Source organism: Actinoplanes sp. NPDC049598 (assembly GCF_040675435.1).
GTDB lineage: Bacteria > Actinomycetota > Actinomycetes > Mycobacteriales > Micromonosporaceae > Actinoplanes.
In genome coordinates, this window is the sequence record NZ_JBFAOX010000002.1 from 1 (window position 1) to 55,420 (window position 55,420).

At 71.3% G+C, this 55,420-nt stretch carries 57 protein-coding genes (1 of these 57 cut by a window edge); 32 read left to right on the forward strand and 25 right to left on the reverse strand.

Annotated features, from left to right (window positions below; all coding sequences use genetic code 11):
- The first annotated feature begins 243 nt into the window (after positions 1–243).
- The 7 genes from AB0J66_RS05800 (at position 244) to AB0J66_RS05830 (ending at position 9,018) form a co-directional block, all read left to right on the forward strand.
- The gene (locus AB0J66_RS05800; protein ID WP_364656044.1) at positions 244–1,209 is read left to right on the forward strand and encodes a LacI family DNA-binding transcriptional regulator; all 966 of its coding nucleotides are present in this window, start codon (positions 244–246) and stop codon (positions 1,207–1,209) included.
- Positions 1,210–1,225: 16 nt separating this feature from the next.
- Positions 1,226–2,425: an extracellular solute-binding protein gene (locus AB0J66_RS05805; protein ID WP_364656046.1), complete on the forward strand. Its 1,200-nt coding sequence runs from the start codon at positions 1,226–1,228 to the stop codon at positions 2,423–2,425.
- Entirely contained in the window at positions 2,422–3,477 is a 1,056-nt protein-coding gene (locus tag AB0J66_RS05810) for an ABC transporter ATP-binding protein (RefSeq protein ID WP_364656047.1), read from the forward strand. The genes AB0J66_RS05805 and AB0J66_RS05810 overlap by 4 nt, the downstream gene beginning before the upstream one ends.
- A complete protein-coding gene (locus tag AB0J66_RS05815) occupies positions 3,474–4,352 on the forward strand; it encodes an ABC transporter permease subunit (protein WP_364656048.1) in 879 nt (292 codons plus the stop codon). Before AB0J66_RS05810 ends, AB0J66_RS05815 begins: the two co-directional genes overlap by 4 nt.
- On the forward strand, positions 4,349–5,215 hold the full coding sequence (locus AB0J66_RS05820) for an ABC transporter permease (protein WP_364656049.1): 867 nt from the start codon (positions 4,349–4,351) through the stop codon (positions 5,213–5,215). The genes AB0J66_RS05815 and AB0J66_RS05820 overlap by 4 nt, the downstream gene beginning before the upstream one ends.
- A gap of 93 nt (positions 5,216–5,308) precedes the next feature.
- Positions 5,309–8,074, forward strand: coding sequence for a TIM-barrel domain-containing protein (locus tag AB0J66_RS05825; protein WP_364656051.1), 2,766 nt, complete (start codon positions 5,309–5,311; stop codon positions 8,072–8,074).
- A 56-nt stretch (positions 8,075–8,130) separates the two neighbouring features.
- A complete protein-coding gene (locus AB0J66_RS05830; protein ID WP_364656052.1) occupies positions 8,131–9,018 on the forward strand; it encodes an ABC transporter substrate-binding protein in 888 nt (295 codons plus the stop codon).
- Here AB0J66_RS05830 and AB0J66_RS05835 read toward each other — a convergent pair.
- Both AB0J66_RS05835 and AB0J66_RS05840 read right to left on the reverse strand, forming a co-directional pair.
- Positions 8,987–9,142, reverse strand: a complete 156-nt coding sequence (locus AB0J66_RS05835) for a hypothetical protein (protein ID WP_364656054.1) — start codon at positions 9,140–9,142, stop codon at positions 8,987–8,989. The two genes, AB0J66_RS05830 and AB0J66_RS05835, sit on opposite strands and share 32 nt — an antisense overlap.
- Before the next feature lie 57 nt (positions 9,143–9,199).
- Entirely contained in the window at positions 9,200–9,979 is a 780-nt protein-coding gene (locus AB0J66_RS05840; protein WP_364656055.1) for a CDP-alcohol phosphatidyltransferase family protein, read from the reverse strand.
- A gap of 106 nt (positions 9,980–10,085) precedes the next feature.
- On the opposite strand from AB0J66_RS05840, the gene AB0J66_RS05845 reads away from it, so the two are divergent.
- From AB0J66_RS05845 to AB0J66_RS05865, 5 genes are read left to right on the forward strand one after another with little or no spacing between them, the layout of a single operon-like run.
- Positions 10,086–11,051, forward strand: a complete 966-nt coding sequence (locus AB0J66_RS05845; RefSeq protein WP_364656057.1) for a zinc-binding alcohol dehydrogenase — start codon at positions 10,086–10,088, stop codon at positions 11,049–11,051.
- 13 nt (positions 11,052–11,064) lie between these two features.
- Positions 11,065–11,463: a 6-carboxytetrahydropterin synthase gene (locus AB0J66_RS05850; protein WP_360255651.1), complete on the forward strand. Its 399-nt coding sequence runs from the start codon at positions 11,065–11,067 to the stop codon at positions 11,461–11,463.
- Positions 11,460–12,554: a glycosyltransferase family 4 protein gene (locus AB0J66_RS05855; protein ID WP_364656059.1), complete on the forward strand. Its 1,095-nt coding sequence runs from the start codon at positions 11,460–11,462 to the stop codon at positions 12,552–12,554. The genes AB0J66_RS05850 and AB0J66_RS05855 overlap by 4 nt, the downstream gene beginning before the upstream one ends.
- Positions 12,551–13,315 carry a class I SAM-dependent methyltransferase gene (locus tag AB0J66_RS05860; RefSeq protein ID WP_364656061.1) on the forward strand — a complete coding sequence of 255 codons (765 nt, stop codon included), beginning with the start codon at positions 12,551–12,553 and terminating at the stop codon, positions 13,313–13,315. The genes AB0J66_RS05855 and AB0J66_RS05860 overlap by 4 nt, the downstream gene beginning before the upstream one ends.
- Before the next feature lie 60 nt (positions 13,316–13,375).
- A complete protein-coding gene (locus tag AB0J66_RS05865) occupies positions 13,376–14,482 on the forward strand; it encodes a lysylphosphatidylglycerol synthase transmembrane domain-containing protein (RefSeq protein WP_364656062.1) in 1,107 nt (368 codons plus the stop codon).
- Between the two features lie 134 nt (positions 14,483–14,616).
- On the opposite strand, the gene AB0J66_RS05870 is transcribed toward AB0J66_RS05865, so the two are convergent.
- Positions 14,617–15,309, reverse strand: coding sequence for a dihydrofolate reductase family protein (locus tag AB0J66_RS05870; RefSeq protein ID WP_364656064.1), 693 nt, complete (start codon positions 15,307–15,309; stop codon positions 14,617–14,619).
- A gap of 157 nt (positions 15,310–15,466) precedes the next feature.
- Between AB0J66_RS05870 and ribA the strand changes: the two genes are divergently transcribed.
- The 4 genes from ribA (at position 15,467) to AB0J66_RS05890 (ending at position 20,982) form a co-directional block, all read left to right on the forward strand.
- Entirely contained in the window at positions 15,467–16,108 is a 642-nt protein-coding gene (gene ribA / locus AB0J66_RS05875; RefSeq protein WP_364656065.1) for a GTP cyclohydrolase II, read from the forward strand.
- A gap of 33 nt (positions 16,109–16,141) precedes the next feature.
- The gene (locus AB0J66_RS05880) at positions 16,142–18,061 is read left to right on the forward strand and encodes a SpoIIE family protein phosphatase (RefSeq protein WP_364656067.1); all 1,920 of its coding nucleotides are present in this window, start codon (positions 16,142–16,144) and stop codon (positions 18,059–18,061) included.
- 59 nt (positions 18,062–18,120) lie between these two features.
- Positions 18,121–20,217, forward strand: coding sequence for a DNA helicase RecQ (gene recQ / locus AB0J66_RS05885; RefSeq protein WP_364656069.1), 2,097 nt, complete (start codon positions 18,121–18,123; stop codon positions 20,215–20,217).
- A 402-nt stretch (positions 20,218–20,619) separates the two neighbouring features.
- Positions 20,620–20,982 carry a DUF732 domain-containing protein gene (locus AB0J66_RS05890; RefSeq protein ID WP_364656071.1) on the forward strand — a complete coding sequence of 121 codons (363 nt, stop codon included), beginning with the start codon at positions 20,620–20,622 and terminating at the stop codon, positions 20,980–20,982.
- A gap of 202 nt (positions 20,983–21,184) precedes the next feature.
- Here AB0J66_RS05890 and AB0J66_RS05895 read toward each other — a convergent pair whose 3' ends face one another.
- Complete coding sequence (locus AB0J66_RS05895) at positions 21,185–21,592, reverse strand: VOC family protein (RefSeq protein WP_364656073.1); 408 nt, start codon at positions 21,590–21,592, stop codon at positions 21,185–21,187.
- A 107-nt stretch (positions 21,593–21,699) separates the two neighbouring features.
- Positions 21,700–24,381 carry a pyruvate, phosphate dikinase gene (ppdK, locus tag AB0J66_RS05900; RefSeq protein ID WP_364656075.1) on the reverse strand — a complete coding sequence of 894 codons (2,682 nt, stop codon included), beginning with the start codon at positions 24,379–24,381 and terminating at the stop codon, positions 21,700–21,702.
- A gap of 191 nt (positions 24,382–24,572) precedes the next feature.
- On the opposite strand from ppdK, the gene AB0J66_RS05905 reads away from it, so the two are divergent.
- Positions 24,573–25,073 carry a hypothetical protein gene (locus AB0J66_RS05905; protein WP_364656077.1) on the forward strand — a complete coding sequence of 167 codons (501 nt, stop codon included), beginning with the start codon at positions 24,573–24,575 and terminating at the stop codon, positions 25,071–25,073.
- Positions 25,070–26,122 (forward strand): MAB_1171c family putative transporter, encoded by a 1,053-nt coding sequence (locus AB0J66_RS05910; protein WP_364656078.1) that lies wholly within the window; start codon positions 25,070–25,072, stop codon positions 26,120–26,122. The genes AB0J66_RS05905 and AB0J66_RS05910 overlap by 4 nt, the downstream gene beginning before the upstream one ends.
- Here AB0J66_RS05910 and AB0J66_RS05915 read toward each other — a convergent pair.
- Complete coding sequence (locus tag AB0J66_RS05915) at positions 26,061–26,477, reverse strand: helix-turn-helix domain-containing protein (RefSeq protein ID WP_364656080.1); 417 nt, start codon at positions 26,475–26,477, stop codon at positions 26,061–26,063. The two genes, AB0J66_RS05910 and AB0J66_RS05915, sit on opposite strands and share 62 nt — an antisense overlap.
- A 294-nt stretch (positions 26,478–26,771) precedes the next feature.
- Between AB0J66_RS05915 and AB0J66_RS05920 the strand changes: the two genes are divergently transcribed.
- Positions 26,772–27,926, forward strand: coding sequence for a cytochrome P450 (locus tag AB0J66_RS05920; RefSeq protein WP_364657336.1), 1,155 nt, complete (start codon positions 26,772–26,774; stop codon positions 27,924–27,926).
- Positions 27,927–28,037: 111 nt separating this feature from the next.
- On the opposite strand, the gene AB0J66_RS05925 is transcribed toward AB0J66_RS05920, so the two are convergent.
- Positions 28,038–28,721, reverse strand: a complete 684-nt coding sequence (locus tag AB0J66_RS05925) for a hypothetical protein (RefSeq protein WP_364656082.1) — start codon at positions 28,719–28,721, stop codon at positions 28,038–28,040.
- A 62-nt stretch (positions 28,722–28,783) separates the two neighbouring features.
- Between AB0J66_RS05925 and AB0J66_RS05930 the strand changes: the two genes are divergently transcribed.
- The 3 genes from AB0J66_RS05930 to AB0J66_RS05940 all read left to right on the forward strand — a co-directional run bounded on the left by AB0J66_RS05930 (position 28,784) and on the right by AB0J66_RS05940 (position 32,823).
- Entirely contained in the window at positions 28,784–30,241 is a 1,458-nt protein-coding gene (locus AB0J66_RS05930; protein WP_364656083.1) for an FAD-linked oxidase C-terminal domain-containing protein, read from the forward strand.
- Positions 30,242–30,354: 113 nt separating this feature from the next.
- The gene (locus tag AB0J66_RS05935; protein ID WP_364656084.1) at positions 30,355–31,473 is read left to right on the forward strand and encodes an FAD-binding oxidoreductase; all 1,119 of its coding nucleotides are present in this window, start codon (positions 30,355–30,357) and stop codon (positions 31,471–31,473) included.
- Positions 31,474–32,823 carry a heterodisulfide reductase-related iron-sulfur binding cluster gene (locus AB0J66_RS05940; protein ID WP_364656086.1) on the forward strand — a complete coding sequence of 450 codons (1,350 nt, stop codon included), beginning with the start codon at positions 31,474–31,476 and terminating at the stop codon, positions 32,821–32,823.
- Here the strand turns inward: AB0J66_RS05940 and AB0J66_RS05945 are convergent.
- The 3 genes from AB0J66_RS05945 to AB0J66_RS05955 form a co-directional block, all read right to left on the reverse strand.
- Positions 32,804–33,178 carry a VOC family protein gene (locus tag AB0J66_RS05945; protein WP_364656087.1) on the reverse strand — a complete coding sequence of 125 codons (375 nt, stop codon included), beginning with the start codon at positions 33,176–33,178 and terminating at the stop codon, positions 32,804–32,806. The two genes, AB0J66_RS05940 and AB0J66_RS05945, sit on opposite strands and share 20 nt — an antisense overlap.
- Before the next feature lie 66 nt (positions 33,179–33,244).
- Positions 33,245–33,973: a hypothetical protein gene (locus tag AB0J66_RS05950; RefSeq protein ID WP_364656089.1), complete on the reverse strand. Its 729-nt coding sequence runs from the start codon at positions 33,971–33,973 to the stop codon at positions 33,245–33,247.
- Positions 33,974–34,037: 64 nt separating this feature from the next.
- Positions 34,038–35,780, reverse strand: coding sequence for a rhamnogalacturonan lyase (locus AB0J66_RS05955; protein WP_364656090.1), 1,743 nt, complete (start codon positions 35,778–35,780; stop codon positions 34,038–34,040).
- Between the two features lie 115 nt (positions 35,781–35,895).
- Here AB0J66_RS05955 and AB0J66_RS05960 point away from each other — a divergent pair, with 115 nt between their 5' ends.
- From AB0J66_RS05960 to AB0J66_RS05970, 3 genes are all read left to right on the forward strand, one after another.
- Positions 35,896–36,933, forward strand: coding sequence for a cellulose binding domain-containing protein (locus AB0J66_RS05960; protein WP_364656092.1), 1,038 nt, complete (start codon positions 35,896–35,898; stop codon positions 36,931–36,933).
- A gap of 41 nt (positions 36,934–36,974) precedes the next feature.
- Complete coding sequence (locus AB0J66_RS05965; RefSeq protein WP_364656093.1) at positions 36,975–37,589, forward strand: hypothetical protein; 615 nt, start codon at positions 36,975–36,977, stop codon at positions 37,587–37,589.
- A 98-nt stretch (positions 37,590–37,687) separates the two neighbouring features.
- A complete protein-coding gene (locus tag AB0J66_RS05970) occupies positions 37,688–39,391 on the forward strand; it encodes an ABC transporter ATP-binding protein (protein ID WP_364656094.1) in 1,704 nt (567 codons plus the stop codon).
- Between the two features lie 4 nt (positions 39,392–39,395).
- Here AB0J66_RS05970 and AB0J66_RS05975 read toward each other — a convergent pair whose 3' ends face one another.
- The 5 genes from AB0J66_RS05975 to AB0J66_RS05995 form a co-directional block, all read right to left on the reverse strand.
- On the reverse strand, positions 39,396–39,902 hold the full coding sequence (locus AB0J66_RS05975) for a hypothetical protein (protein ID WP_364656095.1): 507 nt from the start codon (positions 39,900–39,902) through the stop codon (positions 39,396–39,398).
- On the reverse strand, positions 39,889–40,299 hold the full coding sequence (locus AB0J66_RS05980; protein ID WP_364656097.1) for an MmcQ/YjbR family DNA-binding protein: 411 nt from the start codon (positions 40,297–40,299) through the stop codon (positions 39,889–39,891). Before AB0J66_RS05980 ends, AB0J66_RS05975 begins: the two co-directional genes overlap by 14 nt.
- A 23-nt stretch (positions 40,300–40,322) precedes the next feature.
- Positions 40,323–41,030 carry a SprT family zinc-dependent metalloprotease gene (locus AB0J66_RS05985; protein ID WP_364656099.1) on the reverse strand — a complete coding sequence of 236 codons (708 nt, stop codon included), beginning with the start codon at positions 41,028–41,030 and terminating at the stop codon, positions 40,323–40,325.
- A 94-nt stretch (positions 41,031–41,124) separates the two neighbouring features.
- Positions 41,125–42,138, reverse strand: a complete 1,014-nt coding sequence (locus AB0J66_RS05990) for a hypothetical protein (RefSeq protein WP_364656101.1) — start codon at positions 42,136–42,138, stop codon at positions 41,125–41,127.
- A 94-nt stretch (positions 42,139–42,232) separates the two neighbouring features.
- On the reverse strand, positions 42,233–43,090 hold the full coding sequence (locus tag AB0J66_RS05995) for an NAD(P)-dependent oxidoreductase (protein WP_364656102.1): 858 nt from the start codon (positions 43,088–43,090) through the stop codon (positions 42,233–42,235).
- An 88-nt stretch (positions 43,091–43,178) separates the two neighbouring features.
- Between AB0J66_RS05995 and AB0J66_RS06000 the strand changes: the two genes are divergently transcribed.
- Positions 43,179–43,925 (forward strand): metallophosphoesterase, encoded by a 747-nt coding sequence (locus AB0J66_RS06000; protein WP_364656104.1) that lies wholly within the window; start codon positions 43,179–43,181, stop codon positions 43,923–43,925.
- A gap of 36 nt (positions 43,926–43,961) precedes the next feature.
- On the opposite strand, the gene AB0J66_RS06005 is transcribed toward AB0J66_RS06000, so the two are convergent.
- The gene (locus tag AB0J66_RS06005) at positions 43,962–44,099 is read right to left on the reverse strand and encodes a hypothetical protein (protein ID WP_364656105.1); all 138 of its coding nucleotides are present in this window, start codon (positions 44,097–44,099) and stop codon (positions 43,962–43,964) included.
- Positions 44,100–44,350: 251 nt separating this feature from the next.
- Positions 44,351–44,674, reverse strand: coding sequence for a putative quinol monooxygenase (locus tag AB0J66_RS06010; RefSeq protein WP_364656107.1), 324 nt, complete (start codon positions 44,672–44,674; stop codon positions 44,351–44,353).
- Between the two features lie 68 nt (positions 44,675–44,742).
- On the opposite strand from AB0J66_RS06010, the gene AB0J66_RS06015 reads away from it, so the two are divergent.
- A complete protein-coding gene (locus tag AB0J66_RS06015; RefSeq protein ID WP_364656109.1) occupies positions 44,743–45,516 on the forward strand; it encodes an IclR family transcriptional regulator C-terminal domain-containing protein in 774 nt (257 codons plus the stop codon).
- Here the strand turns inward: AB0J66_RS06015 and AB0J66_RS06020 are convergent.
- The 3 genes from AB0J66_RS06020 to AB0J66_RS06030 all read right to left on the reverse strand — a co-directional run bounded on the left by AB0J66_RS06020 (position 45,500) and on the right by AB0J66_RS06030 (position 49,391).
- The gene (locus AB0J66_RS06020; RefSeq protein WP_364656111.1) at positions 45,500–45,913 is read right to left on the reverse strand and encodes an amidohydrolase family protein; all 414 of its coding nucleotides are present in this window, start codon (positions 45,911–45,913) and stop codon (positions 45,500–45,502) included. The genes AB0J66_RS06015 and AB0J66_RS06020 overlap by 17 nt on opposite strands.
- A 345-nt stretch (positions 45,914–46,258) precedes the next feature.
- Positions 46,259–47,257, reverse strand: a complete 999-nt coding sequence (locus tag AB0J66_RS06025) for an NAD(P)-dependent alcohol dehydrogenase (RefSeq protein WP_364656112.1) — start codon at positions 47,255–47,257, stop codon at positions 46,259–46,261.
- A gap of 49 nt (positions 47,258–47,306) precedes the next feature.
- Positions 47,307–49,391 (reverse strand): MMPL family transporter, encoded by a 2,085-nt coding sequence (locus tag AB0J66_RS06030; protein WP_364656114.1) that lies wholly within the window; start codon positions 49,389–49,391, stop codon positions 47,307–47,309.
- Positions 49,392–49,515: 124 nt separating this feature from the next.
- On the opposite strand from AB0J66_RS06030, the gene AB0J66_RS06035 reads away from it, so the two are divergent.
- Both AB0J66_RS06035 and smpB read left to right on the forward strand, forming a co-directional pair.
- On the forward strand, positions 49,516–49,779 hold the full coding sequence (locus AB0J66_RS06035; RefSeq protein ID WP_097323815.1) for a hypothetical protein: 264 nt from the start codon (positions 49,516–49,518) through the stop codon (positions 49,777–49,779).
- An 11-nt stretch (positions 49,780–49,790) separates the two neighbouring features.
- Positions 49,791–50,285 carry an SsrA-binding protein SmpB gene (smpB, locus tag AB0J66_RS06040; RefSeq protein ID WP_364656115.1) on the forward strand — a complete coding sequence of 165 codons (495 nt, stop codon included), beginning with the start codon at positions 49,791–49,793 and terminating at the stop codon, positions 50,283–50,285.
- Between the two features lie 6 nt (positions 50,286–50,291).
- On the opposite strand, the gene AB0J66_RS06045 is transcribed toward smpB, so the two are convergent.
- Complete coding sequence (locus tag AB0J66_RS06045) at positions 50,292–50,684, reverse strand: SRPBCC family protein (protein WP_364656117.1); 393 nt, start codon at positions 50,682–50,684, stop codon at positions 50,292–50,294.
- A gap of 82 nt (positions 50,685–50,766) precedes the next feature.
- Between AB0J66_RS06045 and AB0J66_RS06050 the strand changes: the two genes are divergently transcribed.
- Complete coding sequence (locus AB0J66_RS06050) at positions 50,767–51,789, forward strand: LLM class flavin-dependent oxidoreductase (RefSeq protein WP_364656119.1); 1,023 nt, start codon at positions 50,767–50,769, stop codon at positions 51,787–51,789.
- Here AB0J66_RS06050 and AB0J66_RS06055 read toward each other — a convergent pair.
- A complete protein-coding gene (locus AB0J66_RS06055) occupies positions 51,786–51,962 on the reverse strand; it encodes a hypothetical protein (protein WP_364656121.1) in 177 nt (58 codons plus the stop codon). The genes AB0J66_RS06050 and AB0J66_RS06055 overlap by 4 nt on opposite strands.
- 39 nt (positions 51,963–52,001) lie before the next feature.
- On the opposite strand from AB0J66_RS06055, the gene AB0J66_RS06060 reads away from it, so the two are divergent.
- Complete coding sequence (locus AB0J66_RS06060; protein WP_364656123.1) at positions 52,002–52,436, forward strand: hypothetical protein; 435 nt, start codon at positions 52,002–52,004, stop codon at positions 52,434–52,436.
- On the opposite strand, the gene AB0J66_RS06065 is transcribed toward AB0J66_RS06060, so the two are convergent.
- Complete coding sequence (locus tag AB0J66_RS06065) at positions 52,386–54,011, reverse strand: PAS domain-containing protein (protein ID WP_364656124.1); 1,626 nt, start codon at positions 54,009–54,011, stop codon at positions 52,386–52,388. The two genes, AB0J66_RS06060 and AB0J66_RS06065, sit on opposite strands and share 51 nt — an antisense overlap.
- On the reverse strand, positions 54,005–54,409 hold the full coding sequence (locus tag AB0J66_RS06070; protein WP_364656127.1) for a hypothetical protein: 405 nt from the start codon (positions 54,407–54,409) through the stop codon (positions 54,005–54,007). Before AB0J66_RS06070 ends, AB0J66_RS06065 begins: the two co-directional genes overlap by 7 nt.
- 93 nt (positions 54,410–54,502) lie before the next feature.
- On the opposite strand from AB0J66_RS06070, the gene AB0J66_RS06075 reads away from it, so the two are divergent.
- Positions 54,503–54,937, forward strand: coding sequence for a MarR family transcriptional regulator (locus tag AB0J66_RS06075; RefSeq protein WP_364656129.1), 435 nt, complete (start codon positions 54,503–54,505; stop codon positions 54,935–54,937).
- Here the strand turns inward: AB0J66_RS06075 and AB0J66_RS06080 are convergent, their stop codons facing one another.
- Positions 54,938–55,420 carry the 3' portion of a substrate-binding domain-containing protein gene (locus tag AB0J66_RS06080; RefSeq protein WP_364656132.1) on the reverse strand. The gene runs 663 nt beyond the window's last position, so only the last 483 of its 1,146 coding nucleotides appear in the window; its start codon lies off the right edge, out of view; its stop codon occupies positions 54,938–54,940. It lies immediately after the preceding gene.

Here is a 55,420-nt window from a genome sequence, read left to right on the forward strand (position 1 = left end):
CCGACCGCCCGCCAGGCCCGAGCCGACCGCCCGCCAGGCCCGAGCCGACCGCCCGCCAGGCCCGAGCCGACCGCCCGCCAGGCCCGAGCCGACCGGTCGCTGGGCCCGGGCGAGAACCAGCACACCGCCGGCGCTGTTCATGATCTGTAAAGGTTTTCAAGCACCAGGAAAGAGATCATGGTCGATGCATTGACATCTGTTTGAAACGGATTGCAGGCTGGGCCGGAACCCGCGGAGGCCGGCATGGCAGTGACCATCAAGGACGTCGCCCGCGCGGCCGGCGTCTCGGCCGCCACCGTCACCCGTGCGCTGTCCAAGCCCGAGGTGGTCCATCCGGAGACCCGCGACCGGGTTCAGCAGATCGCGGCCGGCCTCGGCTATCACCCCAACCGTGCGGCCCGGGGCCTGATCACCGGGCGTACCGGCAACTTGGGCCTGCTGGTGCCCGATCTCGGCAATCCGTTCTTCCCCAGCATCGTCAAGGGTGTGCAGGCCCGCGCCCACGAGGCCGATCACGCCGTTTTCCTGGCCGACACCGATGAGGATCCGGCGGCCGAGGCGGGGCTGGTCCGCAAGCTGGCCAAGCAGGTCGACGGCGTGCTGCTCTGTTCGCCGCGGATGGCCGAGGCCGAGCTGCGGGCGCTGGCGGCCGAGGTGCCGACCGTGCTGCTTTACCGCCGCATCCCGGGCGTTTCCTCCGTCACCGCCGAGTTCCTGGACGGCATGCGCCAGGCCGTGAGTCATCTGGTCGCGCTCGGGCACCGCCGTGTCGCGTACGTCGCCGGGCCTCGCTCTTCATGGGCCAACCGCGAGCGTATGCGCTCTCTGCGCACGGTGGCCAAGCAACAGAAGCTCGAGCTGGTCGAGACCGGCAACGTGGTGCCGCAGTTCGAGGGCGGCGTCTCGGTGGCCGACCGGGTGCTGGCCGAGCGGGTGACCGCCGTCATCGCCTACAACGACCTGGTCGCGCTCGGCCTGCTGCACCGGTTCGCGGCCCGCGGCGTGGCTGTGCCGGGCGACATCAGCGTGCTCGGTTTCGACGACATCCCGCTGGCCGCGATGGTCCATCCCGCCCTGACCACCGTCGCGCTCCCCAAGGAACAGGCCGGCCACGCCGGCGTGGATCTCCTGATCAAGCAGCAGCAGCGAGAACGACGTGAGTTACCCACCCAACTGATGGTGCGCGGCTCCACCGGCCCCGCCCGTTGAAGCAGAAGGGTCCGACATGTCCCGAAAGTTGATCACCGTGGTCGCAGCAACGGCCCTGCTGGCCACCGCGTGCGGCGCCCCCGACAGCCCGGACGGCGGCGGCAGCGCCTCCGGCCCCGTTCCCGACAAGCCCGACAGCGCGGTCACCCTCAACATCCTCGACGTGGCCGGCAACCTGCAGCTGACCCAGGGGATGATCGACGAGTTCGTCGCGAAGAACAACGGCCAGATCAGCAAGGTCACCTACTCCAAGGCCACCGCGCCCGAGCTGGTCGGCAAGGTCAAGGCGCAGCAGAACGCCGGCCGGGTCGACATCGACCTGGTGCTGACCGGCGTGGACGGCCTGGCCGCCGGGATCGAGCAGGGCCTGTGGACGTCGCTGGCCGACACCAAGAGCCGCCTGACCGGCATGAGCACGTACTCCGAGGGCGCCGCCGCCATGCAGAAGCTGGCCGGCGACTACGGCGTGACCGTCACCTACTACCCGTCCGGCCCACTGATCGAGTACCTGCCGGCCAAGGTCCCGGCGCCGCCGAAGACCGCCCAGGAGCTGCTCGCGTACGCCAAGGCCAACCCCGGGGCAGTTCAGTACGCCCGTCCGTCCAACTCCGGCCCGGGCCGCACGCTGCTGATGGGCCTGCCCTACCTGCTCGGCGACAGCGACCCGAAGGACCCGGTGAACGGCTGGGCCAAGACCTGGCAGTACCTGGCCGAGCTGAACAAGTACGTCACGCTCTACCCGTCGAGCACCAGCGAGACGATGAAGAACCTGGCCAACGGCTCGGCGAAGATCATCGCGTCCACCACCGGCTGGGACATCAACCCGCGGGTGCTGGGCACCGTCCCCAAGGAGGCGACGATCCAGACGCTGGAAGGCTTCCACTGGGTGACCGACGCCCACTACGCGGTGATCCCCAAGGGCGTGCCGACCGGTAAGCAGGCCGCGATCCTCAACCTGCTGCAGGACATGCTGACGCCGCAGCAACAGGCCAAGGCGTACGACAAGGGCTACTTCTACCCCGGCCCGGCCGTCAAGGACGTGACCCTGGACATGGCGCCGGCCGAGAGCAAACAGGCCATCGAGGAGTACGGCCGCCCCGAGTACGAGGCGCTGATCGCCGACAACCCGCTCGAGGTGCCGCTGGACGCCAAGGCCCTGGTCGCCGCGTTCGACAAGTGGGACCGCGAGATCGGCGGCGCGAAGGTGAAGAAGTGAGCGACTTCCAGGAGCTGCGCCTGGACGGGGTGCGCCGGCGCTTCGGCGGCAAGGACGCCCTCGCCGGGCTGAGCCTGACGATCCGGCGGGGCGAGTTCATCGCCCTGCTGGGCCCGTCCGGCTGCGGTAAGTCGACGGCGCTGAACTGCCTGGCCGGTCTGCTGCCGCTGTCGGAGGGCAGCATCTGGCAGGACGGGGCCCGGCTCGACACGTTGCCACCGGAGCGCCGCGGTTTCGGCATGGTGTTCCAGAGCTACGCCCTTTTTCCACACCTGTCGGTACGGAAGAACATCTCGTTCGGCCTTCAGATGCGCCGGCTTGCGCGCGAGGAGGTACGGCGCCGCACCGACGAGGCGATCCGGCTCGTCCGCCTGGAGGAGCACGCCCGCAAGCTGCCCGGCCAGCTCTCCGGCGGCCAGCAGCAGCGGGTGGCCATCGCCCGCGCCGTGGTCCTGGAGCCGTCGCTCGTGCTGATGGACGAGCCCCTGTCCAACCTGGACGCCAAGCTGCGCCTGGAGATGCGGACGGAGATCCGGCGGCTGCACCAGTCGCTCGGGCTGACCACGGTCTACGTGACGCATGACCAGGAGGAGGCGCTGTCGCTGGCCGACCGCCTGGTCGTGCTGCGCGACGGCCGGGTCGAGCAGATCGGCACGCCCGAGGAGCTGCACAACCGCCCGGCCAACGCGCACGTGGCCGACTTCATGGGCTACCGCAACCTGCTGCCGATGAAGGTGAAGGCGGTCCACGGCGACACGGTGGCCGTCGACGGCTCCGGGATGACGCTCGACGGCACCGCGGCCGGCCCGCTCGCCCCCGGCGACGACGTGGTGGCCGGGATCCGCCCGGAAGACCTGCGGGCGGGGCCGCACGGGGTTCCGGTCACGGTCGAGGTCGTGGAATACCAGGGCCGCGAGGTCGCGGTCGAGGCTCGTACGGAAGAAGGTGTCGCCCTGCATCTGCGCGCGTCGGAACGGCCCACGCCGGGCGACCGGATCACGGTGACGGCCGCCCCCGATCGCGTCCTGATCTTTCCCGGCGGCGCCCGATGACGCGGGTGGCGCTGCGGCACCGGCTGGCCGAGCGCGGCATCGACCGGCAACTGCTGCTCCTGGTCCCGGCGCTCGTCTGCGTACTTGCTCTGTTCGTCTACCCGTTCGCGTACGGCATCGGCCTGTCCTTCCAGCCGGCCGAAGGCGGCGTCCTGGGCGCCTACCGCGCGTTCTTCACCGACGCCTACCAGCGCGACACGATCGCGACCACGCTCGGGCTGGCGCTGCCCGCGGCGATCCTGAACGTGGCCGCCTCGGTCCCGATCGCGTACCGCATGAGGGGCCGTTTCCGCGGGAAGCGCCTGCTGACCATGGTGCTGGTCGTGCCGATCACGCTGGGCACGGTGCTGACGGCCGAAGGCCTGCTCAACTATCTGGGGCCGGCCGGCTGGTTCAACCGCGCGCTGATGTCGATCGGGCTGACCGACGCGCCCGTGCGGCTCACCAACAATTACTGGGGCGTGTTCTTCTCGCTGGTCATCACCGGGTTCCCGTTCGCCTTCCTGCTGATCCTGTCGTACCTGTCCGGCATCGACCCGACGCTCGACCGGGCCGCGGCCACCCTGGGCGCGGGCTGGTGGCAGCGGTTCCACCGGATCACGCTGCCGCTGCTGGCGCCCGGCCTGGCCACCACGTTCTGCCTGACCTTCGTGCTGGCGTTCAGCGTCTTCCCGTCCGCCGTCCTGGTCGGTGATCCGGCCGGGAGCACGCGCGTCATCTCGATCGCCGCCTATCACGCGGCGTACGAGGTCTACGACTATCCGCTCGGCAGCGCCATCGCCGTGATCATGGGCCTGGTCGAGCTGCTGGTGGTGGCCGTCGTCCTCGGCCTGCGTTCGCTGCTCTACACCGGATCCACGGGAGGCAAGGGATGACCGCCGTCCTGGAGAAACCAGTCGTCGCGCCGAAGAGGAAGATCGCCGCGTCCCCGGGCGCCTGGCTGGTCTGGGGCGCGGTGGTGTTCTTCTTCGTCAACCTGGCCGGCGTCATCTTCTCGGTGGTCGTCAACTCGTTCGGTGAGCGCTGGTTCGACACCTGGCTGCCGCAGGGCTGGACCACCCAGTGGTACGCGTCGGCCTGGAACGAGTTCGGCCTGTTCCAGATCCTCGTGGTCACGCTCGAGGTGGCGATCCTCGTGGTGGGCATCTCGGTGCTGGTCGGCGTCCCGGCCTCGTACATCCTGGCCCGTCGCTCCTTCCCCGGCCGCCGCCTGGTCTATCTGCTGTTCCTGCTCCCGATCCTGATGCCACCCATCACGTACGGGATCCCGCTGGCCACCGTGCTCTACAAGTACGGCCTGGCCGGTCACCTGGCCGGCGTGGTGCTGGCCAACCTCGTCCCGTCGATCCCGTTCGTCATCCTGACCATGACCCCGTTCATCGAGCAGATCGACCCGGCCGTGGAGCGGGCCGCCCGCATGTGCGGCGCCCGCACCTGGCAGGTCTTCGGCCGCATCCTGGCCCCGCTGCTGGTCCCCGGCATCCTGGCCGCCTCCATCCTGGTCCTGGTCCGTACGGTCGGTATGTTCGAGCTGACCTTCCTCACCGCCGGCCCCGACTCGCAGACCCTGGTCGTCGCCCTCTACTACTCCATGTCGGCCGCCGGCATCCGCGCCCAGCAGTCGGTCGACGCCATGGCCGTCATCTACACCGCCTCCATGCTGGTCCTGCTGGTGATCGCCCTGCGTTTCGTCAACCCGACCCAGCTGGTGGCCCGCGTCAAGGAGGATCCGGATTAATCAAGATCGAACTCGCCATTGACTTTGTTTCGGGTCGATGACAGCGTTGTCAGCGCTTGTTCCATCGTTGTAAAACCGCGGCTAGGAGTGCGCGTGTTCGATCGACCCACCTCGCGACGGGGCCAAGCGGCCGCCACCGTCGCCATCCTGACGGCCGGCCTCGCGCTGGCCGCCTCGTCCCCGGCATATGCCACCCACGGCCATGGCGGCCCGAGCTCCACGGTGGTCTCCGGCCAGGCCCGCTTCGAGGTGCTCTCCCCCACCTTGATCCGGACCGAGTACGGGACCCTCACCGACGCGGCCACGTTCAACGTGATCGGGCGCGATTCGTTCGCGCCGGTGCGCTTCACGAAGCGTACGGACAAGGGCTGGCTGGTCATCGACACCGGCGCCCTGACGCTGCGGTACAAGGTCGGCTCGGGTTCGTTCACCGCCGACAACCTGGACATCAAACTGCGCGCCGGCCGGCAGACCGTGCAGGCCGGCCCGTGGGCCGGGCACTACCCGCCCAATTGTGCGGTGGGGCAGCTCTGTGAGGCCGAGGCGCTCGACGTGCGCGGCCCGGGTGTCGCCACCGACCACCGTGACTACACCGGGAAGGGCTTCACGGCCGGGTTCACCGGGCCCGGCGACGCGATCGTCTTCACCAGCACCGCCTCCGGCAGCCTGCAGCTCGCCGTGCGCTACGCCAACAGCACCGGCGGCGACGGCCAGAACGTCACCCGCACGCTGACCGTGGCGGTCGACGGCGCCACCCAGACCTTGTCGCTGCCGCCCACCGCCAACTGGGACACCTGGGGCGTGGCCACCGTGCCGCTGCAGCTGGCCGCGGGCACCCACCAGATCAGCGTGGTCAAGGGCGCGACCGACACCGGCAACGTCAACATCGACAGCCTGGCGCTGGTCCACCCCGGCGACGCCTACCCGGCGCCGGCGCCGGCCCAGCCGCAGCCGTGCGCGTTCGGCTCGGTCTGCGAGGCCGACCAGGGCACGCTCGCCGGGGGCGCCCGCACGGCGTCCGACCACAACGGATACGCCGGTGACGGCTTCGTGGCCGGCCTGGAGAGCACCAGCGCCTCGGCCGCGCTGACCGTGACCGGCGTGCCGGCCAAGGGCACGTACCGGGTGCAGGTCCGCTACGCCAACGGCAAGGCCGGCGCCCAGCCGGTGCAGACCCGCACGATGACCGTCAACGGCGCCACAGTGACGCTGCCGGCCACCTCGAGCTGGGACTACTGGCGCACAGTGGAGGCGCCGATCGCGCTCGACAAGGGCACCAACACGGTCACCCTGGGCTGCCCGACCGCCGCCAGCTGCAACGTCAACGTGGACACGATCGCGCTGGTCAAGGCGGGTACGCCGCTGCTCGCCCCGCACGCCGCGCTCGGTGGTTACCGCCGCGGCCTCGACGGCGTCAACGGCGCCGCGCTCACCGAGCCCGGCCTGCTCTACCAGGACGGCTGGTCGCTGCTCGACGACTCCGCCTCGGCCCTCTACAACCCCCGGACCGGCAAGGTCACGCAGCGGTCGGGCCAGGCCCAGGACGGGTACGTCTTCGCGTACGGCCAGGACTACACGCGCGGCCTCAACGAGCTGTCGAAGCTGACCGGCCCGACCAAGCTGCTGCCGAAGTGGGCGTACGGCGTCTGGTACTCCGAGTACTACGACCGCACGGCGGCCGAGTTCCAGGACATCGTCAAGCGGTTCAAGTCGGAGAACGTGCCGCTCGACGTGCTGGTGGTGGACACCGACTTCAAGTCGCCGGACCGGTGGAACGGCTGGAACTTCGACACCACCCGGTTCCCGGACTACAAGGCGTTCCAGACCTGGCTCAAGAAGCAGGGCATCAAGACCAGCCTGAACATCCACCCGAGCATCCTCGGCTCCGATCCGAAGTTCGCCCAGGCCCAGGCCACGGCGAAGGGCAAGCTGAAGAAGACCGGCTGCAACAGCGGCGCCGACTGCTACACGTTCGATTTCGGCGACCCGGACCAGCTCAAGGCGTACCTGGACCTGCACAAGGGGCTGGCCGACCCGGACTTCTGGTGGATGGACTGGTGCTGCGACGCCTCGACGTCCTCGCTGCCCGGCGTGACCGGTGACGCCTGGATCAACCAGCAGTACGCCGACCTGGACGGCTTCGCGTTCTCCCGGGCCTACGGCTCGCTGCAGGCCGGCGGCTACGGCAACCCGACCGCGGTGCCGACCGGCCCCTGGGCCGACAAGCGCACCACGCTGCACTTCACCGGCGACTCGGTGTCCACCTGGGAGACGCTGCAGGCCCAGGTCGGCTACACCCCGGGCGAGTCGGCCGCGACCGGCCTGGCCGCGGTCAGCCACGACATCGGCGGCCACACCGGCGGCCTGTCCACCGAGAAGGGTGCGGAGCCGGACAGCACGAAGCTGCCGGACGACCTCTACGCCCGCTGGGTGCAGCTCGGCACGTTCCAGCCGATCGACCGCCTGCACTCCAACCACAGCGACCGGCTGCCCTGGCAGTACGGCCCGGTGGCCAACGCGTCGGCCAAGAAGTTCCTCCAGCTGCGCGAGAAGCTGCAGGACTACACGTACGCGACGGCGCAGCAGGCGACCCGCACCGGCACCCCGATCGTCCGCCCGATGTACCTGGCCTACCCCGGCCAGCAGGAGGCGTACGCCACGGCGGGCTCGCAGTACCTCTACGGCGACAAGTTCCTGGTCGCCCCGGTCACCACCCCGGGCGAGACCGCCACCACGACGGTCTGGTTCCCGCCGGGCGACAACTGGAAGGACTACTTCACCGGCAAGGTCTACCGCGGCGGCACCACCCAGCAGGTCACCACCACGCTGGCCACGATGCCGGTCTTCGTCCGCTCCTGACCCGTACGCGCCCGGGCCTTTGTCCAAGGCCCGGGCGCCTGCCGCATGATGGGGCCATGCGCCTCGTCTCGCTGCTCCCGTCCGCGACCGAGATCGTCTACGCCCTCGGGCTGGGCGGCGACCTGGTCGGGGTGACCTTCGAATGTGACGAGCCGCCGGCCGCCCGCGTCGAGAAGACCGTGGTGGTCGGCGGCCGGGACACCCGCGGCATGACCCCGGCCGAGATCGACGACTACGTCCAGACCCGGATGAGGAACGGCGAGGACCTCTACACCCTGCACGCGGGCGCCTTGGCCGCCCTGTCGCCCGAGCTGATCCTGACGCAGGACCTGTGCCGCGTCTGCGCCCTGCCGTCCGGCCACGTGAACGACGCGCTGGACCACCTGGGGTGCCGCGCCGACGTGCTCTCGCTCGACCCGTACTCGCTCGACGAGGTCTTCGGCACCATCCTCGAGGTGGGCGCCGCCGCGGGTGTGCCGGACCGGGCCGAGACGCTGGTCGCCGGCCTGCGGAACCGCCTGGCGGCGGTCGCGGCCGCGGTCGGGGGCCGACCCCGGCCGAAGGTGGCCGTCGTCGAGTGGGTCGATCCGCCCTTCACCGCCGGCCACTGGGTCCCCGACCTGGTAACGGCCGCGGGCGGCGTCCCGGTGGCGGCCCGCGGCGGGCAGCGATCGGTGCAGGTCACCTACGCCGACCTGGCCGCCCCGGATCCCGACATCGTGCTGGTCACCCCGTGCGGCTTCCACCTCGACGGCGCCGCGGCCCAGGCCGCTTCCGTCGTGCCGCACTTCCCGGGCGCGCAGGTCTGGGCCCTCGACGGCGACAGCCTGATCGTCCGCCCCGGCCCCCGCCTGGTCGACGGCGTCGAGACGATCGCCGCGGTCCTGCACCCGTCGGCGTTCCCCGCGGGTCCTAGCTCACAAGGCGCTCGACGTCTTTCTTGAGGGCCGCGGCCTCCTGCTCGGTGACGTCCTTGAGCGCCTCGGCCACCTTGTCGAGCGGGACCCCGGCCCGGGTCAGCGCTTCCACCCACCGCTCGTGCACGGTCTTGTCGGCAACATCAGACATACGTTCCAGCCTGGCAGCTCGCCCGTCGCCATGACGGCCCAACGCCGGAAATCCAGCTCAGTGAGCCAGAGCGGGCCGGCGGGCGGCCGGCCGTGCCGACCACCGGGTGCGGGCGGCCTCGCGGACCCGCATGGCCCGGTGGAGCCAGCGCACGTCCAGCCCGAACGACCAGGTCAGCGAGCCCAGCGCGGCGGCCAGCACGGCGATCGCCGCGAAGGCGGGCAGGAAGCCGGCGGTGACCAGCGCCAGCGCGACGCCCTGGACGGCCGCCACGACCTTGCGGGAGAACCGCGGCGGCAGGGCGGCGTTGAGCCACGGCCATGCCCAGGCGGCAGCCACGAACGCGTACCGGAAGGCGCCGATCGCCACCCACCACCAGCCGTAGCGGTCGCCGGCGTAGACGCTGAGCACCAGGATCAGGAAGGCGTCGACCTCCATGTCGAACCGCGCGCCGAGCGCCGTGGTCGTGTTGGTGCGCCGGGCCACCTGCCCGTCCACGCCGTCCAGGGCGAGCGCCACCCCGGCGATGGTCACCAGCATCGGGATGCTGACCGGCTGAGTGAAGGAAGTCACCACCATCGCCGTCACCCCGCCGACCAGGATCGCGCGACTGAGGGTGACTGTGTTGGCGGCGCCGAGCTGTGTCATGCCGGCCCGGCCGAGACCGGCCCCGAGCAGTCCGCACAGCGCCAGGCCGTACATCGCGCCGGCGATCAGACCGCCGGTGGTGAGCCCGAGCGTGCTGCCCAGCAGGGCGAGCAGCGCGAGCTGGGCGGCGAGGCCGAGAACCGGCCCGCGCGAGGGGCCCGCCGTCGTGTCCGCGGTACTGAGGGTCACCGTGGCTCCTCCCGTTCACAAGATCGGCCGCCGCGTATGGTTGCCGTCGTCAGCGCTTTACACGAGCGGAACCGGCGAACGGTTCAGTGGCCGAAGGGAACGACCGATGTCGGGTGACGCCGAGGCGTTCTGGCTCGCCGAGGCCGGCCGGGGCGAGATCCGCACCGAGACGCTACGCGCGCCGGGCCCGGACGAGGTCCTGATCCGCACTCTTCACACGGGCGTGAGCAGGGGAACCGAGACCCTGGTGTTCTCCGGCCGGGTCCCCGAGAGCCAGTGGCCGGCGATGCGCGCGCCGTTCCAGGAGGGCGACTTCCCGGCCCCCGTGAAGTACGGATATCTCAACGTCGGCGTCGTGGAGCAGGGCCCGGCCGAGCTGGCCGGCCGCACGGTCTTCAGCCTCTTCCCGCACCAGACCCGCTTCGTCGTGCCGGTGTCGTCGGTCACCGTCGTGCCGGATGACGTGCCGGCTCATCGCGCCGTGCTGGCCGGCACCGTCGAGACCGCGGTCAACGCCCTCTGGGACGCGGCCCCGCTGATCGGCGACCGCATCGCCGTGATCGGCGCGGGCATGGTCGGTGGCTCGGCCGCGGCGATTCTGTCGCGCTTTCCGGGGGTACGTCTGCAGCTCGTGGACATCGATCCGGGACGCGCCGAGCTCGCCGCGCGGCTGGGCGTGCCCTTCGCCCGTCCGGACGAGGCCCGGGGCGACTGCGACCTGGTGATCCACGCCAGCGCCAGCGCGGCCGGGCTGAAGCGCTCGCTGGAGCTGCTCGCCCCGGAGGGCACGGTCGTGGAGCTGAGCTGGTACGGCGACAAGCAGGTCGAGGTGCCCCTGGGTGAGTTCTTCCACTCCCGCCGGCTGACCGTGCGCGGCAGCCAGGTGGGCGGCATCCGGCCCGATCACCGCCGGTCCTACGCCGACCGGCTCGCCCTCTCGCTCGACCTGCTGCGCGACGACCGGTTCGAGGCGCTGATCAGCGGACGGTCCCCGTTCGCCGAGCTGCCCGCGGTCCTGCCGCGCCTGGCCGACGGCAGCCTTCCCGCTCTCTGTCACGTGATCGACTACTGAGAAGGAGCTGATCTTGTTCAGCGTCACCGTCCGCGACCACATCATGATCGCCCACAGCTTCTCGGGCGAGGTCTTCGGACCGGCCCAGAAACTGCACGGCGCGACCTTCGTGGTGGACGCCACGTTCCGCCGGCCCGAGCTGGACGACGACAACATCGTCGTCGACATCGGCCGGGCGAGCGAGGAACTGCACGCGATCTGCGGCGGCCTCAGCTACCAGAACCTCGACGACGACCCCGCCTTCAAGGGCGTCAACACGTCGACCGAGTTCCTGGCCAAGGTGATCGCCGACCGCCTGGCCGACAAGGCCGCCGCGGGCGACCTCGGCCCCGGCGCGGCCGGGCTGACCGGCATCTCGGTCACACTTCACGAGTCGCACATCGCTTGGGCCTCGTACGAGCGCGATCTGTGAGCTCACCACTCTGGGCGGTGCTGCCGGGCGGGATCGACGACCCGGCGGCGCCGAGCGGGGGCAACCGCTACGACCGGGCGGTGCTCTGCCGCCTCGAGCGCGACGTGCACGAGCTGGCGATCGGCGGCACCTGGCCGTCGCCCGGCCCCGCGTCCCGGCGCGCCCTGCAGTGGGCGCTGGCCGACATCCCCGACGGCGCCCTGGTGCTGGTCGACGGCCTGGTCGGCTGTGGCGTGCCCGAGCTGCTCGCCCCGCATGCCCAGCGCCTGCGGCTGACCGTGCTCGTCCACCTGCCGCTCAGCGACGAGACCGGCCTCTCCCCCACCGAGGCGGCCGGCCTGCGGGCCAAGGAACGGGCCGCCCTGCACCTGGCCACCACGGTCATCGCCACCAGCGACGCCGCCGCCGCGCACCTCGCGGCCATGCACGACCTGCCACGGGTCGAGGTCGCCGCGCCCGGAGTGGACCCCGCTCCCCTGGCCGAACCGCACTCCGACGGCCACCGCCTGCTCTGCGTCGCCTCCGTCTCCCCCCGCAAGGGCCAGGACCTGCTCGTCGGCGCCCTGGAGAACGACCTGCCCGGCCTGAACTGGAAATGTGTGTTCGCCGGCGCCCTGATCAACCCGGTCCCCTACCTCAGCGGCCGGATCACCTTCACCGGCCCGCTGGCCGGCGCCGACCTCGACGCCGCGTACGCCCAGGCCGACCTCTTCGTGCTGCCGTCGCGCAACGAGACGTACGGCATGGTGGTCACCGAGGCCCTGGCCCGGGGCCTCCCGGTGCTGGCCACGGCGGTGGGTGGCGTGCCCGAGGCGCTCGGGACCACGCCCGCCGGCCGGCCCGGCATCCTGGTGCCGCCCGACGACCGCCCGGCTCTGGCCGCCGCCCTGCGCGGCTGGCTCACCCGCGCCCCGCTGCGCGCCTCCCTGCGCGCCGCCGCCCGGCAGCGCCGCCAGACCCTGCCCACCTGGGCCGGAACGGCCCAGCGCATCACCGAGATCCTCGACCGCGCCGGCCACCCCGGCGCCGTCCCGACCCCGGCGCCGCCCACCGCCCGCGCCGCCCGCCCGATCGAAGGAGATTCCGCATGACCGGTGAGTTCAGCGAGTCCTGGCTGGGACTGCGTGAACCGGCCGACGCCGCCGCCCGCTCGGCCGAGCTGGTCGAACGCCTCCCCGCCGAGATCCACGTGATCCGCGACCTCGGCTGCGGCACGGGCTCGCTGGGTCGCTGGCTCGCCCCGCAGCTGCCCACCCCGCAGCACTGGATCCTGGCCGACCGGGATCCCAAGCTGCTGCATTACGCGACGGCGCACCTTCGGGTGCCCGGCGTCACCGTGGAGGGTGCGCTCGGCGATGTGACGGCTCTCACGGCGGAGGATCTCGACGGCACCGACCTGGTGACCTGTTCGGCGCTGCTCGACCTGCTCACCGAGGCCGAGATCGACTCGCTGGTGGCCGCCTGCGCCACGGCGGGCGTCGCGGCGCTCTTCACGCTTTCCGTGGCCGGGGAAGTGACGCTGGACCCCGCCCACCCCGAGGACCCGCGGGTCGAGGCCGCGTTCAACGAGCACCAGCGCCGGGTCGAGGGCGGCCGCCGGCTGCTCGGGCCGGACGCGCCGGCGTACGCCGCCCAGGCCTTCGAGAAGGCCGGCGCAACCGTGCTGACCAGGCCGAGCCCGTGGCAGCTGGGCCCCGGGCGGCCGGAGCTGACCGCGGAGTGGCTGCGCGGCTGGGCCGGCGCCGCCCGGGAGCAGGATCCGGGCCTCGGCGAGGATTATCTGGCCGCCCGTCTGGGTGACCTGCCGGCGGTCCGGGTCGGGCATGTCGATCTTTTAGCGATCTTCGGCTGAACCCTTTGTGCCCGCCCCGGCGTACTAGGGGAAAGACGGGCTATCGAAGGGGACGGCGAAGTGACGCGATCGATCTGGGTGTGGCTGCGGATCCTGGGCGGAGCCGGGATCCTCGGCTTCCTCCTGTGGCGGCTCGGCACCGGCGCCTTCCTCGACGGCCTGCGGGTGATCGACGGCCCGCTGCTCGCGCTGGCGTTCGGCATCGGCGTGGTGACGACGGTCTTCAGCGCCTGGCGCTGGTGTCTGGTGGCCCGCGGCCTCGGGCTGCGGCTCTCGCTGGGCGGCGCGATCGCCGACTACTACAAGGCGCTGTTCCTCAACGCCGCCCTGCCCGGCGGCGTGCTCGGCGACGTCGACCGGGCGGTCACCCACGGCCGCGACGAGGGTGACGTCGCCAAGAGCGTCCGGGCGGTCGTCCTGGAGCGCACCGCCGGTCAGCTCGTCCTGATCGGCGTGGGCGTGACGGTGCTGCTCACGGTGCCGTCGCCGGTGCTGACGGCCCTCTCCCGGCACGGCGCGACGGTCGCCGTCGTCGTCGCGGCCCTGGCCGCCGCCGCCGTGATCCTCCTGCTCGCCGTCCGAAAGCTGCGCCAGGGCGGTTCGCGGGTCGCCTCCGCCGTCCGCACCGGCGCCGCCGAGATCCGCACCGGTCTGCTCGCCCGCCGCAACTGGCCCGGCGTGACGCTGGCCTCGACCATCGTGCTCGTCGGCCACCTGGCCACCTTCGTCGTGGCCGCCCGCGCGGCCGGCTCCACCGCCTCCCTGATGCGGCTGGCCCCCCTGATGCTGCTCGCCCTGCTGGCGATGTCGCTGCCGCTGAACGTCGGCGGCTGGGGCCCCCGCGAGGCCGTGACGGCCTGGGCGTTCGGCGCCGCCGGCCTGAGCGCCACCCAGGGCCTGACCACGGCCGTCGTCTACGGCGTCTTCGCCTTCGTGGCCGCCCTGCCCGGCGCGGCCGTGCTGCTGGTGCGGGCCACCGCCGGCCTGCGCTCCTCGCTCGCGCTGCGGCGGGCCGTGCCCGTCTCGCCGGCCCTCGCCCTGCCGGTGCCGGTCTCCCCGGCGCCTCGGCCCGTGCCGGTCTCCTCGGCGCCTGCTCTGCCCGTCCCCCCGGCGGCTCTCGCGCCCGAGATGGTGCTCGGGCGCGAGCTGGCGCGCACCGGCGTCTGAGGCGGGCATCGTTGGCTTGGCCTTTACGCCGCGGCCCGTGGCCCCGCCCGGGCCGCGGGCCGAACTGCGGCTCCTGGCAGACCCCGCGCCCCCGGCCGCCCGAGCCCGTCCCCCAGCGTTTCCCGGTGACCTGGTCAGGCTGGGTGGAAGCGGTCGGTGAGGGCGTAGCGCAGCAGTACTACATCACCGATCTGGCGGACCTCCGCCAGCGTGGCGCGACGCCCGGGACCCCACGGGAAGTCGCCGTCGGTGACGAACCGCGGCGCCCGGGAGTCCCCCACGAAGAACGGCGCGACCACGAGCTGCAACTCGTCGGCCAGCCCGGCGGTGAGGAACTGCGTGTGCATCCGGCCGCCGCCCTCGACCATCAGCCGGCGCACGCCCCGGGCGGCCAGGTCGGCGGTGACCAGGTGCAGGTCGACCGGCTCGCCGCCGTCGACCACGGTGGCGACGTCGCCGAGCTTGGCCCGGGCCGAATCGACCGAGGGCGAAGCACAGTAGACGATCTTGTCCACGTCGCCCACGGTGAAGAACTGGGCGCCGGGGTCGATCGCGCAGCTACCGGTCACCGTGACCTTGATCGGGTTGGGCGCCTCACCCCGCGCGACCCGGGCCGCCCGCCGCTCGGCGGAGCGCACCAGCAGCCGCGGGTCGTCCTGCCGGATCGTCGCGGCGCCGACCAGGATGGCGTCGCAACCGGCACGAACGTCGTCGACCCGGTCGAAATCGGCCTCGTTGGACAGCAGGAGCCGCTCCTGCGCCGCGTCGTCCAAGTAGCCGTCGATGGACATGCCGCAGCTCAGCAACGTGTAAGGACGCTCAACCACCGATGACGCCTCCCGTCGAGCGACCATCGTCACCCTGGCCGAACAGTTGCGTCCAAGATAATCCGCGCCACGATTACTGGCACGTTCGCGATCTGTTGCGGTGCGGTGACTCCGGCGGCGGGTATAGCGATCAACGGGGAACCAACGAGGAGGACCGATGTTGAAAGCCACGGTGCGGCAGCAAGTCACCGTCCCGCTGCGATTCGGGGACGGCTACGCGACGCCGGCCCGGGTGATGACCTTCGACGGCCTCGTCGACGGCAAGGAGCACCTGGCCCTCGGCCTGGGTGACTGGCAACGGGCCCTGAAGAAGTCCGCCGCCGGCGGCCGCGCGCCGCTCGTGCGCCCGCACAGCGAGTGCCTGACCGGTGACGTCTTCGGCAGCCAGCGCTGTGACTGCGGGCCGCAGCTGCGCGAGGCGGTGGAGCGGATCGCCGAGCAGGGCGGCCTCCTGCTCTACCTGCGCCAGGAGGGCCGCGGCATCGGCCTGTACGCCAAGTTGGACGCCTATGCGCTGCAGGACGCCGGCCTGGACACGTACGAGGCGAACGTCGCCCTGGGCCGCGGTGAGGACGAGCGCGACTACACGGTGGCCGCGCAGATGCTTCTGGCGCTGGGCGCCGACCGGATCCGCCTGTTGAGCAACAACCCCGACAAAGCCCTCCAACTGGAGAAAAGCGGTATCGAGGTCACTCAGCGGATTCCGACCGGGGTGCACATCTCCCCGACGAACGTGCGATACCTCGCGACCAAGGCATCGCACACGGCTCACACGATTGAGCTACCCCTTGCCGAGTAACTGAGGCCCGGGGCCGTCCGGCAGGATAGGCGGATGCCGGACGACCCCGAGCTCATCCTCACCGCGATCGACCAGGTGCCTTTCATCCTGGCCGTGTGCGAAGGCCCCGATCTTCGGGTGCTCCTGCTGAGCGGGGCCACGCGGGCCGTCCTGCCCGGCCGCGACTACCGCGACCGGCCGATCCGTGAGGTGATCAGCGATCTGGTCGGCCAGCAGATCGTCGACGCCTACTACGAGGTCCACCGCACCGGGGAGCCGGTCAACGCCCAGGAGTGGCGGGTCCACCTGGACATGCCGGACGGGTCGGTCCACGAGATGTACGCCAACTTCACGATCACGCCGTGGTCGGTGGACGGCGAACGCCGCGGTGTGATCGGGATCGGCTTCGACGTCACCGAGACGGTGCGCCAGCGGCAGGCCGCGGCCGACGACAGCGAGCGTCTGCGCCGCCGCTACGAGCAGACCCGCGAGGTCATCACCGCTCTGCAGCGCGAGTTGTTGCCGGCCGGGCTCCCCGTGCTGCCCGGGGCCCAGATCGCGGCGAGTTACCTGCTGGCCGAGGCCGACTCGGCGGCCGGCGGCGACTGGTTCGACGCGCTCGTGCAGCCCGACGGCCGCGTCGCCCTGATCGTCGGCGACGTGGTCGGCCACGGTGTGACCGCCTCCGGGGTGATGGGCCAGCTCCGCGCGGTCCTGCAGGACCGTCTGCACTTCGGCGCTTCGGTGGGCGAGGCGCTCGACGCCGTCGATCGTTTCGCCGCCCGCGTGCCCGCGGCCCACGCGGCCACGGTCGTCCTGGCCGTTCTGGACCCCGCCTCGGGTGACCTCGAATACTGCACGGCCGGGCACCCGGCACCGCTCATCGTCGACGGCACCGGCGGCACGCGCTATCTGCCCCTCACCGGGGGCGCCCCCTTGGGCACGGGCGGCTCCTACGCGGCCCGGCCGGCCCGGCTCGAGCCCGGGGATATCCTGCTTCTCTACAGCGACGGCATCCTCGAGCGACCGGGCCGCGATCACACGTCGAGCGCCGTCGAGCTCGCTCAATTCGCGGCGGACAGCGCCGCCGGGCGGGCGCTGCACGACCCGGAGGCCAACCCGGCCGAACGGGTCTGCACGCAGACGGTCGAGTTGCTGGTGCGGGCGACGGGCCACGGCGACGACATCACGCTGCTGGCCGTCCAGCGCGTGACCCCCGTACCGGACCTGGCCCTTGATCTTCCGGCGGAGCCGGCGGTGTTGCGGGGTGCGCGCCATGAGCTGGGGTCCTGGCTGAACAAGGCGGGGGCGGTCGACCAGGACGTCTTCGTGCTGCAGCACGCTCTCGGGGAATTGTTGACCAATGCGGTGGAGCACGCGGCCGCTGCTCCGGGATCGATGGTGACGCTGACGGCCTCACTGACGGCCTCGGGCGCGATCGAGGCGGTCGTGACCGACCGGGGGCGGTGGCGGGAGCCCGAACGGCAGGAGAACCGCGGGCGGGGGCTGGCTCTGACCTCCCAGCTGGTCGAGAGCCTGACGGTGACGCACGGCACCGGCGGAACGGTGGCGCGGATCAGGCAGCCGCTGACCCGGCCGGCCCGGTTGCTGGACATGCGTGATCCTTCGGCGCCGGCCGCGGCGCCGGCCGACGCGGAGTTCCGCATCGTGGAGCGGGAGGGTGACGACGAGGCGCACGTACGGGTGGAAGGGCCGCTGGATGCCTCGACGGCGGGGCTCGCCCGGCGTGAGCTGCTGCGCCGCAGCCGGGGTGGAACTGTGCCGCTCACTGTGGAGTTGTCAACGGTGACGCATTTGTCCAGCGCCGGGGTCTCCGCGCTGCACCACGTCGCAGCTCAGCACACGGCTCAGGGAGCGCCGCTGAGTCTTGTCGCGTCGCCGGGGTCGCCGGCGCAGACGATTCTGGCACTCGTCGCGTTGCTGCCCGCGAGTTATCCACAGGGCCGATCGTGAGCCCGAATTTATCCACAGGGCATGGGCAACTTGTCGGTCGGCCTCTCTAATATCGCTTCGTGACTTCGCCACCGACTCCCGCCTACGACGTCCTCAACCGTGTCTTCGGCTACCCCGACTTCCGGGGGCAGCAGCGCGAGATCATCGAGCACGTCGTCGACGGGGGCGACGCCCTGGTGCTCATGCCCACCGGCGGCGGCAAGTCGCTGTGCTACCAGATCCCCGCGCTCGTCCGCCCGGGCACCGGCGTGGTGATCTCGCCGCTCATCGCCCTCATGCAGGACCAGGTCGACGCGCTGCGCACCCTCGGCGTGCGAGCCGGGTTCCTCAACTCCGCGCAGGATTACGACGAGCGCCGTCTGGTCGAGGCCGAGTTCGTCAACGGCGAGCTCGACCTCCTCTACGTGGCGCCCGAGGGCCTGAGCGTCGCGGCGACCCAGCGCCTGCTCGACCGCGGCAAGATCTCGCTGTTCGCGATCGACGAGGCGCACTGCGTCTCCCAGTGGGGCCACGACTTCCGCCCCGACTACCTGGGCCTGTCGATGCTGCACGAGCGCTGGCCCGACGTGCCGCGCATCGCGCTGACGGCCACCGCGACCAGCGCCACCCGCCAGGAGATCGCGACCCGCCTGCGCCTCGACGACGCCCGCCACTTCACGGCGAGCTTCGACCGCCCCAACATCCAATACCGGATCGTCGGAAAGAACGAGCCGCGCCGCCAGCTGCTCGACCTGCTGCGCACCGAGCATCCCGGCGACTCGGGCATCGTCTACTGCCTCTCGCGCGCGTCGGTCGAGAAGGTCGCCGAGTTCCTCAACCAGAACGGCATCGCCGCCCTGCCCTATCACGCCGGTCTCGACAACCGCGTCCGTGCGGCCAACCAGTCGCGCTTCCTGCGCGAGGACGGCCTGGTCATGGTGGCGACGATTGCCTTCGGCATGGGCATCGACAAGCCAGATGTACGTTTCGTAGCGCACCTGGATCTGCCGAAGTCAGTCGAGGGCTACTACCAGGAGACCGGCCGGGCGGGGCGCGACGGCCTGCCGTCCACGGCCTGGCTGGCGTACGGCCTGCAGGACGTGGTCCAGCAGCGCAAGATGATCGAGAGCTCGGACGGAGACATCAACTTCCGCCGCAACGCCTCGAAGCATCTCGACGCGATGCTGGCCCTGTGCGAGACAGTCTCGTGCCGGCGCTCCGAGCTGCTGGCGTACTTCGGTCAGGATCCCGCGAGCGACAACTGCGGCAATTGCGACACTTGTCTCGCGCCGCCGGAGTCGTGGGACGCAACTGTGCCCGCGCAGAAGCTGCTCTCCACGGTCTTGCGGCTGCAGCGGGAGCGCGGACAGAAATTCGGCGCCGGGCAGTCCATCGACATCCTCACCGGCAAGCAGACCGACAAGGTCAAGCAGTTCCGCCACGATCAGTTGTCGGTCTTCGGCATCGGCACCGAGCTGCGCGACACGGAGTGGCGCGGGGTGGTCCGCAAGCTGCTGGCGGCCGGCTATCTGGCCGTCGAGGGCGAGTACGGCACGCTGGCCCTCACGGAGAGCAGCGCCACCGTGCTCCGCGGCGAGGTCAAGGTGCCGATGCGCCGCGAGGTGGCCCCGGTCAAGACCCGCGCCCCGAAGCAGCGGGCCGCCGCGGCGGCCGCGGCCGACATGCCCGCCGAGGCCGCGCCGGTCTTCGAGCTCCTGCGCACGTGGCGCGGCGCCACGGCCAAGGAACAGGGCGTTCCGGCCTACGTCATCTTCCACGACGCCACGCTGCGCGCGATCGCCGCGCTCAACCCGACCACGTTGGCCGAGCTGGGCACGGTCAGCGGCGTCGGCCAGAGCAAACTGGCGAAATTCGGCCAGCAGGTCCTCGACACCCTCCAGGGCGCCGCCACCTCGGCCCCGCCCGCTCCCACGCCGGCCGAGCGGATCGCCTCCCGCTTCGGCGACACCCCCGCCACCACCGCGCCCTCGCGGCCCGCGGAGTCCCGCCCGGCCCGCACTCCCACCGCCCGCTCCGCCGACGCCGCGCCGGCCCGATCAACCTCACCGGCCACCCCGGCCCGTTCGGACGACGAGGCCTATCCCTTCGACTTCAGCGAGGAGCCCCCGGACGACTTCGACTACGACTTCGACTCCCCGCCGCCCGACTACAACTGACAGCGCGGCGCGGACGTCCGCCCGCCGAAGGGATCGCCGCAGGCAGGGTCCGCCAGGCGCACCCCGACGCGGCGCCCGGGCCGGCGTAACGGCCCGGCCCGGGCGCGCCCACGCCCAGCAGGCCGGCGCGGCGCGGGCCGCACGGCGCGGGGCGGGCGGGTGCGGGGCGGGCCGGCGCGGCGCAGAGCCGGCGCGGCGCAGAGCCGGCGCGGCGCGGGCAGGCCGGTGCGGCGCGGGCAGGCCGGTGCGGGGCGGCACGGCGCAGGGCAGGCCGGCACGGCGCGGGGCAGGCCGGTGCGGGCGGCCGAAGGCGTGACGGAAAGCAACCTTCGGGTGGGTGGTGTGTGGGGGTGTTGTTCCGTACGGTGCCTCGGGAAGATCGTTTGAGCGGATGGGGGGCGCGTGGTGGGGGCACGCCATGTGATGGTGGCCGGGGTGCTTTTGGCGTTGCTGGCTGGGTGTTCGGACGGGGATGACAAGCCTGGGGGCGCGGCGGCCAGCACTGGGGCGGGGCAGCAGCAGGCGACTGCGGACGCTACGCCCAAGGGCGATGAAGCCGGGTTCCTGAAGGGACTGCGGGCGCTCGATGCCGATCTGGCCGCGGATGAGCGGACGGCGGTCGACAGCGGCTACAACCTCTGTCTCGACGTGACCAACGGCATGAACAGTGCCGAGGTGGTCAAGGACGCGAGCAACCTCTACTCGACCGACGTCAGCAAGGCACAGAAGATCGTGGCCATCGCCCGGACCAGCCTCTGCAGGTGACCCCGCGCCGGCCCGCCCCGCGGCGGGGCCGCGCCGGTGGCCTGCCTGGGCGGTGGCGGGCCCAGGCGGTGCAGCCCAGACGAAGGCGGGCCCAGGCGGTGCAGCCCAGACGAAGGCGGGGCCGCGCCGGTGGCGAGCCGGCGCGGTGGAGCCGCGCCGGGAGTGGGGCCGCGCCGGGAGTGGGGCCACGGCGGGGGTGGGGCTACTGGCCGGCTACGTTGACCAGCCAGTGGATGCCGTATTTGTCCTTTAGCTGGCCGAAGGTGTCGCCCCACATCTGTTTTTCGAGGGGGACCTCGATCTCGGCGGCGTCGGAGAGTTTGTCCCAGATGTCGGAGAGGCCGTCGGTGGCGTCGCCGGAGAGGCTGCAGACGATGGTGTTGCCGGGGACGGTCGTGGTGCCGGGTGGGGCGTCGGCGCCCATGATGGTGTAGCCCTGCGGGGTCTCCAGCATGCCGTGCATGATGCGGTCGGCGGTGGCGGGGTCGGGGGCGCCGAACTCGCCGTAAGTGTTGACCGTCAGGGTGCCGCCGAAGACGGACTTGTAGAAGTCGAGCGCCTCGCGGGCCGTGCCGTCGAAACTCAGGTACGGGTTGAGCCGGGATGCCATCGCAGACTCCTAAGAAGGCTGAGTGACCTGTCCCGGCTGACGGTAGACCCCGCCTCCGACAAAAACGGTCCCGGAGGCGAGGTCCACCCGGACGTGAAACCAAAGAGTCAGCGGTGGTCCGACCCGGCCGACTCCACGGCGGCGCGGCCGGCCTCCAGGCGGGCGATCGGGACGCGGAACGGGGAGCACGACACGTAATCCAGGCCCACCTCGTGGAAGAAGTGCACCGACTCCGGGTCGCCGCCGTGTTCGCCGCAGACGCCCAGCTTCAGGTCGGGGCGGGTGGCCCGGCCCTCGTCGGCCGCGATGCGGACCAGGCGGCCCACACCGTCCCGGTCGATCGACTCGAACGGCGAGATGCCGAAGATGCCCAGCTCGAGGTACCGCCAGAAGAATGCGCCCTCCACGTCGTCGCGGGAGAAGCCCCACCCCATCTGGGTCAGGTCGTTCGTGCCGAAGGAGAAGAACTCCGCCGCCTCCGCGATCTGGCCGGCCGTCAGCGCCGCCCGCGGCACCTCGATCATTGTGCCGATCACGACTTCGACCCCGGACGAGCCCACGACCTCCTTGATGATCTTCTCGGCTTCGGTGCGGACCGTCTCCAGCTCCTGGACCGCCCCGACCAGCGGGACCATGATCTCCGGGCGGGGGTGGCCGCCCTCGGCCGCCAGCTCGACTGCGGCCTCGGCGATCGCCCGCACCTGCATCGCGAACAGCCCGGGGATCACCAGGCCGAGGCGGACGCCGCGCAGGCCCAGCATCGGGTTGGACTCGTGCATTCGCCGCACCGCCGCGAGCATCCGCTCGTCGTGCTCGGCTTCCTCGCCGCGCTCCTTGGCCACGGCCACCTGTACCGCGAGGTCCTCCAGGGACGGCAGGAACTCGTGCAGCGGCGGGTCGATCAGCCGCACCGTCACCGGCAGCCCATTCATTTCACGGAGAATGTCCAAAAAGTCGGCGCGCTGCAAGGGCTGGAGAGCCCCCAGGGCAGAGGTCCGCTCCGCCTCGGTGCGCGCAAGGATCAGCTTTTCCACGAGCGGACGGCGATCACCGAGGAACATGTGCTCGGTCCGGCACAACCCGATCCCCCGCGCCCCGAAGCGGCGGGCCCGCGCGGCGTCGGTCCCGGTGTCCGCATTGGTCCGTACGGCCAGACGGGCGCGCGAGTCGGCATGCGTCATCAGCAGATGCACCGCCGCGACGAGCGGCTCGTTGGCCAGGGCCGGATCGAGATCACCCTCGAAGTACTGCACGACCTCCGACGGCCGCACCGGCACCTCACCGAGGTACACGCGCCCGGTCGTGCCGTCGATCGACACCGTGTCGCCCTCGCGCACGATCCGGCCGTTCACCGTGAACTGGTCGCGCCCGACCTCGATCTCGTCCGCGCCGCACACGCACGTCTTGCCCATGCCCCGCGCGACCACCGCCGCGTGCGACGTCTTGCCGCCGCGGGACGTCAGGATGCCCTGCGCCGCGATCATGCCCGGCAGGTCGTCGGGGTTGGTCTCCCGGCGGACAAGAATGACCGATTTGCCGGAAGAGGCGGCGGAAACGGCGTCAGCCGCCGTGAAGACCACCGCCCCCGATGCCGCTCCCGGCGAGGCGCCCACGCCCCGGGTGATCGCCGTCGGCGACGACGACAGGTCGAAGCGCGGGAACATCAACTGCGCCAGCTGCGCGCCGGAGACCCGGGTGAGCGCCTCGTCGAGCGAGATCATGCCCTCGTCGACGAGCTGGGCCGCGATGGTGAACGCGGCCGCCGCCGTGCGCTTGCCGACGCGGGTCTGCAGCATCCACAGTTTGCCTCGCTCGATGGTGAATTCGATGTCGCACAGATCGTGGTAGTGCCCCTCGAGGCGGGCCATGATGTCCAGCAGCTCGTCGTACGACTTCTTGTCGATCTTCTCGAGGTCCTGCAGCGGCACCGTGTTGCGAATGCCGGCCACCACGTCCTCGCCCTGCGCATTCTGCAGGTAGTCGCCGTAAATGCCGCTCTCGCCGGTCGCCGGGTCGCGGGTGAAGGCGACGCCCGTGCCGGAATCGGCGCCGAGATTGCCGAAGACCATGGCCACGACATTGACGGCCGTGCCCAGGTCGGCCGGAATCCGCTCCTGCCGGCGGTAGAGGACCGCGCGGTCCGCGTTCCACGACCGGAACACCGCCGCAATCGCCAGATCAAGCTGTTCGCGCGGGTCCTGCGGGAATTCGTGGCCGGTGTGCTTGCTGAAGACCTGCTTGTACGCGGTGACAAGCGCCTTGAGATCGTCGGCGTCCAGCTGCACGTCGTCCTTGACGCCCTTGCTGACCTTCGCCTGGTGCAGAGCGTCCTCGAATTCCGAGCCCGGGACGTCGCACACGGTCTTGCCGAACATCTGGATGAGGCGCCGGTAGGAGTCCCACGCGAAGCGGTCGTTGTCACCGGCCTGGCGCGACAGCCCGGCCACCGATTCGTCGTTGAGCCCGACGTTCAGCACCGTTTCCATCATGCCGGGCATCGAGAACTTGGCCCCGGAGCGCACCGAGACGAGCAGCGGATCGGCCGGATCGCCGAGCGAGCGCCCCATCTTCTGCTCCAGCGCGGCCAGATGCTCATCGACCTGAGAGGACAATCCCTCGACGTGGGATCCGTCGGCCAGGTAACGCTGGCAGGCCGCGGTGGTGATGGTGAAACCGGCCGGGACGGGCAGGCCGAGGTTCGTCATCTCCGCGAGATTGGCGCCCTTGCCGCCGAGCAGATCCTTGAGATCCTTGTTCCCCTCGGCGAAATCGTAGACGAACTTCTCCATCGCCCGGTCACCTCCGGTTTCGATTCCGTGGCTGAACTGATTTCTGCCCCGGGATTCGTAAGGCTAAGCAAAGATCCGCCGAATAGTTAACAGTCCCGTGGGGTTTTCCACAGCCCACCATCACCTGCTGTTCGGTAAGCGCTTTCTCCGCGCAGTTCCGCGCAGCGGTCACTGCGGGTAGCGTGGCGACGGTGGAAAACCTGCGGCGGCGATGCGAGTCGCGGCTGCGCGGGATCAGGGTGCCCGATCCGTTCGATTTGGACGCTTTCTGCGCCGAGGTGGCCCAGCACCGCGGCCGCCCGCTGATCCGCCGGGCGGTGCCCGGGCTCAGCGTGGACGCGCCCTGCGGCCTGTGGATCGGCACGGCCGAGGCCGACCACGTCTTCCACGACCCCGGCACCTCTCCCCTGCACGCCGAGCACATCGTGCTGCACGAGCTCGCCCACATCCTCAGCGGACATACAGGAGCCAGCGGTGAGGGGGCCGGCGGCGGCGGAACGGCCGACGGCTCGCTGGCCCGTCTGTTCCCCGACCTCGACCCGGCGACCGTGAGCCGGGTGCTGGGCCGCGCCACCTACTCCGACGCGCAGGAACGCGAGGCCGAGATGATGGCGTCGCTGATCCGCGGCCGTCCCGCGCCGCCGCCGCGCACGACGCTGGGCCGGATCGCCAAGGCCCTGGGCCTGGAGTGATCCTCTCGACGGTCCTGCTGGCCCTGCTGTGGGGCATGGCCGTCGTCCGCTTTCCCACCGTTTTCCGGGACCGGCGCCAACGGGCATTGTGGGCGGCCCTGGTCTCGGTCGCGCTGGCCAAGACGTTCGGGTTCCCGCCGGTCCTGGCCGCGACGGAAGCGCCGGCCGTCCCGCACCTGTTCGGCGTGCTGGCCGCCTTCTACCTGCTGCGCTTCGTCGCCCTGGCCACCGGCCGCGGCAACGGCCGGCACCAGGCCGCCCTGGTCGCCGCCGTTCTGGTGACCCTGGCGCTGATCGCCGCCGGCGACGTCCCGCCGGGGCCCCGGGTGCCGACGCACCACGTCGCGTACTGGGTGATTCTGGAGTCCTATCTGGCCTACGCGCTGATCGGCGCGACCGCCGTGTTCTGGTCCACGAGCCGGGAGGCGAGCTCCGGCCTGCCACGCTTCGCCCTGCGCTTGATGGCGGTGGGCAGTGCGCTGATCGCCGTCTTCGCCGCCTTCCGCATCTCGGCCCTGGCCGTCGACGCTCTCCGGGCGGTGGAGCCCGCCGCCGAACAGGTCCAGACCGTCGCCGTGCTGCTCACCGCCACCGGCGGCATGATCGCGGCCTCACCGCGGGCCCGGAGCGCCGTCGCCGCGTACCGCCAGCTCTTGATCCTCAGGCCGTTGTGGAAGGCCATGCGGGACGCGTTCCCCGAGGTCATCCTGTTCACGCCGCGGCGGGCGATCGTCGAGCTGGCCGGCGTCGACGACGTCCACCTGCGTCTTTACCGCCGGGTCATCGAGATCCGCGACGGCCTGCTGGCGCTGCGGCCCTACCTCGAGCCGCCCGCCGCGAGCACCGGCGATCCGGCTTACGACGAGGCAATTCAGGTGGTACGCGCGTTGGGGCGCCGAGAAGCACAGGACCCGTTGCCGGACGTTTCGGGCGAGTGGTCGCCGGTCGGCCCGACGCTGGCCGACGAGGTCGCGTGGCTGGGCCGGGTCAGCCGGGCGTACCGCCGGGCCGCCGCTCCGACTCCCACACCTTCCGGATCAGCTCGCTGATCGTGTCGCGCCCGCGCGGCGACACGTCGGCCGCACGCAGCGCGATCTCCGTGACCCCGGCGTCGCGGATGGTGCGCAACAACTCGAGTTGACCGTCGATCCGCTCGGCCTGCTCGTCGTCCAGGAAGTACGCCGCCGGCACGCCGAAATAGGTGGCCAGGGCGGTCAGATGCTGGATCGTCGGGTTGCCCCGGCGGCCGGTGCGCAGCTGCCAGATGTACGTGTGCGAGATCGGCACACCCTGCTCGGCCCGGATGGTCTCGGCCACCGCCATGTAGCTCGGCTCACCCTGCCCCGCCGGCCGGACCGAGCGGAACAGGCGATCGAGTTTCTCCGCGATGGAGAAGGCGCCCACCACGCCCTCCTCCCCCGCGCCACGTCAAGGTGCTCACCATACAGCGAAGGGCGTCCATGAGCAGGGACCGGCGGAACCGGCCACTGCACATCCCCCGATGCAGGACGCCATAAACTGTGGTTGATGAGCTCCGCCGCCGAGCGTAAGTCAGCGCCGCAAACGGCTCAACCCCCTTTTGTCGCACCCCCCGGATAGGCTTCGAGCTGCATCGATTCCGATCATCGGAAGGAGCCCGCCGTGACGACCGTCGTCGAGAGTCCGGAAGTCTTCACGCTGCTCACCGAGCTGACCACCATGGTCGGCCGGGAGGACCCTTATCCCCGGTATGCCCGGCTGCGTGAGATCTCACCGATGGTGCGGGCCGGCGACAACGCGCTGGTCGTGACCCGGCATGCCGACTGCGCGGCGGTGGCCCGCGATTCCAAACTCGGCCACATGCCGGCCCACATGCTGGCCTTCGTCGGCTTCCCGGACTGGGCCGAGCATCCGGCGCTGCAGCAGTTCTTCACGAGCATGATCGCGCAGAACCCGCCCGACCACACACGCCTGCGCCGCCTCGTCAGCTCACGTTTCACCGCGCGCCGGGTGCAGGAGCTGCGGCCGGCGGTCGAGCGCATGGTCGACGAGCTGCTCGATGAGATGACCGACGGCGGCGAGACGGATTTCGTGTCCGCGTTCGCCTTTCCCCTGCCGGCCAACGTGATCGGTGAGCTGCTCGGCGTGCCCAAGGAAGACCGGGCGCAGTTCCAGCTCCTGGTGCGTGACTGGTCGCAGGTGCTCGACATCATCACCCCCGAGGTGCTCGAGAGAGCCGACCCGGCGGCCAAGGTCATGCGCGACTACCTGACCGGGCTGGTGGCCGAGCGGCGGCGCCGCCCGCAGGACGATCTGCTCAGCGCGCTGGTCAGCGCCGAGGAGGAGGGCGACCGTCTCACCGAGGACGAGTTGCTGACGATGGCCGCGCTGCTGTTCGCGGCCGGGTTCGAGACGACCACCAACCTGCTGGCCAACGGGCTGGTCGCGCTGCTCGACAACCCCGGCCAGATACCCGCGCTGGCCGAGGATCCGGTGGCGGCGGCCGAGGAGCTGCTGCGCTTCGACTCGCCGGTGCAGCTGCTGGGCCGGGTCGCGTGGGAGGCGACGACGATCGCCGGGGTGCCGATCGAGCCGGGTGACCGTCTCGTCGCGTACCTCGGGGGCGGCAACCGCGACCCGGAGCGCTTCGCGGAGCCGGACCGGCTGGACCTGCGGCGTAAGGACAACGCGCCGCTGTCGTTCGGCGGGGGCATCCACTACTGTCTCGGCGCGCCGCTGGCCCGGCTGGAGGCGCAGGTCGCTTTTCCGGCGTTGATGCGCCGACTGCCAAATCTGGCACGGGCCGAGGGCGCCGAGCGGCGCAACAGCTTGACGCTCCGCGGATACACGAAGCTGCCGGTCACGACAAGCTAGGAAAATAAGGGCGCCGCTGTGAATTCCACGGGGGAAGAACTCACAACGGCGCACTCGGAACATTAGACGAGAGCGGGCTGGCTGTCCATCCCGCCCAACGGATTCACAGGTTCAGCCGACGCGCTGCACAACCGATCCGACCAGCTTCTGCCAGTCACCGGCGAAGTTGGGCGACGTGCTCGCGTTGTTGAGCTGATAGATGGCGTAGGCATCGACGAGCACCACATTGCTTTTGGTCAGCACGGCGACCGCGGTGTCGGCCGTGCCGGGGTGCTTCGGCTCGTACTTCTTGTGCCGGATGACCGCGAAGCCGGACCAGCCGCTCTCGTCCAGGGTCTTGATCTCGACGGTCTCGGTGTACGCGGGCTCGGACTTGTCGTTGGTGACGGTGGCCGGCACCGAGATGTCGGCCTTGCAGCCGTCCGCGACCGCGCGCAGGGCCGCCTGCCCGGCCTTGGCCGCGCTGGCGTCGCCGTAGACGAGCGCGGTCTGGTCGAGCGTCTGCGCGCCCTTCTCTCCCTCGTCCACGAAGGAGGCGGCCACGACCTCGCTGCCCGGCGGCACCGGGGGCGGGGTCGTCGTGCCGCCGCAGATGCTCACGAGCTGCTTGCCGTCGGCCGCGTCGGCCGGCGCGGCCCACGTCGGCCCGATGTCGGTCGCCTGCAGCAGCGCCCCGCGCATCGTGGTGGCGGCGATCAGGCCGGTCGGCTCGGGCGCCGGGTCGTCGTCGCCGGACGAGCAACCGGCGGCCAGGAGCACGACGCAGAGCGCGGGGGCGGCGAAGCGAGCGAGCATCGGGCCATCTTCGCAGAACACATACCGTGACGGATCCGGGCGCTCCGGGTTAGGTTGTCGGGGTGACCGACCTCGATGCGCTGGCCCGGCGGCTACGGGCGGAGCTCGGCCCGGAGCAGGTCATCACCGATCGGCAGGAGCTCCGGACGTACGAATGCGACGGGCTCGCCCATTACCGTGTCATCCCGGCCATCGTGGCCCTGCCGCACACCGCCGCCCAGACCGCGGCCGTGGTCAAGGCCTGCGCGCGGGCCCGGGCGCCGTTCGTGGCCCGCGGCTCGGGCACGGGGTTGTCGGGCGGCGCGCTCCCGCACGCGGACGGCGTGCTGATCGTGACCGCGCAGATGCGCCGGATCCTCGACATCGTGCCCGAGGACGAACGGGCGGTGGTCGAGCCGGGCGTGATCAACCTGCACGTGACCCGGGCCGCGTCGCCGCACGGGTACTACTACGCGCCCGACCCGTCCAGTCAGCAGATCTGCTCCATCGGTGGAAACGTCGCGGAGAACTCGGGCGGAGCACACTGCCTCAAGTACGGCTTCACCACCAACCATGTGACGGGCCTGCAGTTCGTCGCGCCCGACGGTGAGCTCGTCCGCGTCGGCGGCCGGGCCGAGGACCCGCCGGGGTACGACCTGCTGGGCGCGTTCGTCGGATCGGAGGGCACCCTGGGCGTGGCGACCGAGGTGACCGTGCGCCTGACCCGGCTCCCGGAGTCGGTGCGCACGCTGCTCGCGGCCTTCCCCGGCGTCGACCAGGCGGGCGCGGCGACCAGCGCCATCATCGCGGCCGGGGTGGTGCCGGCCGCCGTCGAGATGATGGACGCGCTGGCCATCGAGGCGGCCGAGGCGGCGGTGGCCTGCGGCTATCCCGAGGGCGCAGGGGCGGTGCTGATCGTCGAGCTGGACGGGCCGGCGGCCGAGGTCGAGGCCCAGTTCGAGCAGGTCACGGCGCTGTGCGAGGAGGCCGGGGCGTTCGAGTTGCGGATAGCGGCCGACGACGCGGAGCGGGCCCTGTTCTGGAAGGGCCGCAAGTCGGCGTTCGCGGCGGTCGGCCGGATCAGCCCCGACTACATCGTGCAGGACGGGGTGATCCCGCGGACCGCGCTCCCCTCGGTCCTCCGCAAGATCGACGACCTGGCCGCGGCCAACGGCGTCCGGGTGGCCAACGTGTTCCACGCCGGCGACGGCAACCTCCATCCGCTGGTGCTCTTCGACGACAGCGTGCCGGGCGAGGCCACCCGCGCCGAGGAGACGTCCGGCGCGATCATCGACCTCTGCATCGAGTACGGCGGGTCGATCACCGGCGAGCACGGGGTCGGCGCCGACAAGGCCAAGTACATGCCGAAGATGTTCGCCGACGACGACCTGGACACCATGCAGCTGCTGCGCTGCGCCTTCGACCCGTCCGGCCTGGCCAACCCCGGCAAGATCTTCCCCACCCCCCGCCTCTGCGGCGAGAGGCCGGGCCGCCACCGCGCCGCCGACGAGGACCCTTTCCCCGGCGTGGAGGTGTTCTGAGATGAGCGCCCCCTTCCCCGCGCGCGGGTGGAAGCCGATGAGCGCCCCCTTCCCCACGCGCGCAGGTGGAAGCCGATGAGCGCCCCCTTCCCCACGCGCGCAGGTGGAAGCCGATGAGCGCCCTCGACGAGCTCGCGCGGCCGGCCACCGATGACGATCATGTCGGGGGTGTGCCGGCGCGGCTGGTGGCCGCGCCCTCGTCGACCGCGGAGGCGGCAGCGCTGATCGAGGACGCGCGCGACCTGGCCGTCGTGATCCGCGGCGCCGGGACGAAGATCCGCTGGGGGCCTCCCCCAGACCGGCTCGACCTGATCATCGACACCCGGCGGCTGAACGGCGTCGTCGAGCATGCGGCGGGCGACTTGATCACGGTGATCCGGGCCGGCACCCCTCTGGCCGATCTGTCGCTCGGCGACCAGCAACTCGTGCTCGACGGACCGGACGGCTCGACCGTCGGCGGGACGATCGCGACGAACACCAGCGGGCCGCGCCGTCTGCACTACGGAACGGTCCGCGACCTGCTGATCGGGATCACGATCGTCCGCCCCGACGGCAAGATCGCCCGCTCCGGCGGCAAGGTGGTCAAGAACGTCGCGGGCTACGACCTGGGCAAGCTCTTCACCGGCGCCTACGGCACGCTCGGGCTGATCACCGAGTGCGCCTTCCGGCTGCATCCGCGGGCGGCTTCCCAGCTGTACGTCCGTACGACCGCGCCGGCGCAATCGGCCGCCGCCGTCCTGGGCGCCCAGGTGGTGCCGTCCGCCCTGGAGATCGACTCGGCTTCCGGGGAGCTGGCCGTCCTGCTCGAGGGCACCCCCACGGGCGTACGGGAGCGGGCCGCCGAAGTCGGGAAGCTGATCGGCGGCGAGATCACCGAGACGGCGCCCGCCTGGTGGGGCGTGCCCCCGTGGCCCGCCGACGGCATCGGCATGAAGCTGTCGGTCCCCAAATCGCGTGTCCCCGCGCTGGCGTCATCGGGCTTCCCGGTCCGCGGCTCGGCCGGCGCCGGTGTCCTCTACGCCGCCCCGCGCGACATCACCGAGGTCGAACGCCTACGCGCCCTGTGCGTCGGCAACGACGGCCACGCGGTCGTGCTGACCGCACCCCCGCCCGTCCGCGACATCCTCGACATGTGGGGCCCGGTCCCCGGCCTGGCCCTGATGCGCCGCATCAAGAACCAGTTCGACCCGGACCGCCGCTTCGCCCCCGGCCGCTTCGTAGGAGGCATCTGAATGGTCGACGCCACGTGGGGCACCGAGGAGCCGCCCCGGGATGTGCTCGGGCCGGTCGCGCACGACTCCGCTTTCGACGGGGATCATCCGCCGCGGGCCGAGCTGGTGTCCGATTGCGTTCACTGTGGGTTCTGTCTGCCGAGCTGCCCGACCTACGTGCTCTGGGGGGCCGAGGCCGATTCGCCGCGCGGGCGGATCTATCTGATGAACGAGGGGCTGAACGGGGAACCGCTCAGCGACTCGATGGTCGAGCACTTCGACCGGTGTCTCGGGTGCATGTCGTGCGTGACCGCGTGCCCGTCCGGGGTCCAGTACGACCGGCTCATCGAGGACACCCGGGCCCAGGTGGAACGACGGCACACCCGGTCGCCGCGAGATCGCGCGTTACGGTCGGCGATCTTCGCGGTCTTTCCGTACCGGCGTCGGCTCCGGCTGCTGCGGGCGCCACTGAAGGCGTACAGGTCGAGCGGTCTTGACCGGATTGTCGGCCCGCTGCTGGGCCGCCTCTCCCCCACCCTGGCCACCCTCGAGTCGCTGGCGCCGCGCGTGCGAAGGATCCCGCCCCCGCCGCGGCGCGTCCGGGCCCGGGGGCAGCGACGGGCCGTCGTGGGGATGCTGACCGGTTGTGTTCAGGGCGCATTCTTCCCGGAGGTCAACTCCGCGACCGTCCGCGTCCTGGCCGCGGAGGGCTGCGACGTGCTGATCCCGCCGTCGCAGGGGTGTTGCGGCGCGCTGAGCGTCCACAACGGCCGCAAGGCGGAGGCGCAGCGCTTCGCCCGCAAGCTGATCGACACGTTCGAGCGCACCGGCATGGACTACTTCGTGGTCAACGCGGCCGGCTGCGGGTCGTCGCTCAAGGAGTACGACGTCCTGCTGGCCGGCGACCCGGCGTACGCGTCCCGCGCCGCCTCCTTCACCGCGAAGGTCCGCGACCTGACCGAGCTGCTGCACGAGCTCGGCCCGGTCGCCGAGCGCCACCCGCTGCCGATCACGGTCGCCTACCACGACGCGTGCCATCTGGGTCACGCCCAGGGCGTACGCCATCAGCCGCGCACGCTGCTGAAGGGCATCCCCGGCCTCACGCTGCGGGAGATCGCCGACCCGGAGCTCTGCTGCGGCTCGGCCGGCATCTGGAACATCCTCAACCCCGTCCCGGCGGCCGAACTCGGCGACCGCAAGGCCGCCAACGTGCTCGCCACCGGGGCCGACCTGCTGGTCACGGCCAACCCGGGCTGCCTCATGCAGGTCGCCTCGGCCGTCCGCCGGCAGGGCGGCACGATCGCGCTGGCCCACACCGCCCAGGTGCTGGACGCCTCGATCCGCAACCTGCCTACTGATCGCGTTCTTTGACGCTGCGCTCGACGCAGAACTCGTTGCCCTCCGGGTCCTGCAGGGTCACCCAGCCGAGCCCGTCCGCGGCCCGGTGGTCCTCGTAGAGCTTGGCCCCGATCGAGATCAGCCGCTCGACCTCCTCGTCGCGGGTGCGCTCGTCCGGCATCCAGTCGATGTGCAGCCGGTTCTTGACCGACTTGGCCTCCGGCACCCGGATGAACAGCAGACTGGGCACCGGCTCGGGCGCCGCCAGCAGCACCTCGTCGTCGTCCGGCAGGTCCTCGTCCGACAGCGGCCACCCGGTGACCTCACTCCAGAACCGGGCCAGCTCGTACGGCGCCGAACTGTCAACAGTGATGTGTCGCAGGATCATGCCGCCAACCTATCGGAGCCCAGCCCCGCGACCGATGACGGCGCGGGGCTGGGACGGGGATCCTTTTCAGGGGGTGGTGTCGCCGCAGGTGCAGTTCGTCGGGCGGCCCGCGGGCTGCCAGAAGCGCCACAGGTGGGCCGCCGCCGGCGGGTTCGTCACCGGGGTGTTGTAGACCTTGAAGGTGCCGGCCGGGTAGGTGTTGTTGTGCGAGGCGCTGATGTTCTCACCGAGCACCAGGCTCTGGAACCGGAACTTGTACGGGTCGGTGTACTCGATGACGTTCCAGTTGTGCCCGTCCGGGATCGAGGTGCGGGCGGCCTTCTGCGCGGTGTAGACGCCGTGCGTGCCGGCGGCGAAGCCGGACGGCGTGCTCGCGTTGCTGCTCAGCTCCCAGACCGCGTTGTCGAAGTTCTGGTAGTTGACGAACGTGCGGTGCTCGTAGCCGTCGGCCGATCCCTTGTACCACCACTGCCCGGCGGTGGCCGGGTTGCAGGGGGCCAGGTAGACCTGGTTCGTGCCGCTGCCGCTGGGCGAGGTCTGGTTGTTGGCGCTCAGGCACCACATGTCGCCGTTGTCGTGGCCCGAGCCGCCGTCGTAGTAGTCGTTGACCAGCATGTACCAGCCGTTGGCGGGCTGGGCCGCCTGGGCCGGCGAGGCGGCCACGGTCAGGGACAGGGCCACCAGGACAGCCGCCCCCGCGGCGGACATCAGCCGTCGTACGTTGCGCAAGTCGATCTCCTCGAACGTGAAGGTCTCTCCACACTGGTCGAAAGATCGACGAAGATCGTCATCCATCAGGTGAACGTCAGATGATCAATCGAAGCGCTTCGCCCCCCGGCGCCGCCGGGGGGCGAAGTGGTCACTGGAGGGCGAAGCTCGGGTGCGGGGGCTGGTTGTAGGCGGTGTTCTGCCAGGCCAGGGCCTCGCGGTACTGGATGTCGTGCAGCAGGGTGACCACGCGGCGGTCGGTCGGGATCGGGGTTGAGTAGATCCGCAGGGCGGTGTTGTTCGAGGTGGGCCAGATGACCTCCTCGCGCCAGTCGCCGAGGATGTCGCCGGACAGGGACGGGGTGGACTTGGTGCCGTTGTTCGAGTGGACGCCGGAGGCGGTCAGCAGGCGGGTGTCGGCCGACGGGCCGTACTTGTCGATCTTCGTGGCGTCGAGCAGCTCGCGGGTGGCGTCGCCGTCCCACCAGATGACGAAGTTGGTGGAGCTGGGCTTGCGGGAGGCGACGACCGAGCCCGACGGGTTGCGCACGCCGTCGGCGGCCGACGACCAGGACTCGGCGCCGGCGCTGCCGGACCAGATGTCGGCCGAGACGCCGCGGCCGTTGTCGCCGTTGGCGGGGGTGCTCCACAGGATCTGACCGGTACGGGCGTCGGCCATCCACGACGACGGCTTGCTGGAGTCCTCGTCGACCTTGAAGACCTCGAGCCCGGACCGGGACGGGTTCAGGTCGCCCACGTGCAGGGCGTCGCCGTGGCCGAGGCCCGTGTTCCACAGCCGGGCGCCGTTGTCGTCGATGGCCAGGGAGCCGTAGACGATCTCGTCGCGGCCGTCGGCGTCGACGTCGGCCACCGACAGCTGGTGGTTGCCCTGCCCGGCGGTGCCGGGGTTGGTGGAGCTGTTGCTGTCGAACGTCCAGCGGCGGGTCAGCGTGCCGTTGCGGAAGTCCCAGGCCACCACGACCGTACGGGTGTAGTAGCCCCGGGCCATGATCAGGCTGGGGCGGGCGCCGTCCAGGTAGGCGGTGCCGGCCAGGAAGCGGTCGACCCGGTTGCCGTACGAGTCGCCCCAGGACGACACCGTGCCCCTCGGCGGCACGTAGTCCACGGTCGACAGGGCGGCGCCGTTCCGGCCGTCGAACATCGTCAGGTATTCGGGGCCGGTCAGCACGTACCCGCTGGAGTTGCGGTAGTCGGCGCTGCCGTTGCCGATGGTCTGCCCGGTGCCGGAGACCGTGGCGTCGGCCGTCTTCATGGCCACCTCGGCGTCGCCGTCACCGTCGTAGTCGTACACCTGGAACTGGGTGTAGTGGGCGCCAGCCCGGATGTTGCGGCCCAGGTTGATCCGCCACAGCCGGGTGCCGTCGAGGCGGTAGCCGTCGACGTAGACCGGGTCGGTCACGCCGGACTGGGAGTTGTCCTTGGCGTTCAGCGGCTCCCACTTGAGCACCAGGTCGAGCTTGCCGTCGCCGTCGAGGTCGCCGACGCTGGCGTCGTTGGCCGCGTAGAGCGAGCTGTTCGGGTTCTGGATGGGCACGTCCAGATAGCCGTTGGCGAAGGTCAGGCTCGGCCCTTCGGCCGCCTGCTCGGCGCCACTCACGACCGGGCGGATGCTGTACGAGGAGGAGGCGGCCGCCCCGGCGTCGAGGTAGTTCGTCGTCGCGGTGATCGGTGAGGCGTTGAGCTTCGTCGAGCCGCGGTAGAGGTTGAAGCCGATGCCGGCCGGGTCGGTGGCCAGCCATCGCCAGCTGACCAGGTTGCCGCTGCCGGAGCGGACGCTGATCAGGCCGCGGTCGAGCCGCTCGCGCTGCCGGCCGTCGGCGGCGTCGGCCCTGGTCGCGATCAGCACGATCGCGCCCGCGGTGACGACGGCCAAGACCGTCGCGATCCTTGCCCTGCTGGACACCGGAGTCCCCTCTCGCTAGTTTCGGGAGCGCTCCCAGATTGACCCTCATCAATGCGTGAGTCAAGCGCGGTCCCCGGAGGAAGACATGAAGCCACAAGTGACGGCCCTGGCCGCCCTGCTGCTCGCGACATCCGCGGTCGCCCTCGCCGCGCCCGCGCAAGCGGCCGCCGGGTGCCGGGTCGAGTACCAGACGACGAGCCAGTGGCCCGGCGGCTTCGGCGCCTCCGTGGCGGTCACCAACCTCGGCGACCCGGTGTCGGCCTGGACGCTGACGTTCGCCTTCCCGTCCGGGCAGACGGTCACCCAACTGTGGAACGGCTCGGTGACCCAGACCGGCGCCGATGTGACGGTCCGCAACGCGGCGTGGAACGGCGGCCTGGCCACCGGCGCCACCGCGTCGTTCGGCTTCAACGGCTCCGGCAGCGGCGCGGCGCCCACGGCGTTCACCCTGAACGGCACGGCCTGCAACGGCAGCACCACCCCGACCACGCCGCCGCCGACCACCCCGCCTGCCGGCGCCCCGGTCAAGATCATGGCGCTCGGCGACTCGATCACCGGCTCCCCCGGCTGCTGGCGGGCCCTGCTCTGGCAGAAGCTGCCGGCCGACAAGGTCGACTTCGTCGGCACCCTGCCCGGCCAGGGCTGCGGCTTCGCCTACGACGGCGAGAACGAGGGCCACGGCGGCTACCTCGCCACCAACGTCGCCGACCAGAACCTGCTCCCGGGCTGGCTCGCCGCCACCGACCCGGACGTCGTGCTCATGCACTTCGGCACCAACGACGTCTGGAACAACCGCTCCCCCGAAACCATCCTGGCCGCCTTCACCAAGCTGGTCGGGCAGATGCGGGCCCAGAACCCGGCCGTGAAGGTCCTGGTCGCGCAGATCATCCCGATGGCCGCGAGCAACTGCGCCGAGTGCGCCCAGCGCGTGGTCGACCTGAACGCCGCGATCCCGGCCTGGGCCGCCGGCCTCTCCACGACCGCCTCCCCCGTCACGGTCGTCGACCAGTGGACGGGATTCGCCACGTCCACCGACACCTACGACGGCGTCCACCCGAACGACACGGGCAACGTGAAGATCGCCAACCGCTGGTATCCGGCGCTGTCGGCAGCCATCGGATAGGGCGGCCCCACGGGACGGGCCGATTGCCGTAGCTTGTCGCGGTGATCGATACCGTTGTTCCCGCCTGGGATCCGCCGCCGCGCCGGCCGGGGCTCACGAAGGCGTACGCCGCCATGGCCCTGGCCCTGGTGACGACGATCGTCCTCGCCGTCGGCGGGCTGCTCGCCCTGAACGCCGCGGTCGAGGCGCACTACCCGAAGGTCGCCGACGCCTGCCCCACCTTCGACCCCGGCCCGGTCATGGCCCGGCTCGGCGTCTCCGAACCCGAGCTCGAGCCGTCCAAGGCGGCCCCTGTCTGCCGGTACCGCGTGGCCGTGGACGGCCAGACCTTCGGCGCCGGCCAGTTCAGCGTCACCCACCACGACAACGCGGCCGTGGCCGGCCTGTACTGGCAGGTCCAGGACACCGACGACGGGCGCATCGCCGACCTGGCCGGCATCGGGCGGGCCGCCCGGTTCGCCACCGAGCGGGAGGACTTCCGCGGCCTGCCCACCTGCGCCGCGTACCTCTATGTCCTCGACTCCAACGTCACCGTGCTCAACCAGATCACCGTCATCGACGACCTGCCGGCCCACCCCTGCCGCAACCTCGACGCGCTCAAGACCGCGCTGGTCGACAGCACCCGTACCACCCTGGCCAAGCTGGGCGACGCGTAGCGGCGCGTCACCTGCGAGGGGGGATTCACCGCCGCCCGCCGACCGGGCGGAGTGACCGACGGGGGAGACTTCGTCCTGATTGGCGTAGCTTCCGTCGCATGCTCATCAACGATCTGCGGCGGCTCACCCGGGGACACCGCCGATGGATCGCGGTGGCGGCCGGGCTCAGCCTGCTCGGCTCCGTGCTCGCCCTGGCCCAGCCGGTGCTGGCCGGGGCGGCCGTCGACGCGGCGACCGGCGGGCGGGTGCCGTGGCCGGTCTTCGCGGCCCTCGCCGGGCTCTTCGCGGCCCAGGCGGTGGCCCACGCGACTGCCCGCTACGTGCAGGCCTACACCGGGGAGAGCATGACCCGCGAGTTGCGCCTGGCGGTCATCCTGCGGCTCTTGCGCGTACGGATGCCGCTGCTCGACGAGGTGCGGACGGGTGACGTCATCGCCCGCGCCTGCGGGGACACGACCGTGGTCAAGACGCTGGTCGCGCAGAGCCTCGGCACCGGGGTGGCCGGGGTGGTCGCGCTGGTGGCGGTGGTGACGCTGCTGGCCTGGCTCGACCTGTCGCTGATGGTGCTGGTGGTCGTGCTGTTCGGCGTGTCGGTGACCTCGCTGCTGGCCGTGGTGCGCCGGTTGCGGGCCGCCTCGCGGACGGCGCAGACCGCGGAGGGGGCGCTCTCGGCCGACCTGGAACGGGCCCTCGGCGGGATGCGGACCGTGCGGGCCTGCCGGGCCGAGCCGGTCGAGGCGTCGCGGCTCAACGGGTCGGCCACCCGCGCCTACGACGCCAACCTGCGGATGGCGTCGCTGGCCGCGCTGAGCGGGCCGGCCAACGACCTCGCGGTCAGCGGCGCCTTCCTGACGGTGCTGCTCGTGGGCGCGACACGGGTGGCCGCGGGCGAGACATCACTGGGGCGGCTGGTGGCGTTCACCCTGGCCATGACCTACCTGTCGGCGCCCATCTACGAGATCTTCCAGGCGGTCGGGGCGGTCCAGCAGGGCTCGGGCGCGCTGCACCGCATCAACGAGGTGCTCGCCCTGCCGATCGAACGCGACCAGCACCGGGCCGTGGTCCCGATGCGCCGCCGGCCGCCGGTCCTCGAGTTCCGCGACGTCTGGTTCGGCTACGACCCGGCCCACCCGGTGCTGCGCGGCCTGCGCTTCACCGTGCCCGAACGCGGCCACGTCGCCCTGGTCGGCGCCTCCGGCGCGGGCAAGTCCACCATCTTCGCGCTGGCCGAACGCTTCTACGAGCCCGACCGCGGCACGGTGCTGCTGCGGGGGCGCGACGCCCGCTTCATTCCGTACGCCCGCCACCGCGCCACCATCGGCCTGGTCGAACAGGACTGCCCGTTGCTGGCCGGCACGCTGCGCGAGAATCTGCTCTACGGCGCCCGCCGCAGCGCCGACCTCGACCGCGTGCTCGCCATGACCGGCCTCACCGACGTCGTCGCGGCCCTGCCCAACGGTCTCGACACCCCGGTCGGCGAGCGGGGAGGCCGCCTCTCCGGCGGCCAGCGCCAGCGCGTGGCCATCGCCCGCTGCCTGCTCTCCCGCCCCGACCTGATCCTGCTCGACGAGCCCACCGCCCACCTCGACCCGGACAGCGAACACGCCCTCGCCACCACCATGCGCGAGGTGGCGAAGGTCTGCGCCCTGGTCGTGATCGCCCACCGCTTCTCCACCGTCCGCGCCGCCGACCACATCCTGGTCATCGACAACGGCACCGTCACCGCCCAAGGCAGTCATGAGCAGCTGATCCGCTCCAACGCCTACTACCGCCGCCTGGCCACCACCGCCCAGGCCGCGTGACCCGCTATCCGACCACTTCCGGGGCCGGAGCCAGGCCGTGCCGCAGGGAATCGGCGATGGCGTCGCGCCGGCGGCGGGCGGCCCGCCAGCCGACCACCTCGACCTCGGTGGTCTCGCCGGTGGCGGCGGTCGCGCGGACGATCCAGGGGCGGCGGAACAGCACCCGGGCCACCACCGAGGCGATCAGCAGGGCCAGCACGATCAGGCCGTCCAGGATGATCAGCAGCACCGGGAGCAGGACCCACCAGAACAGCACCGCCACCAGCACCAGCGCGAAGAGCGCGATCGCCAGGATCACGAGCTCGTCCGCCAGGCTTCCGCCGCCCCCGCTGCCGCCGATCTCGGAACTCACCTCGGCCCCGCCGCCCACCAGGTCGCCGGGCCCGATGTCCCGGCGGCGCTTGGCCTTCCACCCGCCGAACCGCCGGGCCAGGGCCCGCCACCGCGGCTCCCAGACGACCCGTACCCTCCAGCGCGCGCCACCCGGCGCGGTGACCTCAATGGTTCGCATCGATCCGCCCGGCCAGAAACCTCGGGGCCATCTCGCAGTAGCTGTCGGTGATCAGTTCGGTGAGCTCGGCCCAGTCGCTGTGCGGGCCGAGGACGGCGCAGGCGACGTTGTGTCCCCAGCCGGCGCGGAAGAACGGGAAGCCGGCCACGGTCAGGCCCAGCAGGTCCTCGACGGGCACGCGGAAAGTCATCACGGTCGGTGGCTCGCCGTCGGTCACGTACGGGGCGTAGAGCGGGTTCCGATCCGGGTCGGGCAGGTAGACGTGGGCGAACGTGCGCTTGCGGATCCGCCACCGGGTGCCGATCCAGGCGGGTTCCTCGTACGTCTCCGGCAGTCCCCGGCAGATGGGCCGGAGCCGGTCGAGGATCTCCGGCGGCACGTCTCCTGGTCCGGACATGGCCCGACAGTAACGGGTGCCCGCTACGCCGATTCCCCGGCGCCGCGCAGGATGGCGGTCAGCGGCTGGGCCGCGCTGAACGAGACGCTCAGCAGGCCGGCCCGGGTGCGCACCTGGTAGCGGGTGCGGCCGCGTTTCTCGACCGTGCCCGTCAGGCCCGCGTACTTGCCCGTGCCGGTCAGCCGGACCCGGTCGCCCACCGCCACCACCTGCGGCGCCGGCTCGGGGCGGCGGTCACGCAGGCGGGCCAGCTCGGCGTCGTACCGCGGATCCATCGCCACCGGGGCGCCCCGGTAGGTCCAGGTGTAGAGAGCGGCCACGGTGAAACGCGGCGAACACTCCGGGCACGAGCGGACCCGGATCGGCCGGCGGTGCGCCGTCGTCCGGTGCCCGGCCGGGCAGACGCCCACCCAGTCGCCGTCAACCTGCGGCGCGTCCGCCGGCAGACAACGCCCACCGGTGTATCCGATACGCCGGGCGATCCGCCGCCACTTCTGGTCGTGGCCGTGCCCCGACCCGGCCAGCGCGTGCGCGATCTCGTGCAGCATCGTCTCGGTGACCTGCTCCGGCGAGTACAGCTTGACCAGCGGCCGGGACAGGGTGATCTCGCGCTTGTCCGAGCGGCAGGCCCCGGCCCGCGTCTTGGCGTTGTCGAACGACAGCGTCCAGCCGGTCAGCCGGTGCCGGGCCATCAGGGTCGTCGCGAGTTCCCGCGCTTGCGTGAGGTCCAAACCCCGTAACTCCTTCGGCCCGAAGATCCCCCGCCGATGGTGCCACGCCCGAGCCCACCGGACGGCGTGCCACTCGTCACGTCGAGCCCCCACCTCATCGCCAGGCCAGGCCGAGCAGGGCGAGGCCGGCGCGACGGCTGGTCGCCCCGGTCAGGGCCATCAGCCGATCCAGGACCGACGGCCACGACCAGCCGAGAGACGCGGCGCGATGGAGGCGGAAGGCGGCGATCGGGTCGGGGTGGTACGACCAGGGGCGGTCGGAGAAGTACGGCCCGAGCGCGGTGAACATCTCGGCGGCCGCCGCGCGCTCCCCGGCCATCGCGAAGGCCATGGCGAACGTGTTGACCACCTCGACCCAGCCGATGGTGCGCTCGAACGCGGGGTGCAGCACCGAGCGCTGGGCGGCGATGGTCAAACCCTCACGAACCCCTGGCGAGCTCAGGTAGTACTTGCTGCCAGACTCCAGCCAGTATTCGAGGTGCGCCTCGGCGAGCAGCACCGCGTTCGGGGTGCCCTCGGGCGCGTCGAACATCGCCTCACGGGCGAAGCCGAAGGCACGCTCCCAGCTCCCGCCCCATTTCGGGCAGAGCTGCTGCAGCATGTGCCGCTGCCCGGGCAGATGGTGCGGATCGATCTCGGCCAGCTTCGCGTACCGGTACTGCGACACGGCAGGCCCCAGCTCGAGCCCGCGAGCGGTCACCAGGGAGGCGGTCCACAGGGCCGGATCGCTTTCGTCGGCCCCCAGGCCCGCGACGACGGTCTTCTCCGCTACATCCAGCGCCGCGTGAAAGCGAGCGAACCGGCGGCGGCTGACGTCACCCGCCTGGGCGTGCGTACGGATCCGCCAGGCCACCTCGACCTGCCGAAACGCGAGCAGCGCGGCCGCCGTGGTATCCGTTGGCCGCTCCGCGACCACCCGCCCGAGGAGCTTCTCGGTCCCCCGCTGCCCGTCGACCATCCGCATCAAGGCCGAACGCTCCGCCCTCCCGGCCCCGTCGAGGACCGCCCGGCCGGCCGCCCAGTCCCCGCCCCGCAACGCCACCCGCAGGGCGGCGGCCTCCGGGTAGGCCGCGCCGGCCCCCGCCCGCACCCTCAGTCGATCAACCACGGCCGCAGCATAGATGATCTTGCGCATGGAATGCGGCCGTGCCGAAACTCGAAGAGGAGCTTGAGCCTCGGCGGTCGGCCCCGGGTGGGCGACATCAGACTTCCGCGCGCCAGGAGTGCTGGGGCTCGTAGCCGAGGAGCCGGCGGGCCTTCTCGATGGACAGCAACGTCTCGTTCCCGCTGACCTCGCGGGTCAGCGGCAGCTCCGGGTAGTACTCGGCCACCAGCTCGGCCGTGGGGCGGCTCATCACCGTGTCGGCGTTGGCGATGATGAAGACCTCCACGCCCCGCTGGTCGTAGGTGAGGGCTCGGCGTACCGCCTGGGCGCCGTCCCGCGCGTCGATGTAGCCCCACAGGTTCCAGATGCGGGAGCGGGGGTCGGCGTCGAAGGACGGGAACGCGGCGTAGTCGGCGGGCTCCATGACGTTGGAGAAGCGCAGGCCGATCGCGGTGAGCTCGGGGTTCCAGCGGCAGAACTGGGCGGCCATCTGCTCTTCCAAGTGCTTGCTGAGGCTGTACGAGCTTTCGGGGCGGGCCGGGTATTCCTCGTCCACCGGGAGGTACGGGGGCGGGGTGTCGAACGGCAGCCCGAGGAGAGTCTCGCTCGAAGCCCAGACCACGCGGTCGATGCCGGCGGCGCGGGCCGCCGCGAAGACGTTGTAGCTGGCGGTGATGTTGTTGTGGAAGGTGACCGCGTTCGGGACCAGCCCGGGAGCGGGGATGGCGGCCAGGTGCACCACGGCGTCGACGCCGCTGTAGCGGTCGTCGATCATGGTCAGGGCCTGGGCGACCTGGCCGTAGTCGGTGAGTTCGACGCGGGTGAACGAGGCCGCGCTCGGCCCCGGGGGCGCGGCCCGGTCGAGGTTGACCACCTCGTAGTCGTGGTCGAGCAGGTCCTGGACGACGGCGCGGCCTAGTTTTCCGCTGCCGCCGGTCACGGCGATGCGAGGCATGTCGCTCCTCGGTTGTGGTGGATACGGTGGTGATATTGCCACCGCCGGTCGTTCTAACCTGGCCGCGGGTCGGTGAGTGGAGGGCGTGATGGCGCGCATCGTGCTGGTCGGTGACGTGGGCGGCTTCCCGGATGAGCTGGAGCGGGCCACCGGGGACGCCGAGGCCGTCGTCGTGCAGGTCGGCGACCTGGTCGACCGGGGGCCGGACAGCTCCGGGGTGCTCGAGGTGGTGCGCCGGCGGCTCGAGCGTGATCCGCGCCGGTGGGTGCAGCTGATCGGCAACCACGAGTGGCAATATCTGGGCGGCGAGGCGTTCTGGCCGGAGCGGCTGCCCGACACCGACGCCGAGCTGCTGCGTCTCTGGTGGCTCAAGGAGTCGATCCGCGTGGCTGCGGCGGTGCGGGCCGCCGACGGCGAGGAGTTCCTGGTCACGCACGCCGGGCTGGGCGTCGGGGCGTGGCGCCGGCTGGGCGGGCCGGTCACGGCCGCGACGGCGGCCGACCTGCTCAACACCAGGCCCGATGAGATCATCGGCAGCTATCAGGGACCGCTGTGGGCTTCCGCCGGCTCCGAGGTGTACGAGTCGTGGCTGCGCGACGGCCCGCCGATGCCGTTCTCGCAGATCCACGGCCACGACACGATCGTCGATTTCGCCCGCCGCGAGTGGCGCTGCGGCGAACGCCTGCGCCTCCGCTCGACGGCGGACTGGACGGCCCGCCACACGGTGACCCGGGCCAGCGGCGGCCGCTTCATCGGCATCGACCCCAAACACGGCCGCACCGGCGCCCCCACCTGGTCCCCCCTCATCCTGGACGACGCCACCCTCCTCACGTGAGTCCTACGGAAGCGAGGGAAAGCCGGCCAGCAACTGCTACAGGTGGATGACCTGGCGTGGGATGAACTCGGCGATGGTCAGCCCGACCACATCGGTGGCCGCGCCGAGGCGGTGCGGCGGTGCGGCGGTGCGGCGGTGCGACCGGGGGCGGTAGGGGTTGGGTTTCGAGCGCAACCACTCGCGCAGGTCGCCCGGGTGGGGTGAGCGTTCTGGGCGCGCAGCGCCCTGCTCGCCCCGGCCGGGCCCTCGACGGGAGTGACGGTTCGTACCCCCCTCCAACCACCCCACCGCTGCCCTTGACAGGACTAAAGGCTGCCTCCCGGCTACGACACTTTCTTGATCTTCGCCGCGTCCTCACCGATCGCCCTCGGCCCCACGAATTGAAGGGGGCACTCTGCGCGATCGGGGGAACCGGGGAAGAGTGGTCAGCGGACGGCCAGTTCGCCCAGTTCGGACCAGTCGGATTGGTCCACGTTCTGGCTGATGATCTTCGGGGTGGCCGAAAGGTAGGGCGGGAGGTCCTGTTGGGCCTGCTTGAAGTGGGCGGAGCCGACGTGGGCGGCGCCGGCGTCGCCGTCGCGGAAGGCTTCGACGAGGACGTACTCGGTGGGGTCGTCTAGGCTGCGGGACCAGTCGAACCAGAGGCAGCCGGGCTCGGAGCGGGTGGCCTGGGTGAACGGCCGGCAGATCTCCGGCCAGTTGTCGGCGTGCTCGGGCTTGATCGGGAACTTGGCGGTGATGAAGATCATCGGACGGTCCTTTCGCGCGATCAGCTAGTGGTCTTCCCTCATCCTGGCCTCCGACGCAGGCTGAGGGCATGAAGGGCGCCGGGGTGTTGCAGTCGGTCGAACGGGCCATGCGGGTGCTTGATCACTTTGCGGCGGCGGGTGGGCCGGTGACGGCGAAGGAGCTGTCCCAGGCGCTCGGCCTCACCCTGCCGACGACGTATCACCTGCTCACGACGCTGGTCGGGGGTGGCTATCTGGTGCACCTGGCCGACCAGCGGGCGTATGCGCTGGGGCACCGGGTCGACGATCTCGCGCGCGGGCTGCACCGGCAGATCGCCGTGCCGCCCGAGGTGCGCCGGGTGGCGTCGGTGGTGCACCGGGAGGCGCGGGCGGCGGCGTACTACGCGGCGCTGCGGGAGGACGAGATGATCGTGGCGCACGTCGTCGAGTGCCCGGAGCATCCGCGGATCAATCCGCTCGGGGTCGGGTTTCACCAGGTGCCGCATGCGACCGCCTTCGGGAAGTTGATGCTGGCCAGCCTGCCCGATCGGGGCCGGGCGCTCAGCGAGTTACCGGAGGTGACGGCCGCTACCGTCACCGATCCGGCGTTGCTGCAACGCCAGTTACGGCAGGTGACCGGCACCGGCCTGGCCATCGAGGTGGACGAGTTCCAGGCCGGGCTCAGCTGCATGGCCGCCCCGGTCACCGACGCCGCCGGCCGGTTCGTGGGCGCTGTGGCCATCTCGATGCCGACCCACCGGCTGCGTACGGACCGCTGGTCGGTGGAGCGGGCCGTACGGTTGGGGGCCGTGCGCGCCACCCGGGCCGTGGCGCTGGCCGAGCGGGTCAAGCGGGCACCTTGAGGTCGTAGAGGCGCGCCGCGTTCAGTCCCAGGATCTTCTCCTTCGCCGTCGGGGTCAGCAGGCCGTACTCGCTTTGCAGGTCGTCCGGGATCTGGAAGTCGGCGAATTTCTCGATGAGCCATTTCGGTTGCCACGTCGCATAGTCGCTGCCGAACAGAATGCGGTCCTCGCCGAGCCAGTACAGCAGCTCGCCGATGATCCGGGCGAAATAGCGGGGACGGCTGTGCAGGAACGGCATCGCCATGGCCAGGCCGCCGTACACATTGGGCTCCTGCGTGGCGATCCAGCAGAAGTCCTCCAGCCGCGGCAGGCCCACGTGCTCGACGATGAACCGCAGCCCGGGAAACGCCGTCGCCGCGTCGTCCACGTCGGCCACGTCGAAGGCGTCCCGGTTCATCGGATAGACCGTCGGGCCCTTGTGCACGTGAATGTTGCGGATGCCGCTCGGCCGTCGAACCGTTCTGGGCGGTGGTGGTGAAACCATTGACGAACCAGTCCGAGAGGTAGGTGGACTGAAGGATCGCCACGTCGGCGTGCCCCACCTCGAACAGGTCGTGGATGAGCCGCTGCTCGCCGAAGCGCTCGAACTCCTCCAACGGCCAGCGGTACTCCTCCGGCGACAGGTTCGCGTGGAAGTCGTACAGGCACTTGATGTGGCCCTCGCCGTACCGGTTGACCTGATTGGCCGGGCTGCCGTCCCAGAACCGGGCGTGCCCGTCGACGACGAAGTAGCCCCGGTACATCAGGGGACCAGGATCCCGCGTCCCTGCAGCCGCCCCGCCTCGAGGTCGTCCATGGCCTCGTTCACCGACGCCAGCGGGTACTGCCTGGTGTGCAGCGTGACCCGGCCCTGCGCGGCGAGCGTCATCAGCTCGTCCAGGTCGGTGTAGGAGCCGACCAGGTTGCCGATGATGTTGCGCTCGGTGGAGATCAGGTCGATGGTCGCGATGTCGATCTTCCCGCCGTACCCGATGACGAAGTAGCTGCCGGCCCGGCGGGTGATGGCCAGGCCCTCGCGCTCGGCCCCCTGCTCCCCCACGAAGTCGAGCACGACGTGGGCCGAATCGGTCAGGTCCTGCCCGGTCGCGACGACCTCGTGCGCGCCCAGCTCGGTGGCCAGCGCGCGGGCCTTCTCGTTCGGGTCGACCACGACGATCCGGGCCGCGGTCATGGCGACCAGGCACTGGATGCCGATGTGGCCGAGGCCGCCGGCCCCGATCACCACGCAGGTGGCGCCGGGGTGCAGCAGGGGCACGGCCTTGCGTACGGCGTGATAGGCCGTCAGGCCGGCGTCGGCGAGCGCGGCCACCGCGGCCGGCTCGAGCCCGCCGGCCAGCTTGACCACCGAGCGCGCACTGGTCAGCAGCAGCTCGGCCATGCCGCCGTCGGCGTCGATGCCGGGGAACCGCGAGTTCTCGCAGTGCACGTCGTCGCCGCGCCGGCACGGCCCGCACAGCCCGCAGGTCACCAGCGGGTGCAGGATCACCGCGTCGCCCGGGGCCACGTTGCTCACCGCCGAGCCGACCTCGCGGACCCAGCCCGCGTTCTCGTGGCCGATCACGTACGGCAGCTGGACGCCCGACTTCTCCGCCCACTGCCCCTCGACGATGTGCAGGTCGGTGCGGCACAATCCCGCCGCGCCGACCTGCACGAGCACATCAAACGGCCCTGTCACCTTCGGTTCGGGCACGTCGTCCACCGACGGCCGTTTCCCGTACGCGTGCACCCGCACAGCCTTCATCCCCAGTCGCCTCCTTGAGCTCGTGGAGGGACTGTGCGCCGTGCCCGCGTCAGTGCGTAAGCTCCGGTTCAGATGGTGACAACGGCTTGGGCTCCGTCTCCTCCTTGTGGGCGAGCTTGGACGGCCACCACATGTGCCGGCCGACGTCCAGGTTGAGCGCGGTCACCAGCACCGACCGGACGATCAACGTGTCGAGCAGGACGCCGAAGGCGACCGTGAAGCCGATCTGCACGAAGGCGACGAGCGGCAGGCTGGCCAGCGCGGCGAACGTGCCGGCGAGCACGATGCCGGCCGAGGTGATCACGCCGCCGGTGGCGGCCAGCCCGATCAGCGCGCCGCGGCGGGTGCCGTGCTGCTGGGCCTCCTCCCGGACCCGGGTCATCAGGAAGATGTTGTAGTCGATGCCCAGCGCGACCAGGAACACGAAGACGAACAGCGGGAACGACGTGTCCTCGGCCGGGAAGTCGAAGAGGTAGCGGAACACCAGCACGCTCACCCCGAGCGCCGCCGCGAACGACAACACCACCGTGCCGATCAGGATCAGCGGCGCCACGATCGCCCGCAGCAGCAAGGCCAGGATGATCAGCACCACCAGCAGCACGAGCGGGATGATCAGCCGGTTGTCGTGGGTGTTGGCGTTGTTGATGTCGAGCAGGGCGGCCGACGTGCCGCCGACCTTGGCGTCCGCCCCCGGCACGGCGTGCACCGCGTCGCGGACGTCCACGACGGTCTGCTGGGCCGCCTTGCTGTCGGGCGAGGCCTCGAGCGTGCCGTCGATCAGCGCCTTGCCGTCCTTGACGACCGGATCGGCCACCTCGGTGATGCCCGCGACGCCCTGGAAGGCGGTCTTGACCTCGGCCGCCGCGCCGGCGTTGGCGATCACCGTGACCGGCTGACCGCCACCGGCCGGGAAGTGCGCGGCCAGGACCTCCTCGGCCTTCACCGACGGCTTGTCGCTGGTGAACTGCTCGGCCGAGGTCAGGCCGACCGCGTTGAGCTGCAACAGGCCCAGGGCCATGGCGCCCAGGGCCAGGGCGGTGGCGATCCAGACCGTACGCGGGCGCCGCGCCATCCGGTTGCCGATCCGCGCCCAGAAGCCGGTCGCCGTCGGCTCGGCCGTGCCGAACTTGGGCTTGACCGGCCAGAACAGCCAGCGCCCGCAGATCACGAGCATGGCCGGCAGCAGCGTGACCATCGCGGCCAGGCCGACCACGACACCCAGGGCGGCCACCGGGCCCAGGCCGCTGGTGGAGTTCAGCTCGGCCAGGGTCAGGATCGACATGCCGATGGCCACGGTGGCGGCGCTGGCGATGATCGCCGGGCCGGCCCGGTGCAGGGCCAGCTGCATCGCCTCGTGCCGGTCCTCGTGGCGTCTCAGTTCCTCGCGATATCGGGCCACCAGCAGCAGCGCGTAGTCGGTGCTCGCGCCGAAGACGAGCACGGTCAGAATGCCGGCGCTCTGCGCGTTCACCACCAGGTCGGCGTACTTGGCGAGCAGATAGATCACGGCCTGGGCGGCCATCAGGGCGACGCCGGCGCTGATGATCGGGAAGAGCCAGAGGACCGGGCTCCGGTAGGTGATCAACAGGATGATCGCCACGACGATCAGGGTGGTGTAGAGCAGCGTGCCGTCGATGCCGGCGAAGGCGTCAGCCGAATCGGCCGCGTTGGCCACCGGGCCGGCGAGGTAGACGGTCGCGCTGCCCTCGGCGATCTGCCGGATCTGCTCGGCGGTGTCGGGCAGCGCCTCCCAGCCATCGTCGGTGATCTTGATCGGGACGATGGTCTGGATGGCCTGCTTGTCCTGCGACGGGATCGGCCCGATGATCTCGCCGGTCACGCCCGGGACGGCCTTCAGCTCGGCCACGTCGGCCTGCGCCTTGGTCAGATCGGCCGGCGTGACGCCGCCGGGCCGCTCGTAGATGACGATCGCGGGCGCGATGTCATCCGGCTGGAACGCCCGGCTCTCGTCGATGACCTGCGTGGACTCGGCCCCGCCGGGCAGCCAGGCCGAGTTGTCGTTCTTCTCGACGCTGCCGAGCTTGCCCGCCAGCGGCGCGGTCAGGACCAGAATCACGATCCACAGGGCCAGCACGATCCACTTGGAACGACGGCCGCAGATAAATCTCCCCATGATGAATTCCCCCCGGCGGGCAGCGTATGCCCGTAGGTGTCGCGCCCGCAGCCCCCCGGAGGCGTACCTCAGGGTTATCTCAGGGGAGATCCACTCCCGACGATGGCAGGGCATAATCCTTCGGGTGACGAACTGGGAATACGCACGGCTCGAATACCGTGCCGCGGGCACGCTCGGCGCCGACCGTTTCATGGACTGGACAGCGACCTTCCACCACCCCGGCGGCACCCTGCGCTGGGGCACCGACGAGCGCTACGACGACCTGCGCCACCTCAACCGGGCCGGGGCCGCCGGCTGGCAGGCGTACGACCGGGCCGCGATGCACGTGCACAACGAGCCGCACCGGTTGAGCAGTGTCACGTACTCCATGCGCCGCCCCGTGCCCTAGATTCGGTAGGCGTGAGCAAGGAAACCGGACGCAAGCTGATCGCCTCGAACAAGAAGGCCCGGCACGACTACGCCATCCTCAAGACGTACGAGGCGGGCCTCGTGCTGGCCGGCACCGAGGTCAAGTCGCTGCGCGAGGGCCGCGCCTCGCTGGTCGACGCGTTCGCCGGCGAGCACAACGGCGAGCTCATGCTCTACGGCCTGCACATCGCCGAGTACGGGTACGGCAGCTGGACCAACCACACCCCGCGCCGTACCCGCAAGCTCCTGCTGCACAAGTCCGAGATCGTCAAGATCCTGTCCCAGCTGCAGGACGGTAACGGGCTCACCCTGGTGCCCCTCTCGCTCTACTTCAACGAGGGCTGGGCCAAGGTCGAGCTGGGCCTGGCCCGCGGCCTCAAGTCCTACGACAAACGCCAGGTCCTCGCCAAACGCGACGCCGAGAAGGAGATCGCCCGCGAGATGGGCCGCCGCCTGAAGGGCAACACCCGCCGCCGCCTTCGCTGAAGAGAGTCAGTGGACCAGCCGGTGCAGTGCCCAGCGGGCGGCGGGTAGGTAGAGCAGCACGGCCGGGGCGGGGCCTTCGAGGGCCAGGACCGTGCGGGTGCCGAGGGGAACGGCCTCGACGGTGTGACAGAGGTGAAGGTGGATGCCGAGGGCCGTGGCGGTCCACGACCATCTCCGTACGGCAGTGTCCGGCTCGACCGACCCGATCCGGAACGTCACGGGGAAGCCGCCCGGGCCGTGGAGGGTGCCGTGGGTGCCGGGCTGCAACAACGGCGCCTCGTAGTCGACCGAGCGGATCTGCGGTGACCACTCGGGCCAGCGCGCCGGGCGGATGTAACGGTCCCAGACGTCGTCGGGCGGGCGGGGCCCGGCCGCTTCCAGCGTTCGGCGCAGAGTCATGGTGTCATCCTGGGTTCTGATATTTTCGGCCGCACGTCTCACGAGCCCAGCTGAGCACCACATATAGGGAAATATCGTACTCATGGTTACATTCGGTCTGGACACCTTCGGCGACGTCACCGCCGACAGCCACGGCAAGCGCCTTCCGTACGCGGAAGTGATCCGCAATGTCGTCGAGCAAGCGGTGCTGGCGGAGAAGGTCGGCGTCGACGCCTTCGGGCTCGGGGAGCACCACCGCGACGACTTCGCGGTCTCGGCGCCGGAGATCGTGCTGGCCGCCATCGCCTCGCGCACCTCGACGATCAAGCTGGGGACCGCGGTCACCGTGCTGAGCTCGGACGATCCCGTACGCGTCTTCGAGCGCTTCGCCACCCTCGACGCGGTGTCGAACGGGCGGGCCGAGATCATCCTGGGCCGGGGGTCCTTCACCGAGTCGTTCCCGCTGTTCGGCTTCGACCTGCACGACTACGAGAAACTCTTCGAGGAGAAGGCCGAGCTGATGGCCGAACTCCTCAAGGAGGGCCCGGTCACCTGGTCCGGCACGGTCCGCCCGCCCCTGACCGACCAGCAGGTCTACCCCAAGACCCAGTCCGGCCGCATCCCCACCTGGATCGGCGTCGGCGGCAGCCCCGAATCGGTCGTCCGCGCGGCCCGCCTCGGCCTGCCCCTCACCCTCGCCATCATCGGCGGCGAGCCCGTCCGCTTCGCCCCGTACGTCGAGCTCTACCACCACGCGCTGGGCGAATTCGGTCAGCAGGAGCAGCCGGTGGCCGCCCACTGCCCCGGCTTCGTCGCCGACACCGACGAGGAGGCCATCGACACCCTGTGGCCCCACGCCCGCACGATGCTCAACCGCATCGGCCGCGAGCGGGGCTGGCCGCCCATGGCCCGCGACCGCTTCGAACACGACGTCAAACAGGGCGCCTGGCACGCCGGCTCCCCCGAGACGGTCGCCCAGAAGATCGCCCGTACGGTCAAGGAGCTGGGCATTCAGCGCTTCGACCTCAAGTACTCGGCCGGCACGCTGCCCCACGAGCAGATGATGCGGTCGATCGAGCTGTACGGCACCCAGGTCATCCCGCGCGTCAAGGAGCTCCTGGCTTAGCGGCGAGGCTGCTGCTTGGTCACGGAGGCCGGCATCCGGATGATGGCGGTGTCGGCCTCCGTACGCGCCACGCAGTGGAAGCCGTCCGGGGTCTCCGGGTCGTAGAGCACGACGGCGTCCGCGGCGGCCAGGTTGCGGTCGAGTTGATCATGACCGTAGGCGACAGCTGCCAAGATCCGCAACGACCCCGGGGGCGTCGATAAGGTCGGCCCATGGTGGATTGGGTGCGACTTGAGTTGGACGTGGGGAAGTTCGAAGACGCTGACTTCGAGCCGTACGTGGAGCGGGCAGAGGCTTCGGGCACCAGATTGACGACGATGGCCGAGCTGGGTGACACGGCTGAACATCGGCGCATGCTCTACGACCTCAACAAGACGTGCTCGGCCGACATCCCGGACCGGGGGACGTTCTACACCTATGACGAATACATCGCGGAGCGGATCGACGTGGCCACCTTCGACCCGCGCGGCGTTGCCATCGCCATCCGGGACGGCGCCTGGATCGGGATGTCCACGACCTCTTCGCACCCGGACAAGGGGTTCGGGTTCTCCGAGATGACCGGCGTGCTGGCGGCTCGGGTTCGTCGATTTGGCTTCCTAGTAGCGGAATTTGTGTTGAGAGCTGCGCCGGTTCACCCGGGCCGGTAGTTCGTTGGGGTTGTCGCCATGGCGCAGCTGCTCGGTCGGCTCATGGCTCCGGGGGAAATCCCGCATCGTGACGACGAAGCCCTGGACCAGGCGGTCCTCGCGGAGGTCGCGGTAGGTGGCTTCGACCAGCACCTGGCTTTTGTCGGCGCGCAGCAGGGAGCAGAAGACCACGCCGTCGCCGGTGCCGCGGAAGGCCTGGCGCAGCTGGCCGCGGTCGTCGGGGTGGGCCAGGTCGTCCAGGGTGGCCAGTGGGGGGAGGTCTTCGGCGCCGAGCAGTTCGCGCAGGGAGGGGCTGGCGTAGCGGATGCGCAGGTCCTCGTCGATCACCACCGTGATGTCGGCGCTGTTGCTGATCACCGCGCGCAGGTAGAGGTCGCTGTCGCGGCGGCCGACCGCTTCGACCAGGGAGATGCGGTCCAGGGCGAGCGCCGCCTGACCGGCCAGCACCTCGAGGGTGTCGCGGGTGGCGGTGAGGGTGTCGCGGCGGCCCACCAGGATCAGGGCGCCGCCGTGGGGGCGGGCCACCGCGAGCGGTTCCAGCCACAGCGGGCAGACCAGGGTGGCGTCGTCGCCGGTCGCGTCGCCGGTCCACCAGCTGCGGGCGGAGGGGCCGGGCGGGGCTTCGAGGGTGAGCCGGCGGTCGTCGAGGACGAACTCGGTGCGGCGGATGGCGTCCGAGGGCATGAGCTCGGCGATCGCGGCCCGGACGGCCTCGTCCACGGCGTCGGGGCCGGTGGCGGCGACCAGGGCGGCGCTGGCCTGGCGCAGGCCGCGCTCCCGGGTCAGGGCCTGGCGGTTCAGGGTGACCGAGTCGGTCAGCCGGGTGATGGTCAGCAGGAGGGTGATGGCGCCGGCCACGGCGATCACCACGCCGTCGCCGACCGTGCCGGTGACCGCCTCGATCAGCAGGACGACCGGCGGGGTGGCGACGGAGAGGCCGAGCAGCGCCGCCCAGTGCCCACGCCACGGGCTCGGCCGGGGCACCGCGGGCTCGGTGAGCCGGGACATCGAGGGGTGCAGCGCGGCGGCGCCCCAGGCCAGATAGAGCACCACGAAGCCGGTCTCGCTGAGCCGGCCCGGCCACAGTGGCTGCACGATGTCGCTGACCAGCACGCCGGCCGCGCCGATGACCAGCAGCACGGCCGAGACGTTGCGGCCCACGGCGACCAGCAGGCGGGCGACGACCGCGAGCAGGAGCAGGGCGCCGAGGACGTACGATCCGGAGACGTCCCCGATCCGGCTGGCGTCGCCGACGGCGAACACCCAGACCACCAGCAGGGCCGAGCAGGCCAGGGCGAGCAGGTCGATGAGCCGGGCCCGGTCGACGAGGATGGCGCCGATGCGGGTCAGCTGCAACAGTCCGCAGGCGACGAACACGAACATGGCGTAGAAGAAGACGTCGGCCACGGCGGGCCGGTCCAATGCGGTCAGTACGTCGCCGGCGGTGCTCGCCACGATGGCGCCGGCGAGCAGCAGCCAGGGTCCGATCCGGGCCGGCCGGTGCCGACGGACCCCGTAGACGATGGCGGCCGCGCTGCCGATTCCCAGCACGGCCCATTCGATGGCCCTCAACACGCCTTACTAGTACCAGTGGGGTCGCGACGTGTCCATGCGCCCCGGGCGGCGATGGCTGTCAGCCGTGTGACGACGGCACGGCGGCGGGTGGCGGCCAAGGTGGTCAACCCCCAGCCCGAGGCCAGGGCGACGGCCCGGCCGCCCCGCGGGCTGCGGAGAGCGGCCCAGGCGAGGGCGGCGGCGGCCAGGGGCAGCACGGCGGTCGCGCGCGGGGAGTCGCGGTCGGAGCGGGCCGCGACGACGTTGATCACGCTGGCCAGGGTGGTCCAGCCCGGGAGCAGGCCGGTGCTGACGGGGACGAGGGCGGTCAGGCGAGAGGCCGGCGGTGGTGCCGCTTGGAGGCGTACGTGGGCAGTGGCGGCCAAGGCGGCGGCCGCCGGCAGCAGGTAGGGCGTCAAGGCGAACCGGCCCGACTGCGCGGCCAGCGACCAGGCGGAGTTGACCGCCTAGGCGCCGGCGAAGTGCCAGCCCGCCCCGACATCGCGTGGGCTGTGCACCATCTGGCGGCCGCGGTGGCCGAGCTCGACGCGGCCACGGCTCGGCGCATGGGGGTGAGCGCGGGCGACTTCCTCGCCCTCAAGCATCTGATGGTGGCCGGCGCCTCACTGGGCCCGGTGGAGCTCGGTCTCACCTCGGGGGCGGCCACGGGCCTGGCCGACCGGCTCGAGCGGGACGGATGGATCCGGCGCGGGCCCCACCCGGCCGACCGCCGGCGCCAGGTGCTGACAGTGACGGTCAAGATCCAGGAGACCGTGCTGTACGCGTTGAGGCCGCTGGCCGACGACATCGGGCGGGCCACCGCGAGCCTCTCCCCGGGCAGCGCGCCTGATGGCCGAGACTCTGCGCACCCTGGCCGGCGTGCACCGCGGGGCGGCGCGGTCGAGGTGAAAGGCCGGGACCGGCGAATCCGCCGGCCCCGGGCCTGACTACTGGTCTTCGTCGTCGTTCGAGGCGGCCTTGGCGACGCCGACGCCGTGGGCGGTGCAGAGCTTGGCGTAGGCGCCCTTGCACAGGTCGTTCTTCTTGACGAAGCCGGCCGCGACCACGTCGTTGACGTTCGCGATGGTGATCGCCTGCGGCGTGATCTTCTGGAACGGGATGTAGGCGCCGGACTCCGGGTCCTTGAGCTTGTCCTTGACGCTCGGCGTCTGGCCCTTGAACAGCGAGATCGCGATGTTGGCGGCGCTGAAGGCCTCCTGCTCGAGCGGCTTGTAGATGGTGACGCACTGGTCACCGCGGAGGATCGCCTGCAGGCCCTCGAGGGTCGCGTCCTGGCCGGTCACCGGGACCTTGCCGTTCAGCTTGCGCTTCTTGAGCACCTTGATGACCGCGCCGGCGATGCCGTCGTTGGCCGAGAGCACGCCCTTGATGTCCGGCGCCTGGTCGAGCATCTGGGTGAAGATCTTCTC

Bases quoted from the DNA above. Each gene is read 5' to 3' on its own strand.
- AB0J66_RS05800 (WP_364656044.1), top strand. From the start codon at position 244: ATGGCAGTGACCATCAAGGACGTCGCCCGCGCGGCCGGCGTCTCGGCC.
- AB0J66_RS05805 (WP_364656046.1), top strand. From the start codon at position 1,226: ATGTCCCGAAAGTTGATCACCGTGGTCGCAGCAACGGCCCTGCTGGCC.
- AB0J66_RS05815 (WP_364656048.1), top strand. From the start codon at position 3,474: ATGACGCGGGTGGCGCTGCGGCACCGGCTGGCCGAGCGCGGCATCGAC.
- AB0J66_RS05820 (WP_364656049.1), top strand. From the start codon at position 4,349: ATGACCGCCGTCCTGGAGAAACCAGTCGTCGCGCCGAAGAGGAAGATC.
- AB0J66_RS05830 (WP_364656052.1), top strand. From the start codon at position 8,131: ATGCGCCTCGTCTCGCTGCTCCCGTCCGCGACCGAGATCGTCTACGCC.
- AB0J66_RS05835 (WP_364656054.1), bottom strand. From the start codon at position 9,142: ATGTCTGATGTTGCCGACAAGACCGTGCACGAGCGGTGGGTGGAAGCG.
- AB0J66_RS05845 (WP_364656057.1), top strand. From the start codon at position 10,086: ATGTCGGGTGACGCCGAGGCGTTCTGGCTCGCCGAGGCCGGCCGGGGC.
- AB0J66_RS05860 (WP_364656061.1), top strand. From the start codon at position 12,551: ATGACCGGTGAGTTCAGCGAGTCCTGGCTGGGACTGCGTGAACCGGCC.
- ribA (WP_364656065.1), top strand. From the start codon at position 15,467: ATGTTGAAAGCCACGGTGCGGCAGCAAGTCACCGTCCCGCTGCGATTC.
- AB0J66_RS05880 (WP_364656067.1), top strand. From the start codon at position 16,142: ATGCCGGACGACCCCGAGCTCATCCTCACCGCGATCGACCAGGTGCCT.
- AB0J66_RS05895 (WP_364656073.1), bottom strand. From the start codon at position 21,592: ATGGCATCCCGGCTCAACCCGTACCTGAGTTTCGACGGCACGGCCCGC.
- ppdK (WP_364656075.1), bottom strand. From the start codon at position 24,381: ATGGAGAAGTTCGTCTACGATTTCGCCGAGGGGAACAAGGATCTCAAG.
- AB0J66_RS05920 (WP_364657336.1), top strand. From the start codon at position 26,772: ATGGTCGGCCGGGAGGACCCTTATCCCCGGTATGCCCGGCTGCGTGAG.
- AB0J66_RS05925 (WP_364656082.1), bottom strand. From the start codon at position 28,721: ATGCTCGCTCGCTTCGCCGCCCCCGCGCTCTGCGTCGTGCTCCTGGCC.
- AB0J66_RS05935 (WP_364656084.1), top strand. From the start codon at position 30,355: ATGAGCGCCCTCGACGAGCTCGCGCGGCCGGCCACCGATGACGATCAT.
- AB0J66_RS05940 (WP_364656086.1), top strand. From the start codon at position 31,474: ATGGTCGACGCCACGTGGGGCACCGAGGAGCCGCCCCGGGATGTGCTC.
- AB0J66_RS05945 (WP_364656087.1), bottom strand. From the start codon at position 33,178: ATGATCCTGCGACACATCACTGTTGACAGTTCGGCGCCGTACGAGCTG.
- AB0J66_RS05950 (WP_364656089.1), bottom strand. From the start codon at position 33,973: ATGGATGACGATCTTCGTCGATCTTTCGACCAGTGTGGAGAGACCTTC.
- AB0J66_RS05960 (WP_364656092.1), top strand. From the start codon at position 35,896: ATGAAGCCACAAGTGACGGCCCTGGCCGCCCTGCTGCTCGCGACATCC.
- AB0J66_RS05970 (WP_364656094.1), top strand. From the start codon at position 37,688: ATGCTCATCAACGATCTGCGGCGGCTCACCCGGGGACACCGCCGATGG.
- AB0J66_RS05975 (WP_364656095.1), bottom strand. From the start codon at position 39,902: ATGCGAACCATTGAGGTCACCGCGCCGGGTGGCGCGCGCTGGAGGGTA.
- AB0J66_RS05980 (WP_364656097.1), bottom strand. From the start codon at position 40,299: ATGTCCGGACCAGGAGACGTGCCGCCGGAGATCCTCGACCGGCTCCGG.
- AB0J66_RS05995 (WP_364656102.1), bottom strand. From the start codon at position 43,090: ATGCCTCGCATCGCCGTGACCGGCGGCAGCGGAAAACTAGGCCGCGCC.
- AB0J66_RS06000 (WP_364656104.1), top strand. From the start codon at position 43,179: ATGGCGCGCATCGTGCTGGTCGGTGACGTGGGCGGCTTCCCGGATGAG.
- AB0J66_RS06010 (WP_364656107.1), bottom strand. From the start codon at position 44,674: ATGATCTTCATCACCGCCAAGTTCCCGATCAAGCCCGAGCACGCCGAC.
- AB0J66_RS06015 (WP_364656109.1), top strand. From the start codon at position 44,743: ATGAAGGGCGCCGGGGTGTTGCAGTCGGTCGAACGGGCCATGCGGGTG.
- AB0J66_RS06020 (WP_364656111.1), bottom strand. From the start codon at position 45,913: ATGAACCGGGACGCCTTCGACGTGGCCGACGTGGACGACGCGGCGACG.
- AB0J66_RS06025 (WP_364656112.1), bottom strand. From the start codon at position 47,257: ATGAAGGCTGTGCGGGTGCACGCGTACGGGAAACGGCCGTCGGTGGAC.
- AB0J66_RS06030 (WP_364656114.1), bottom strand. From the start codon at position 49,391: ATGGGGAGATTTATCTGCGGCCGTCGTTCCAAGTGGATCGTGCTGGCC.
- AB0J66_RS06045 (WP_364656117.1), bottom strand. From the start codon at position 50,684: ATGACTCTGCGCCGAACGCTGGAAGCGGCCGGGCCCCGCCCGCCCGAC.
- AB0J66_RS06050 (WP_364656119.1), top strand. From the start codon at position 50,767: ATGGTTACATTCGGTCTGGACACCTTCGGCGACGTCACCGCCGACAGC.
- AB0J66_RS06060 (WP_364656123.1), top strand. From the start codon at position 52,002: ATGGTGGATTGGGTGCGACTTGAGTTGGACGTGGGGAAGTTCGAAGAC.